Genomic DNA, 43,170 nt, shown 5'->3' with positions numbered 1-43,170 from the left:
TCCTTTTTGTGTATTGTTTATTGAGTGTGTCACACTTTAGCCAACTGATTATGGATTAAACGTAAAATATAATAGCTTTCAACCAAAGGAATCTTTAAGTTCACTCTTTCCTCTAATGGAACAATCGAACTTTGAAGCATTGTGTAAAACGGATCTTGAACCGTTTGATCCAATTCTGCTTTATCGGCAGTCAATGGTTCATTTAATACGATTCGTTCAATCATCCCAGCTGTGTGCATGACCAAATTGATTTTAAAGCCATATTCTTTGCTAGCTAATCCAATACTTTCTGTCACATGTTCAGCAAAATTCCAAATAGGATCGATCAGTTTTCTTCCATTAATAAAAGTAAAGTTATCTGATATAAAGTCCACACATGTTTCTTTCGCCGTTTCTTCGGTTAAAGAAACCTCTGGCGCGTCTTCTAAATCCGCTTCAAGTAACAGTTGGTCTAAAATCAACTCGATATTTTGATCAATAAAGCGCTCAAGTGGAATAAAGGGTGCCGCAATTTTAGGATCAGTGATTCCTGTAGTAGCAATCACTTGATATTCTGATTGAATACGTGGCAGTTCTTTTTCTAATTCAACAATGGATAAAGCTAAAACTGTTATCTCTGCTTCTTGTCGTTTACTTACCGCTCGTTCAATCAATTCCTTGATTCTCTTTGCCGTCCCTTCTCCCGAAGCACAAATAGCTAAAATTGCTTTTTGCTCTTGAGCTGGCTTTTCACTAGCTGGTGCAGGAGAAACAGCCGCGTAACCACGAAAGTTTTTTAAGGAATCATAAAGTGTATCTAGATCTGTTCCTAAAACAGAGACTTTTCGAACAGTTTCTAAAACTAACGACGTCGTCACCATATCAACTGTTCGAATTGGAATTCCTGTCTCTCGCTGAATTTGAGTATTGAACGAGGCCAACGAGCCCATATCAACTAACAGAATAACGCCACTACCTTCATCAACCTCTTGAACCTTTCGTTCAATTCGGCTAAGAGCCGTTTTAGGATCCATATCCAACGGCATATCAACTGCTCGAACATTTTCAACATCTAAAAGTTGTTTTACTACTTGAACCATGCTACTAGCTGTGCTATTTCCGTGAGCTGCAACCACAACGCCGATTCGGCCAGTTGCTTGATTTGCTCGTAAGGACACTAATAAGACTGTCAAATAATAATCTTCACTTTCTGGAATACGAACTTGAAAGTATTCTTCAATATATTTACGGACTTCTTTTGCAACTGCATACTCTTCGGGAAAATCAAATGTCATTTCTCGAATGTTATCATTCGTGTGTCGTTCTTCCCCTAAATTGATTTTTTTCAAAAATGAACTGATATGCAAACTCATCGCATAAATAAAATTCTGTTGAAATTCATAAGGCAAAGAATTCTTAACCATACTATAAATTTGATGTGTTACTTCAATTACTTTAGGATCAACAAATTCAGCCAATTTGTTGTCAGCATTGAAAGAAAATCCATGATCTTTATAAAAAGATTTCAAATGAATATTGATATCTGTCGAAATAAAATGGTTGATTGCCTCTTGATCTAAGCCATCAGATTTCAACAAAGCCGCTTTATCTCCAATAATATCGTATAAGTTATAAGGCAATTCATACGAATCTGATTGGATTTTCATTATGTCATCATTTGGTATGATTGTTAATTTGGGCTCTAGAATTTTTGATAGCTCTGCCATTGCTACGCGGTTGCTAGCTAGCTGAATTAGCCCACTTCGAATTCCTTCTGTTAAATCACTAACGGTAATCGAAATTTCGGGTGAGTTCATATGATTTAGAAATCCACGTGCGCAAATCAGTTGGATATTTGATTTCAATTGTCCAATATTCCCATAAGTAACACTACCAATTAAGGCTTTGGCAACATCTTCCGTCAGAGAAATTTTTCGTTGGATCCGATTCGCTTCATGAGCAATCATGATCTTTACCAAATCGACTTTTTCATTAGCAGGTCGCTTTTCGAAAGACGGTAGTTGAATATTGATTGGAATCCGTCTAACAAAAGTTTCCAACAAGGAAGAGCCGGGGTCTTCTGTCGTTGCACCAACGATACGGACGTTTGCTTCATGTGATTTCGTCGTCTCACCCAATCGGCTATAAGTTCCATGATCCATAAAATAAAAGATCATTTCTTGTCCTTCTGGCGGTAAACGATGAATTTCATCTAGAAAGAGCATCCCACCGTCTGCTTGGTCAATAATCCCCATTTTTTCTTCAGTTGCACCAGTAAATGCGCCTTTTGTATACCCAAAAAGATGACTCATCAATAATTCTGGATTATTTGCATAATCGGCACAATTGAACACAATCAATTCTTTTTCTTCATCAATGACATGATTTGCTTTGGCAAAATGAAACATTGCATGTGCAAAATAGGTTTTCCCAGAGCCAGTTGGCCCCGTAATCAAACAATTTAATCCTCTAGGTGGGTACAAGATGGCAGCTTTTGCCTGTTCAACAGCATTTTTCATACTGCCATTTTCACCAATAATTTTGGAAAAAATATCTTTTGTATCAATAGAAACGATTGGTTCCTCAATTGGTAGAACATCCTCTTTGTAACTAACGACATGCTTGCTTTCAGGTTTTTGATATACATCTGCCTTTTGATATATGTAACGGACTGGTCTGCCATCGGACTTGATTAATTTTCCTTCACGAACTAACTGGTTTAAATCTTTACTACTATTTGTTCGTTGAATTCCTAGTATTTCAGCAATTTCTTGAGTAGTTACTCCTCGATCAGCTTCTGCTTTTGTTAAATGAGCGGTTTTTTCTTTGACATAGAGATAAATTCGGTCAATACGCTTTGTCAATTGATACGCCCCTTCCTGTGTTTCCAAATTTCCTGCTACACTATTTTTCTTACTATTATATATAGAATAAACATAACTAAAAATAGCTAACTACAAAACATAATACTATGGATTTCTAGAGGATTCGTCAACTATTTACCTTATGCTTTTTTTAAAATAAAAGAAACATTTGTTAAACAAGCACTTACTTTTACAAACCATTGTTCTTTTTTCATTTAAAAAACTTATTTTAAAAATAACTAAAGCTATCATTTTTATTTTTTAGTATTTTTTATTAAGCTTAACTTGCAACACAACAAAAATTTTGGAGGTTTAGAAAATGAAAAGAAATCTGTTCTTTACAGTCACTTCACTTGTATTATTTAGTACCGCACTTGCAACGTTTTCACCAATCAGTTACGCGAATGAAAATGTGCCACAGCAAGAACAAACAATCAAAGTAAGTAACTATTTCACTGACATACTCGCTCCTTTAAAAGGAAATAAAATTGATTCCAAGATAACAGCAGAACCCACTCAAGCAATCACGATCAATGATCCAGCTTTTGAAACCAAACTAAAAGAAATATTTCATTTGACCGCTGACGAATCACTCACATCGCAACATATGGAAAGCCTAGTTACCTTAGATATTTCTGGGTTGAGCATCAGAGATATTACCGGAATTGAATTCGCATTGAACCTAACAGACTTTCGTTTGAACAATAACTTAGTGACAGATTTAACCCCCATTCAAAATCTCACAAAATTAAGAATCATCGGTGCGACTAACAACAGGATTTCCTCCATTGATACTATGAATCATTTGCCAGCATTAGAGCAATTGGCATTAAGCAATAATCAGTTAACTTCTCTCGATGGTGTAAGCAAGTTTCCAACAATCAAGCAACTTTGGGTCGATAACAACCAACTCTCATCATTGGTTGATCTCTATTACATAAATGATTTACGTATGATTAATTTTAACTTTAACAACATCATCGACCTCGCACCTTTAAAAAAACATACAAAACTTCAAGGAATTTATGGCGCTGAAAATAAGATTCAGCGTGTTGACACTCAACTTGATTTTCCTAATTTAATTGCTCTAGAGCTAAGTGAAAATCGACTTAGCTTACCTGATAATAATTTTATCCAAATTGAAAATCTAAGAAAAATCGCTGAATTCAAAAATCTCCAACAGCTCGGTCTATCAAATAATGAACTCAACGATCTTAGTCCACTCGTTGAATTGCCAAACTTGAAACAACTGACTCTTTCAGGAAATGAATTGACTAGCTTAGAAGTATTAGAAGATGTACCTAGTCTTCAGAAAGTTGTCGCTTTAAATCAAACTATTTTTGGATCAAATACTTGGATCAACCATAAAACGCCTTTAAAACTCCGAACAATTCACGGTGAAAGACCGAACGTCACTTTTAATCAACCAGGAACTTACGATGGGACAAATATTTCATGGCTAGAAGCTGGAACAAATAATCTTTCTTGGTCTTTCAGCAATGCTAATTCAAGTGAGCAATTTTCTGGTACATATATTCAATATGCGGCTCCAGATTGGAATAATCCAGCCACACCAAGAAACCTCAAGGTGGAAAAATATGAACATTTTGGTACGATACTCAGTTGGGATGCTTCAACAGATGACTCTGGTATTCGTCACTATGAATATTATCGCGATGGTCGATTAATAACGACTACGACTGAAACTTCTTATTGTGATTATCAAATCAATGGTCCTGGACAGTGGAAAATCAAAATTCGTGCAGTAGATTTCACAGGTAAAACTTCTGATTACTCAGAAGAACTTTTCTTTTCACGTTGGTTCTAAAAAATAATAAAACGAGTGTGATTACCTCCACACTCGTTTTATTATTTTAGCAGTTACTTTTTAAAAACTTACTCATTCTTCTACCAACCTGCAAAGTAACCAATAACCACTTGCATCAACCGTCCAAACCAAACACTTACCAACAGGCAGGCAACCAGCCCAAATAAGACTTCAGCTACAAACAACAACACCTGCAGCAATGGATGCCCATTTAGGTTCACTAATCTTCCCTTCATTAAAAGCCCCTCTTTTGTCCTGTGACTTATTCACTCCCCCATCTTTCCTTCACGATACAATGTATCATAACCATTTACTATAGACAAAATTTACAAACTGTTTGGTTCCGCTTTCTTTCTATTCGTTCTTTCCATTATTTTTTTCTTCTTGGCTCTGGCAACTTCTTTGAAAAATCCGTGCGCCCTAACAAAAAATCTAAATTTGTCTCAAAAAAATCAGCAAGTTCAATCAAAATGTATAGTGGAACTTCTCGCTCACCTCGCTCATATTTTGAATAGACAGAATAATCACAGTGAAGATGTTCAGCTAATTTTCGAATCGTTAGCTGATGCTGCTTGCGTAAATAATATAATCTCTTCATAATGAAATCCTTTTTGTTAATTATATACTGCGCTTTTCTCAATCGGTCAATTGTGGACAAAAAGACCACTTTTTTCAGTATGTCAGAAAACAAAACCATTTGAAGTAGTTGATTGAAACTTTCTCTTCTTCCTTCTTCATTTTTTTACAACTACTGTGTTTCGTTATTATCCCTTTTATTGCGAAAGAAAAATGAACATGCTATTCTTAAAATTGATACCAATACACCACTATTTTCGGAAGGTGATCGAATGATTCCTAAGTATGAACAAATCAAACAAGACTTACTAACTGAAATCAAAACGAATAAATTTGTTCCTGGCGATAAATTTTATTCAGAAGCTGCGATTAAGAAAAGATATGCTGTCAGCTCAATCACGGCAGTTAAAGCACTTAATGAATTAACGAATGCTGGCTACCTCTACCGGATTCAGGGAAAAGGAACCTTCATTTCAAGATCAAAAATAGCAGAGACTGTCAAATTCTCAGATCTCGAACGTAATTCTTTTGATAAAGAACATGTCACTGTTTTATCCATCGAAGAAAAACATGATGCTAAGATTCTGCATGAATTGAAATTAGCTAGTAATGAAACATATTATAAAATTAAACGCGTTCGTTACTTTGATGATATACCTTTCTTGGTTCATCTTACTCATTTACCAAAAAAACTGATGAAACAACCACTTACAGATGATTTATCAGCCTACACCAGTGTCTACGAACGAATCCGCTTAGATTTCGGCATTGATCTTTTTTCCTTAGCATCTGTTGAAACAAATGAAATTGTGTTTCCCGATGATCCCGAATTACTTCGTTTGTTAAATCTAAGTTTTCGAGAACCTGCCGTTAAACAGGTCAAACATTCTTATTTGCCAGATAAAAGTGTTGCAGAATACATTATTAGTTACAAGCATTGGAAATATTTCAAAACAAAAATAGAAGTAGAAGCTAAATAAGCCACTACTCCTATTGAAAATTAAATTCTATTTATCCTTCACAAATATAAAATCATTTAAATAACTAACTTCTGTTACCTAAGGGAGCATTGATACTTTCTTAGGTAAATTACTTTCCACTAGCACTCGTACTTCGTAAGCAGCAAGGACGATCGTTTGACCGGCGCTTTTCTTTGTTTCAACATCGATACACGGATGATTCAACTTGATTTTTTGCTGGTTCGTTGAAAAATTCATCAAGAAATGGTAAGTTTCTCTGCCATTCGTCCGACTTTGAACTGAAACATCAGTCAGGGGCTCATTTACTAACGGATTTTCTAATTGAAGTTCCGTAATCAGCTCTTTGTAAAAAACCCGTAAAAAATCGACTCCTGTTCGTGCTGCGAAATAATAAGTAGTGCCTTTTTCAACATTATTTTTAGTAAGTGCCGGCGTACCTGCATAAAAATCCTCGGTATATTCACCACAAACAACTGCAGACGTTTTTTCGATTATGTTGCAATAGTCTTTGATGCGATACAAATTTCCAGCATAAAGTATTTGATTGCTTTCCTCTGGATAAAGCATTTCTAATTCTTTCGGAAGAAGCCCAAAAAGTTTTTGCAACGTTTCAGGCCATTCGCCTAAATGAAGCACGTCATTCTCATTCACTACACCAGTGAAATAACTAGCAATCAAGCATCCGCCTTCTCTAACGTATGTGTCAAGATGAGCCATCGTTTTTTTCGTCATCAAATAAAGCATAGGCGCCACAACCAGATCGTAATTCGTAAGATCGTCATCCGGATGTAAGATATCTACGGCGATGTCTTGTTCCCAAAAGACTTGATAATGTTCCTGTAATGTCTGCGGATAACGCCTTGAAGGACGCCCAAATCCACCACCACGTTTTAAAGCCCAATTGCTTTCCCAATCAAACAGAATCGCTACTCTTGCTTTTTTATCGAGCCCCTTTATGGGAGTAAGCGAACGTAAACGATGACCATAGGTGGCTACCTCTTGATAGACACGATTCTCCTGTGAATTATCATGCCCGACCACAGCTCCATGGAATTTTTCAGAGTTAGCTAACGATTGACGCCATTGAAAATACAATGTACTGTCTGAACCATGCGCGAGTTGTTGCATAGCACTTAGTATATGAACTCCTGGTCGTTTCGATTTGTTGTATTGATGCCAATTCACGACGCTAGGTGTTGATTCCATCACTAAAAATGGTTGCTTTTTCAACGAACGAAATTGATCATGAGCATACGCTGACTTCATTGCGGTTTGTACAAGTGATTCATAGTTATTATGCCAGTCAGGATAACTATCCCAGCTTACAATATCAACAGCTTGTGCAAATTTATGATAATCAAGTCCTTCTAAAGGAAAAAAATCATGTTGATCATGTCCTTCTGCCATAAAATTCGTCGTGACGGGAATGTCCGGTGTAATTTCTCGAATAGGTTCAATTTCCGATAAAAAGAAATCAATAGTTCGTTGTGTAACAAAACGTTTCCAATCAAGATCCATTCCATGAACTTTTGTTTCTCCTAAAGGGGAGGGTGGTACTACTTGTGACCATTCGGAATAACGATTACTCCAAAAAGTCATCCACCAAGCACGATTAATAGCATCTAATGTCTGATATTTTTCTTTTAACCAATCCCGCCAAGCTTTTGCACACAAATCACAAAAACATTCACCGGAATATTCATTGCTGATGTGCCATAAAATAAGAGAAGGTCGTTTTCCATAGCGTTGTGCAAGAAGTCTGTTCATTGCTTGAACTTTTTTACGATAGATTGGTGACGTGTAGCAATGATTATGTCTAAAACCATGATGATGTTTTTGTCCATAAGCATTTGTCCGATTAACTTCTGGATATTTTTCGCTTAACCATTGTGGACGTCCACCACTTGGCGTAGCGAGGATAACATTTCCGTCCATCGCTTCCATTTGATCAAAGACCTTATCCAACCATTCAAAGTGATACTCACCTTCGCGTGGCTCTAAACTACTCCATGAAAAAATACCAACAGTAACCGCATTTATATTCGCTTTCTTCATTAATTCTAAGTCTTTTGCTAAGATTTCAGGATGATCTAGCCATTGTTCTGGATTATAATCCCCGCCATGTAGAATACTTTCTCCAGCTACTATTCGTTTCATTTTTTCGCCTCTTCCACTGCTTTGATATGATAGATTACGGATTGGAAGTCTCCTCCCACTTGATAAGTTCCATGATTGGCACCATTAAACGCATATGGTTTTCTGATGCCTACTGCTTCTAAAAATTTCCCGCTAAGCTGTTCTTCTCCTACTTGATAAGTCAGAGCAGGAGTTAAGTGCGTAATTTTTAGAAATTCTTGCGCACTTGGGTTCGCCTGAGCGAGTTTTTGATAATAGCCAACAATAGCTTCTGTCTTTTCTTGATTGATGACACCCCAACACACTTGATTGGGAGTTGGATAGGTAGGTAGAAATTGGATAAATTGACCAGAGGTGAGCAAGGATCGATGTCTTTTATAAAAGGCAATCGTCGTTTTAATTTGCTCTTTTTCTTTTGCTGATAATTGTTGCAAATCTAATTCGTATCCTAACGGTCCAAAGATAGCTACATCTTGTCTAAATTTTAATGAGATTTCACGTAATATTTGGTGATTTGGACTGGCAGACACATGATTACTAAAGCTAGACAATGGATAGCCTAATAATGTGCCACTTTGAATGGTTAATCGTTCCACGGCATCACTATCATCACTTGGCCAAATTTGTGGACTATAAAATAATATTCCCAAATCATAACGTCCGCCTCCACCTGCACATCCTTCAATCAAAATATTGGGAAAATCAGTCAAAATTTTGGTATATAGCTCATACACACCTAAGATATATCGGTGGAAAAACTCACCTTGGTTACGCGAAGTATCTGCCAAATAATTTGAATAAGCTTCTGTAATATTTCGATTCATGTCCCATTTGATATAATCTAGATTTGTTGCCTGTATGATTTTCTTCATTTGAGTATAAATAGCATCGACTACTTGCGGATTTGCAAAGTCGAGAACATATTGACCTCTTCCCATCGAAAAACGTTCATAAGGATGTTTGACGACCCATTCTGGATGTTTCTTATATAAATCACTGTCTGGAGAAATCATCTCGGGTTCAAACCAAATTCCTAATTGCAAATCCATTTGATGGATCTTTTGTGAAAATGCCGTTATTCCATTTGGAAACTTGTGTTTATCAACATACCAATCTCCAAGAGAGGACCGATCACTATCTCTTTTACCAAACCAACCATCATCAATCACAAAGCATTCCATTCCAAGTTCTTTTCCAGACCGAGCGAGTTCGAGTAATTTTTCTTCGTCAAATTCAAAATAAGTAGCTTCCCAATTATTAAAGACAATGGGCCGCACTGTGTGTTGCCATTTTGGATCAATAATATGACTTTCAACAAACGATCCCATCGCTGTACTTAAGCCATTCGTTCCTTGATCAGAAAATAATAACACCGCTTCTGGTGTAACAAATCGTTCATTTATAGCCAATTCCCAACTAAAATGCGCTGGGTGGATCCCCAACATTCCACGAGTATGTTGCCATTCATCAACTTCTGCCTGTGCTAGAAAATTTCCTGAATAAATAAAATTCATCGCATAAACGTCCCCATTGTCGAGACCGGCTTCTTCATGCACAAAAGCTACGAACGGATTGTGCTGATGACTGCTGGCACCTTTCAATGAACCAATTGCTACTGTTCCTTGTTCCAACTTTCTTCTTTTTTCATGTCGCTCTTTCAGCCATGCCCCTGAAAGGTGCGTAAACGCATAATTTGAAGTAGGCAAATGCAATACACCGGAAAGCATTTTATCAATTGTAACGATTTTGTTTCCTTTATTGATTAATTCTTGATTTTGCACAATAACTGGACTATCTTCAAAAATCGTATAATTCAGTATCAAGATTAACTCTCGTTCCTGATCCTCCAAGATTAGCTGAAGCGTCTGAGCATTCTCCCCATAAGTTGCGGGAACAGCCAAATTTCTAGGTTTACTTGTTTGAATTTGATTAGAACAAAAAGAAAAGTCAGTATAAAGAGGATTTCCCTGACAAGTTAATTCAATCGCTCCTTCTTTAAAATCGGTTGTTCCATATACAGGATAGGCTTGAAAGTGATCCGTCAAAGTAAAATCTCGTCCATCTCTAAAGTATTTGACTGTTCCAGCCGATTTATTTTCTTTTTTCGTAAAATAATCGAGTTCTGTTTTCGTAAGCTTTCCTAAAGCTTTTCCGTAGTAAAGCTGCTCAATTTGCCCGTTTTCCATCACATGCAGAATATAGCTAATTGCTTCATTGTGTAGATGGAATAAGCAATCGTCCAATTGTTCAATCATCTGTCAACACCCTTGTCATCCGTTAATTATTTTGTACAATCATCTCAAGATATTGCATTCTTTTTTTCGCACTTTTGTTATAAATAAGTTTATATATTGGTAATGTGAACAATAAACTCAACTGACTTTTCATCTGTTTCAGCTCATTCGTTTCTGAATAGCTCACAAAGTTTGTTCCATTTTCGGTTGTATGAATCTGATAAGTTTGAAGAATTTTTCCATGAGCATGTTGGGTAATCAATTCCAATTTTTTATTGGGAATAATCGTCCCAATTTCAATAGTGCTTTTTACCACTTGCTTATTCACCTTTGTTTGTAAGTATGAATGCACTCGTGTACCTGATTCGATTGTTTCAATCGAATCATTTTTGGACTGAAAATAGCGGAGCTGTTCATTCAGTAAAGCTGAAAAAAAATCAGTAACCTGAGATTGCAATTTCCACTGGTAAGTTAACGTATCTAATCGCATCATTTCACCTACTTAATCAGTTGTTATTGTTTTATCTACATGAATAGTTTCATCCATTTCTACGTCTTTTATTTCTTTTTCTTCACGTAGATATTCATTATCCATTGCCATCAAAAATGGAATCCAAATAGCGGTCATCACAATAACTGTTACAAATTGCAAGATTGCGCCTCTAATCGACCCTGTCCCTAACCAACCAGATAAGATGATGGGAGTTGTCCAGACGACAGTCGCACCTGTTGGTCTTGGTACAAGTCCAGAATAAATCGCAAAATATGAAATAATCGTGGAAACCATTGGTGCAAGTACCCATGGAATGAAAGCCAATGGGTTCATAACCACAGGCAATCCAAATGTCATCGGCTCGGAAACGTTAAAAATAGCGGGTGCGATAATTGTTTTCATTGTTTTCTTCATCCGAATTGATTTTGCAATAAAAAATGCCATAGCAATAGAAACACCTAGCTGCATTCCTTGATTTACGAATACACCCATAAATGTAGTGTTGATAATATGTGGTAATTCAGTTGCTCCTGCTTTATATGCTTCATAATTTTCAATGGCCAAAGCACTCATAATTGGATCAATGATAGCATTGACCACCAATGTTCCATGAATACCAAACCACCAGAAAAACTGTGTGAAAAATACTGCAACTAATACAGCCGGTAGCGTTCCGCCTAATCCCATCAAAGGTTGTTGTAAGATTTGGTAGATAAAGTCGACAGCATTTCCCCATTCGGTAAACGTAAAGAGGTAACGAATTAAATTAAATAAGAACAAAGGGACAGCACCGGGAATAATGGCAACAAATGATTCTGCAATCATCGGAGGAACCGAATCTGGCATTTTAATGGTAAAACCGGAACGACTAATTCTTGAATAAATTTCTGTAGCAATAATCGCGGTCAAAATTCCGACAAACATTCCTTCAGCGCCCAGTTTAGATACTGGAATAAACGAACCCGCCACATCATCTGTACCAAAAGGCAATAACATAATAAAACAAGAAAGTGAAATGGCTCCTGCAAATACTTGCGGTTGTTTATAATGACCAGCCAATTGATAGCCAATTCCGTAAACAATAAATACAGCAGAAATACTCATAGTTGCATTTCCAACTGGGCCAAAAAAATCATTCAAAAATGTATTAAAACTATCTGGTAAATACTGAGCAAAAGCAAATGTTGTTGGGATATTTTGAATAATAATCATAATTGAAGCAAACATTGTAGCTGGAAATGCCATCATAAAACCATCGCGCAAACTAAGTAGATATTTGTTATTGGCAATCAATGTTGCTGCTGGCACCATTTTTTCTGCTAACTTGTCAACAAATTTCATTTTAGAACCCCTTTTCTTTTTTCTTTTTTGTAAACGTTTACCAAAAACAGTATATCTGTTTAGTTAACGTTTACACAAGTGCAAAATAAAAAAAGATTCAGATTTTCGAATCTTTTTTTACAAGTTTTACAAGGAGTCTCTTAAAATCAATTCACTACTACAGATAACACGAATCGGCATGGTTCGTTCTTCAAGCATCCTTTCTTTTGCTAATCTGACCGCCATACGTCCCATTTCCTCTGGATTTGCTTTGACACTCGACAAGCTAGGTGTCATGAATTTTGCCATTTCAATATCATCAAAGCTAGCGACCGCAATATCCTCCGGTATTTTCAAATTTGCTTCATTAATTGCTTTATAAAGCCCTAAAGCCATTGGATCACTTGCAACTATTACTGCTGTCGGACGTGGATCGCTTGCTAATAATTTTTTGCCTAAAGCTAATCCTTCTTCTGGCCCCCAACTTCCTTGATATATTTGACTATATTTTTCAAGATTATTTAACCGCATCCATGTTTTATAGGCAGTAGCACGTACTTCATCTTTGCTTGTCTGCACCTGTCCTTCACTGTCCACTTTCGTACTAAGTCCACCCACAAATGAAATATTTCGATGTTTTTTCTCATACATAGTGTCAAGCAAACTAGCCGTTTTTTGTGCAAAATCTGTTTGGATGCAATCAAAAGGTTGAGTATTGGAATAATTGTCGACTAAAATAATGTTCTTATTAAACAAAGCTAACCGTTTTGTGGCTTCTTCAGTCATTTCTCCAATGACAATAACTGCACCATATTTTTTCAATTGCTCCCAATCTTTATTTTTATCCCTCATATAAAAAGCTTTGACTGTACGGAAGCGCCATCTTGCTGCTTCTTTTTCAATTCCTTTTCGTATTTGTCCAAAATAAGGATCTTCCTGTTCGTCAGCTTCTTTATGTCGAACAATTAAAGCAATTGTTAATTGATCCCCTTTGTTGCGCCCGCCTTTTTGATTTTTCTTAGGTGAGTAATCTAATTGATTCGCGATTTCCAACACTCGAACACGGGTATTTTCATTGATGCTAAACGTCGCATCTTTATTTAAAATCCTTGAGACACTCGCCGCAGAAACACCAGCCAATTTTGCAATATCCCGAATCGACGTCATATATTCCACACTCCTCCATACATCTGTTTAGTAAACAGTTTATCATAAAAACGATTTCATTCAATACTAAAATTGTCTGTTGAACATCTGTCAAATTTAGAGTGGTAATCAAAAATTCTATAGATTTATCTAAACAAAAAAAAAGCTCCATCCCTTGTTAAGCAAGGGATGGAGCTAGCCATTTATTAAGCTTCTTGAGCAACTGGATAAACAGACACTTGTTTTTTGTCGCGGCCTTTACGTTCGAAACGTACTACGCCATCAACTTTAGCAAATAAAGTGTCGTCTCCACCAATACCCACGTTTACACCTGGATAGATTTTTGTACCGCGTTGACGGTAAAGAATTGATCCACCTGTAACAGTTTGTCCATCAGCACGTTTAGCACCTAAACGTTTTGATTCTGAGTCACGGCCGTTAGATGTAGAACCGCCACCTTTTTTATGGGCAAATAATTGAAGATTCATAGATAATAACATAGTCTGCACCTCCTATTTATCAGTAATTGTTTTAATTTGGATATATTCTGAATTATCAGCTTCTATGGATTGTAAACCTAGCAAAAGATTTTCCAATAGAATTTCGGCAATATTCGTTTGTTCCTGTGTCATGATTGAGCTAACTTCGGTATAAAGATACCCGCCATCTTCTTCATTCACGTCAACAATCGGATCAAAACCAGCTAATGAAGCAATCCCGTTGACTGTGCTGATTGCTAATGCAGAAACACCTGCACATACAATATCACTTCCATAAGGACCTGCATCAGCATGCCCTGTCAAAGTAAATGAAACGATTTGACCAGCGTCATTTCGCTTAAATGTTCCTTTGATCATCATTCAGGCCTTCTTTCTCAAACACTAATTAAGCGTTGATTGCGTCGATAACCACTTTTGTGTATGGTTGACGGTGACCTTGTTTGCGGTGTGAATGTTTTTTAGGTTTGTATTTGAAAGTAACGACTTTCTTTTGTTTGCCGTGTTTTTCAACAGTTCCTTCAACAGTTGCACCGTTGATTGTTGGAGCGCCTACTTTTGTAGATTCGCCACCTACTAAGATAACTTCGTCAAAGACAACTTTTTCACCTGCTTCAACGTCAAGTTTTTCAACGTAGATTGCTTGACCAACTTCAACTTTTACTTGTTTACCACCAGTTTTAATAATTGCGTACATGCTATAAAGCACCTCCTTATTTTATACTTAGACTCGCCATCCTAAGTGACAGCTAAGCTGTGCTTACTACTTACTCTGTGCGGTTGTAGCTGTGGAGTCCACAATTACAACGTTACTAGCTTAACAAAATAAATACAATTCGTCAACTATAATTTCTGTTCACACGCACCTATTTTAGTCGCAATTTTCAGGCACTCACTTTATACTAAAAAGAGGAAAATGAAAAACGAAAGTAGATGAATCTATGAACTATCCTACTGAATTGATCAAAGAAGCAAAACAACGAATGAATAATCGACCCGTTGAAGGGTTCGTCGCAGGACAGGGTCCTCTTGAACCAAAAATAATGTTTGTTGGTGAAGCGCCGGGAAAAAACGAAGTTGAGAATCACATTCCTTTTAGTGGACAAGCTGGAAAAGAGTTGATGACTTGTCTTGAAAAATTAAGTTTAACTAGAGCAGATGTTTATATTACTAGTGCTGTTCGTAGCCGTCCTTATAGTACTGTTGAACGAGTGAATAAACGTACCAAGCAAGAAGAAATCGTTTATCCAAATCGAACGCCTACTAAAGCTGAAGTTTTTGCTCACGCACCAATTCTGGATTATGAAATTGCAACAATCAAACCTGAATTGATTGCTACTTTAGGAAATATTGGTCTTCAACGTTTGCTCGGAAAAGACTATACTGTTTCAAGAAATCATGGGCAATTATACGTGGGACCTATTTTAGAGTTGAACAAGCAAAAAACACAATACGAATGGTCAAAAAACACTTATCGTCTTCTTCCCTTATTCCATCCTGCTGCTATTTTTTACAATCGTTCTTTAACTCCACTTATTGAGCATGATTGGGAAACATTAAAGACACTCATCGACGAGACAAAAAAAGGAAACCCTGAGTAATTTCAGGTTTCCTTTTTTATTTTAAGTTGAAGTTTTTTCTTTTTTATTGATTCGTTTCATAGCGTGCATGCAATGCAGATAAGGCGTGTGCTACAGTTTGATGTTGTTCCGTGCCGTCTCCTTGCCATAAATGCTTCATATAATTTTCTACTTCTGGTTGCAGCGAAGTATAAATGACTAGTTGCCCTCTCTTGTCAGCATTCGCTTGAAATTCATCAAAAACAGACAGCGCAGTCAAGTCAATACTCGGAACCCCACGCATCGAAAAGATAATACCATCTTGGTCACTCAACTCAGCTAATTTTGATTTTAATTTTTCTGACGACATGAAAAATAATGGGCCACTGATGTAAACAACTGTCCAATCTTTTAATTTTTCAGTTTCAGGTAAATCCATTCGTTTCCAATCGATGGTTTCTAGTGAAATCGTAATCGCTGCACTTTTCATAACAAAGAAAATGCACCCACCGATAATTCCAATGACAATCGCAATACTTAAATCAAAAATAACCGTACAAATCATTGTTAGGATAAATAGAAGAATAGACGTCCAATATTTTTTTGAAAACAACTCACGGATTGTCTCCCATTCATTCATCCGCCAAGCAGTAACAATCAAAACACCTGCCAATGCAGGCATTGGAATTTGTGACATCACTGGTGCAAAAACAAGCATAGATAAAAATAAAACACCCGCATGAATGATTCCAGCTAATCGCGTTTGAGCACCTGATTTAATTGCCACACTTGTTCGTGCGATTGCTGCTGTCGCAGGAATTCCACCAAAGAAAGGTAATAATAAATTACCGATTCCTTGCGCTACTAATTCTTGATTACTATCTAATGGCTTGTTAGCCATCCTACCAGCAGATGCTCCGCATAATAAGCTCTCTACCATTCCTAAAAGCGCAATACTTACTGCTGGAACCGCTACTTGTTGGATATCTGCCATCTGGAAATCGCTTAAAACTAAACGATTACTACTAATTATTGTTTGCGGAATCTTACCAACTGTTGCCACTGGCAAATGAAAAATCAACATAGCGCCAGTTGCCAGAATAATTGCTAAAAGCGAGCTTGGCATTTTTTGTGCCCAACTTTTCGGATAAAAAGTCATCCCTAGAATCACTAAACTCCCCATGAACAAGGCACTCCAATTAACCGTAAAGCCTAACGACTGATAACTGCTTAATTTTTCAATCACATTTGCTCCTTGTGAATGTACACCAAATAAATTATCCACTTGTCCCAATGCAATAATGATCGCAATTCCTGACGTAAAACCGGTAATTACCGGTGCTGGAATAAAAGAGGTCAATGTTCCTAATCGAAAAATTCCAGCAATCAACAAGAAAATTCCAGCTAAGAAAGTCGCTAGTAACACCCCATGAATTCCTTGCGTCGCTACAATAGACATTAGTATTGCTGCCATTGCACCAGTTGGTCCAGAAATTTGATAAAAACCACCTGACAATCCACCAATGATAACACCTGCTAAAATTGCAGTAATCAGCCCTGCCGCGGCATCAGCACCACTCGAAACTCCAAACGCTAACGCAAGAGGCAGCGCAACTGCTGCAACTGTTACACCTGCCAACAAATCTTTTTGAAACTTTGCTAAATCGTACCCTGAAAATTCTTTTTTTAACAACAAACGATAATTTTTGAACAACCTACAAACTCCTTTTCATGAAAATTTCTTAAAATACAATCATTAGAATAGCATAAGTTTAGTCTAAAAGTAAGAACATTCACAAAGTCCTTTATTATTCATCAGCTTTTCTATTCCTATGACTAAAAAATTGCAAGAAAACTAATTAGAAAAAATAGAACAAGAGGACGACCAACAAACTTCTTTGTTGATTGTCCTCTTGTTGATTTCAATTTTTTACTCAATTGTTTGCCTTTTGCTGTGAAAAAGTCAGCTAGTCAATAATTCGTTGATTTTATTTAAGGTTTTTCAATTACGAACAGTGAAGGACTCATCGAGTTTTAGCAATTTTGTTTCTAATTTAGAATTCCGACTACTCTGCGCGCTCAAAAAATAAATTTCTCTTTTTCCAACAAAAACTTTATCTTCCGCTAGAAACTCCTCAGCCAGTTTTTCTCTACAACAGATACATCGACTTCGTTATTGCCATGAAAATACACGTGCTCGACCGCTGGCAACTGCTTACTCACTGTCTGGATTTCAGCTGCTGTAAATGGAAAATCAGCTAAAATAGTCGCTAATTCCTCAGCTATCCGTAAAACAATGTTGCTCTTCAAACCAAATCGTTCAACAAAAGCTTGGACAAGTTCAATCTTAAACATTGTTTCTTGTTTATTTGAGTACTCCTTCTTACTCATTCTCCCTCTGTTTAACCAAATGAAGGATGGGATAATTTTTTCCAAAACCATCTGTTTCATCTTCTGAAGCAATTGTAAATCCATGTTTCAAATAAAATGCTTTGGCGTTTTTATTTTGTGCATTTACGTCTATTTTTTGAATATTTTTATTTTCTAGTAACCAACTCAACACTTTACTGCCAAATTTTTTTCCAATAAATTCTGGATCGAGAAATAGCATCGCTAACTCTTCATCCTGTGTACCGCTGAATCCTATCAACTGTTCATCCTCGTACCACAATAGTAATTCCACAGCATCCAAGTAATTTGGAATAGCTGCTTTATAAAATTCAAGATCTTTTTGTGATAAAAAATCATGTGTTTTTTTAACTGATTTTTCCCAAACTTCTAACACTTTAGTGTAATCATCTGGCACAGCTTTTTTATACTTCAACATATTTTTTCTCCTTATTTTAATAATATTTTTTGGTATTCTGAATGGATTATTTTTGTATCTATTTTCTCAAAGACATCTAGTTATTTGTTAATAATACGAATTATTTTCCGCTAAATTCTTATCTATTTTGAAGTATCAAATAAACATATAAAAAAAGCTAGCTAACCCAACTTTTTCTAACTTTAACTGAGTAAAAATTTTTTTGCCACAAGTTTGGCACAACAATAAAGAAAAACCGTTAGAAACAAACGTTTCTAACGGTTTTTCTACGTCACAGGAGGGATTCGAACCCCCGACCGTCCGCTTAGAAGGCGGATGCTCTATCCAGCTGAGCTACTATGACCTCACATGTTCATTACATGAATTAGCGCAACAAGGTAATTATAGAGAAACAAAAAGATTCTGTCAATAAGAATTCAGTTATTTAATTACAAAAATTTTTTTTTTAAAATTAACGAAATCATAAAACCCAAATTAAACTTTTTTTCTACCGATCTTTTTATGAAAGATCACATTCGAGAATTAGCTAAACTATTTTCATAAAAAGGCTGGGAATTCAACTGCCCAGCCAAGTAATTATTTTATTTTAACACTAACAGTTTCTTAACTTTTATCGCTTATTCACCTTTGGCTAAGAAGACATCATCGGATTCTTTAGTAATCAGAATTACCCCATCACCCAATGGCAAGATGCTCGATGTTAGTTCCGGATGATTCATGACGACTTTTAGAAACTCATTTAACTTACGATGAATTGCCCGTTTTCCTCTTGGAATTTCTTCATCAGGTAGTAAAATTGTGCCACCTTGAAAAATATCATCTACCATCAGAACACCACCTTTTCTTAATAGACGCAAGCATTCCGGAAGAAATTCAATATATTTTGACTTTGCACTATCCATAAAAATGAAATCGTATGGACCCGTCAATGTTGGTAGAATTTCGGCTGCTTGTCCCTCAAGCAACGTTACTTTTTCCGTCAAACCAAGACGTTCATAATTTTTTTTTGCTTTTTCAATCATCACATCAAAGCGATCAATCGTTGTGACATGGCCTACTTCACTAATAGAAGTTGCCATCAAACTAGATGAGAAGCCAATGGCAGCACCAATTTCTAATATATTTTCTGGTTTCATTTGACCAAGGAAAAATTTCAAAAAGAGTACCGTTTCATGAGGAATAACAGGAACGCCTGCCTCATGCGCCTCTTCTTCAAGCTGTCCTAACTCACCAGGTAATTTTTTTTGTTGTGTTCGCATAAAATCCAGTAATTCTTCCTTGATAACTGGACGATGCATCATTTCATTGCGCATACTTCTCCTCCTCTTTCCAACATTATACTTAGAACAAATTTATTGTACAAGTTACTAAAAGTTTTCTAGGCAAAAAAAGTTCGACAGAAATTCTGTCGAACGAAGTTCTTTATCAAATGATTCTACAATTTTTCTTTTTTCGAAATTCATCTATCGTGTTCCATGTCGTAGCTGCAGTTAAACAAATTGCCACGCCCCAAAATAAAAAATTCATTTTTGAGAAACTGTCTTTAGACAATAAAGCACCTATATAAGGAATTTGAAAAACTGGTTTTCCGATCACACTCCGTGGTTTTATCCTGCCTGATTCGACTTGTGTTTGTGTATCTGCTTTTGTATAAAAATATTCTTGGTTATCACCTACCGCAATCACACGCCGAGTTTTCACTCGCTCACCAGAATTTTCATAATAAGTGATCACATCACCAACTAAAATATCTTCCGCATTTTGTGGTCGCACATAGACGACGCTTCCATTTGAATACAACGGAGCCATATCTTTATCATTGATGATTTGTGGCGTCAAACCAAATAAATGTGGCAATAAAACAACGCACAAGATAATGGCTAAAAATAGAATCAATATGGTCGAGCCAACAAGAGTTATTTTTTTGTTAAAAGGCACCGTTTTCCACCTCATTTTTCTAATTTACTTAAGCAACAATATAATAACATAAAATTTAATCTATTTTTCTTTTTTATTAGAAAAATGATATTTAAAGCTTATAATTTTCCTTATTTTCTTAATTAAATATCGATTTATGTGTTATAAAAGCATTGACTACAAATAAAAAAAAGTTTAACCTAAATGTACTTCAATCAGAAAGGACCGCTACATATGATTCCTTTAAATAACACATATAATAAAAAAGATTTTTTTTCAACAAAAATGAAATGGTTTTCCATAATAATATTATCTTTGTTATTTTTGTTTAGCATTAGCTATTTCTTCTATTTTATCCTTTCGCCAGCAGATAGTGATAAAACAAAAGAAATCCAACAAGCTTGGGATTTTTATTCAAAAGATGACCCTGAAACCCGCTACAATAGTGATTATTTGGAGAAAGTCCCACAAGTTTCTAAAAATGAAACGTTCGTGATGGAGACTACCTTAACAAGAAAACTGGACCAAGCGAATATTTTGTTAAAAGGAAATCATCAATGGATCAAAGTTCAATTAGATCAACAAGTTCTTTATGAACGAGCGGGCGACGCGACTAGCAAAAACCCTGGTTTATCATTAGCGGTCATTGATTTACCCGATAATTATGCTGGAAAGAAATTATCCATTGAAGTTACCTCTCCTTACGTAAATTTTGCGGGAATCCCACCAAAGGTTTATATTGGCACAGCCTCTTCAATGGTCACTTTCATCTTTTCTAAATCAGTCCCACAATTTTTGACTATGATTATTGCAATTTTATTAGCAGTTGGAACATTGATTATGGCGATTTATATCATGTACAAGCAGCAGCGGCTTGATCTTTCTTTGATCTTTTTAAGTTGCTTTGCATTAGTTGTTGGCTTTAGCGCAATGTCTGAAGATATTTTGAGTGGGTTGTTATTTGATCCAATCGTTCACTCTACTCTTTCGCATCTTTTTACCGTTATAAGTGCATTACTCCTGATTTCTTATTATGCGTTGCGCATGGAACGTTATCAACGACTGTTTGGCATTTGGTGCCTTCTTCAGATTTTCTTCTCTTTCTTGCCAATTTTATATGCGCTCTTCACACCAGAAGAGCTTCCTGAGATGATGCAATGGATCAGTATCATTCGAGTTTTCAGCACATTGGTAACTTCACTTGCCTGTATTGGTGAAGCATATCATGGAAATCGCTTTTTCGTTTCCTGTACGCCTTGGATCATTCTGATTGCAATTAGTCACTGCTACTTATTTATTCAAAGTACTTTGGGGAATTATGTCAGCACACTTAACTGGTCGACAATCCTTTACATGATTATTTTGTTAGTCATTGTGATTGACAATATTTCAGAACATATTCGTGCCGTAGATCAAAATATTCGAGAAGCGAATTTTTTGAAAACCAAAACAGATCTTCTTGAAGCACACTATGAATCTTTACGCACACATATGAAAGAAATCAGTACCCTTCGTTTAGACTTTTTAGATCGAATGACAACGATTCAAGCGATGCTACAAACCAGTCAACCAGAACAAGCAGAAAATTATCTGAATGAACTACTTGATGAAGCACAAAAGTTTGAAATCATGACTTCCCTATCGGGACATTCATTGACAAATTTGATTTTGGCACGTTACCAAGAAATCGCAAACAAACAAAGTATTGAGATCCACTTTAATGCCGAACTTCCAAGTGATCTATTTGTTCACGATGACGATTTGACCCAGTTATTGATTCATATCTTGGAGCATTCTTTCAGAGAATCGCATGCAATCGAAAATCCATTACAACGAAAGATTTTTCTTTCGATGCGTGTCAATGATGATGATTTAATTATTCATTGTGAACACAACGCACATTATGATACAAATATTTTTGATCGTGGAATAACAACTGAATTAGAAAGTCAAGAACGCTTTGATTTAATGATGATAAAACTTGTTACTGATAAGTATTCTGGTAAATTGACTCAAGAAAAAGATGAAATTTTTGATCGAGTGACGATTCAACTTTCTCGCATTTAAAAAATGCTAAAAAAAGCTTCCGGAAACAGGTTCCGGAAGCTTTTTTCTTATCGATTTGATCACTCTTTTAATAAAGTAATGAAAGCAAGTCTTCTGACTCGATTGCCCCAAAGTATTTTTTGACGTCGATTGCATCGACTGTTTTTTCTAATGAAGATTTCTCATATTTTTGACCAATCAACGCTTGTTCAACATCAGCGATATTCCCTAAACCAAAAAAGTCACCATAGATTTTTGCATCATCAATCAATCCATCAGCAACATCCAGATGAACTTCAATTGAACCAATTGGAAAACGTTTTTGACGTGAAAAATTGAAATCAGGTGATTTACCGTAGTTCCAATTCCAATTTCTGTAATAGTCTTCAGAAATTTGATTGATTTTTTCCCAATCTGCTTCGGTTAATTGATATTCTTTAATGTCGGCTTCAGACTCTACACCAAAAATTTTCAACAAGATTTCTTGACGAAACTCTTCTGTAGTCATTCCTTGTTTGTCTTTTGGCAAGAATGGTTTGATATTTGTTACGCGTGAACGAATAGATTTGATTCCTTTTGATTCAATTTTGTCTTTTTTCACTTTCAAAGCATTAACAACTTCACTGATATCAGAGTCAAACATAATCGTCCCATGGGCGAACATTCTACCACTTGTTGCATACATTGCGTTCCCAGAAAACTTCATTCCATCAATCACTAAGTCATTTCGTCCTTTTAACTCGGCGCCTGTAACACCTAATTCATGAAGTGCTTGAATGATCGGTTGTGTAACTTTTGCAAAATCGCGGAAAGAATTTCCATCATCAGGCATGATAAAACTAAAATTCAAATTACCAAGATCGTGATAGACAGCTCCTCCACCACTTAATCGGCGAACCACATGGATTCCCTGTTCTTCAACATAGTCCCGATTGATTTCTTCAATCGTATTTTGATTGCGTCCGATAATGATCGAAGGTTCATTGATATAAAAAAGTAGAATCGGTTCATCCAATGGCATTTCTTGTAATAAAAATTGTTCAATTGCTAAATTTACTCTTGGGTCGTGGTTTTCATTCGGTACAAAAATCATGGTCGTCCTCCTAGATTTCAAATACTTTATCAACAGCTGCCAATTCAACGTTCACATCTGGACCAGCAGCTTTTTGTGCTTCATTTCTTAGTTGTTCCAAATCGCCAAATTGAGGTAAATGTGTCAAAACAAGTTTTTTCACTTGTGCTGCTTGTGCCAATTCGCCAGACTCTTTTGACGTAAAATGCGCATGATGCCGTTCATTTCCTTCAAATAAATAAGTGTCTGCTAAAAATAAATCAGCTTCTCGTGCAAACGGAATAAAACTTTCCAAATAACCAGAGTCCCCAGTGAACACGAATACTTTTCCAGTAGCTTCCTCTACGATTCGCATCGCATAGCATGGAACTGGATGGATCGTCTTCATAAAAGTAATGAGAAACGGTCCCACTTTTAATTCTTCTGGTTCATAATAAGCCATTCCTTTTGAGACATTTGGCATACTTAATTCGGCAAAATGAAAAGCATCTTCTGTATGACCATAAATCGGTAATACTGCCTCTGGGTCTTTTTCAGGATGAAGTTGCCAATAGTACTGCAACACACCTAAATCTGCAATATGATCATGATGATAATGACTCAAGATCACCGCATCCAACTCCAGCGGTTCAAGATGTTCTTCCAGTTTGACTAACGTTGCACTTCCTGCATCAATTAGTAAATGGAACTTGTCAGATTGTAATAAATAACCGGTTGTTCCTTGATTTTGATAAGGATAGGCACCTAAACAGCCCAAAACCGTTAGTTTCATCGTACATTCCTCCTCAAAAACTTATCCTACCACAAAAGTAATCTTTTCAATGAATAAACTGCTTACACCTGTGCAAAATATTCTGCAGGCGTGCCTTTTTCATTTCTTGCATGATCATAAAATCCAGCGGCAGTTACGTTAACATAAGCAATGACCCATAATAATCCAAAGACCAACGCCAACGCCCCTAAAATATACCAACCAACGAATGACAACTGCAATAAAATATAAGTGATCCAACGATCCTTCATCAAATACCAAGCATATCGAAGAGCTTGCATCACCGTTAATTCTGGATAATCAAATTTTGCCCAGACAGCAAACTGAAATAAGCCACCCACGATGTTCATTACGATAACTGAGACAAAAAGTAACAGTAACATGCCAAGAATGACACCAAAATCAAGAAAACCATTCTCCGTCACACTAACTGCTACTGTTCCAGATGAATTTAAAATCAGATTGGCATATGAACGAACACCAGACATTAAGATTGTCGGTAAAAAAATCAATGAATTAATCAACCAATTGACTACAGTATTCAATAAATGGATCAGCAACAATGGTACAAAGTATTCCTTTTGAAAAACAACTAATAATAGATTGATTTTTGCCTTCCCACCACGCATCACAAACAAAGCAATATACAAAAGCGAATAAGTAAATGCAAATAGTAAAAAGTTATCTAGCAAAAAGCCGAGAATATTTTCTTGCGAACTCTCAGGAGCAAAAGAAGTAATATTCCCAAAAATCATATCAATGATACCTGAGATCAAGCCAGCCAAGAAGATTAACCCAGCATTAATGCCCCACTGTTCTTTTAACGCTGTACGCGCCTGCGCACGATAGTCTGAGATACTTACTGTTTTATCCATCGATTAATAGCTCCGAATCTTTTCAACAGTTTCATGATCGAGACGTTTGACTAATTCAGTCACCAATTTGACTGTATTTAAATAGTCATCTTCATGAATAACTGACGTATGGGAATGTAAATAGCGAACCGGAACAGTGATTGCAACGGAAGGAACACCATCTCTTGTTAAATGCATTTGACCTGCATCTGTTCCACCACCAGTAATGACTGTGTATTGGAAAGGGATTTCCAGTTCTTCTGCCACATCGATCACAAAGTTCAATAATTTTTTATGTGGAATCATTGACGCATCAAAAATCAAGATTTGTGGTCCTTTTCCTAAAATAGAATCTGCTTCTTTCGGTGTCATTCCTGGTGTATCACCAGCTGTTCCCGTGTCTAATGCAAAAGCAATATCTGGATTCACCAAATGAGTACTTGTTCGTGCACCACGTAAGCCAACTTCTTCTTGAACATCACTCCCCGCAAATAAAACATTCGGATGCCCTTCTTTAGCTAAGTTCTCTAAAACACGTAAAGAAACAGCTGTGCCGATTCGGTTATCCCAAGCTTTAGCTAATAAAAATTTGCCACCATTCAATCGTTTATATTCAATATAAGGTGTAATCATATCTCCAGGTCGAATGCCCCACTCTTTGGCTTCCTTGTCACTGGTTGCACCAATATCAATAAACATATCTTTGATGTCATATGGTTTATTTCTAACTGCGGGGGTTAAAACGTGGGGCGGTTTTGAACCAATCACACCGTGGATCACATCCCCTGCTTGCGTTTTGATTTCAACTTGTTGTGCAAGCATGACTTGTCCCCACCAGCCACCAAGTGTTTGAAACTCTAGGAACCCTTTTTCTGTAATTTTTGTAACCATGAACCCTACTTCATCCATATGACCAGAAATAAATACTTTTGGCCCCCCACCAGCACCATGTTTTGCAATGACACTTCCTAAGCCGTCAAAGAAAATATCATCTGCAAATGATTGCGCGTATTCTTTGAAGACTTCACGCACTTCTTCTTCATTTCCAGGGACACCTTTAGCAGATGTCAATTTAATTAGTAATTCTTCTTCCTTTTTATCCAAATTCGTTCCCTCTTTTCTTATTTAGTAAACTAAATTATACCATTTCTCTATAAGAATGGAGAAAAAGGTTTTCAAGAAAATCGTACAAAAAAAGAAAAAGGGGCATGACAATAGTCTTGTCAAACCTCCTTTTTTGTTCAAAAAGTAACTCCTTCAAAATAAATCTGAATTTCACAAAAAAATTGAGAAGCAAACTTCGAAAATCCATTCTTGTTTATTGAAGCTAGGCACTTCGTTCGCCACCTTACTCATGGTGTTATACAAACAACCTCTTCAACAACAAGTATTTTTTTCTAAACACGAGTAGCAATTTTTAGAAAAAGCATTTCTTGTTGCTTGAAGCTGAACGCTTGGTGCCACAACCTTTTTACAATACTTAATAATGAAACTCTATTAGTTTAACTTATCTGGTTCTTTTTGTTGCCACTCTTTACTATAAAAAGCATTATCCAACTTGTAATGGGTTGGCGCTTGCTTTTCTGCTAAAAACGGTGCAATTTTTTGGTCGGCAGCTAGCCAACCTTGCCAACCTAAATGAATCGTGTCTTCCATAAAGTAGGGTGTATTTGCTTGTTTGGTTAGATCAACAATTTGTCTAAATCCTTGACTGGTTAATTGGAATTTCACTTTTTTCGCAAATTGTTGTAACATCTCTTGAGACAATCCAGTGTAAGCACTCCATTTTTCATTCACCGGTGGAATGATAAACAGCACTTGCATTTTTTGTTTAGCAAGTTGTTCCAAGACTAACTGAAAATCAGAAAATTCTGGTGAATAACAATAATCCCAATTTGTCTGTGACTGCTTTAATTTTTCAATTTCTGGACGCACTCGACGCGTATAAAATTCATTTTTTAGTCCATATGGATTATTGTTCGTTGATTTTTTTCCAATTTTAGTGGCTAATTTTTTCAATTGTGCATCTTGATACACTTCTGGTAATTGTCCAGTTGCCTGATCAATTCGTTTTTGTTTTCCAACTAGACCAATTGGACTAAATAATTCATCTTCTCTTTTCAATAGTTGCCAAGCAGGATAAAGTTTCTTACGATTTTTCTCAGTAGGTAGCCGACCTGCTTTGATTTCTTGGAGCAATTCTGTCAGCGTTTGATTTTCTGTTACTTTAGGAAAGCTTAACAATCGACGAGCGACATAGCGATCAGCTGGTGTCACCTTTTTCAATCCAAAAAGCCAATCATAGGTTTGTAACTCTGAATAATACATATTGAAGTAATCTTTACTTACACCATTCTTAACAAACCATTGAGGAGAGATAATAAAAACTGCTTTCTTCCCTTTCAAACGACTTCCGGCAGATTGCATCAACATAAATTGACTAAATGATTGGGTACCTGGTGCGCCTAATAAAAAGGGCTCATAGTCACGATGATATTTTTTTGCTAAAACACTAGGATGAAAAGGACTGATTCGACTCAATTCACTTGAACCAAAAAAGGGGACATATTTTTCTTCGGCTAACGCTTCGTTTTTGATAGCGTCTCCCTTCAATAAATTACCAGACATTGAACTAGCTGCTTCATGAATAACTTTTGGATCATGTACATTCACACGAAAGGGCGAGATAAATAAGAAAACTAATAATGCGATTGCCAAAACAACTGGTCCAAATATAGCAAAAAGTTTCTTTTTCATCATTAATCCTTTAAGTTTTCTACTTGTGCAATAATCTTATTTGGAGTCGCCCACTCTTCCCGTACAAATTCAGAAACGGGTACTTGAATTCCTAACTCGCCATCTAATTCTACTAATAGCTGAACAGTTGCAAGTGAGTCAAGTAATCCTTCATCAAATAAATTCATATCACGATTGTTTCGAACCTCATCTGTCCCTGTAATATCTGTTAAAATTGTTAAAATTTGTTCTCCCATGTTTATTCTCTCCTTTTAATAAATGTCATTTTCATTTTTTCAATCAAAGATCAAGCAAAAAGTAAGGTATTTAAAATTCCTGAAAAAATCAATAAACCAAAACAGATTGCCTGAAATGTCAAGAAGACTGCAAATGCGTGTGTCAACTTGTTTGCAGGTAACTGACCTTTGTGCTTGCGCTTGAAACGAATCCACGCGTCGGTTAGGCAAATCAAAGTTGCATGGTAAATCCCATAAGCAATGTAAAACCAAGTTAACCCATGCCAGACACCCATGATTAGAAATAGCACAAAGTATCCAACATTAGAGGCGACGATTTTACTTTTAAAAACTTTATTCTTCATCAAGAAAAACATCAGGCGCATATAAATATAATCTCTAAACCAAAAAGATAACGTCATGTGCCAACGATTCCAAAACTCTTTGATATTCCAAGATAAAAACGGTTTGTTAAAGTTGATTGGTGTTTCATAGCCCATAAGATAACTCGTACCAATCGCAAACAAACTGTACCCAGCAAAATCAAAGAATAGGTACAAACTATAGACATACATGTAACCAAGTAACGCCCACGAAATCCCGCCATTATGAATCACCATATGTTTCAACTCTGGTTCGAGGATTTGCCCTAAGTAATACCCAATAATAAATTTGTAAAGAAAACCAACAAAAATGTTTTGGACACCTTTTCCTAACAGTTCAACATACTTTTCAACATTTGGTGCTTGCAATTCGTCTTTTTCAAACCGACGATAGCGGTCGATTGGTCCTGATGAAATAGTTGGAAAAAAAAGCAAAAATTGAATATAACGTAGCGGATGATACTCTTTGATCATGCCATCGCGAATTTCCATAATCATCTGAACGGATTTAAAAGTTAGATATGAAATTCCTAAAAATCCGATGAATGAAATTGGTTTGTTTGTCAGTAATGGCATGATTTTAGTAATCGTCAAAGGTGCAATTGCCAAAAATACTGCCAAGTAAAACCAACCTGTTTCATTCTTTTTCTGTCGATAGTTGAAATAAAGCCACACTAAAACGACTTGCCAGATAACATAGCCAAACAAAGCCACTCCTTGCCGCCAATCTGCCCCACCAAAGCTAATGAATAAGAAAAAGAAAGTGACAATTGCTTGATAAATCGGTAATCGCTTGTTCCGCACGAGTAAAGAAAAAATGATCGGTGCTAATGCCACCAACAATAGCAAAAAGTAGAGTGGTTGCGCATAAGGAATCATGTGAGGGATCGTCATGTTGGATTCACCTCAGCAAGTAATTTCTTACGATCGATTTTATCGTTTGGTGTTTGTGGCAATTGTTCAAGATAGTTGATTTTTTGTGGAATCATGTACTCCATCACCGATTTTCCTAGCTCTTGCTTGATAGCTTTCGTCAACTGAAACGATGGCTCGATTTCTTGTTCTAAAACGATGAACGCTACCAACTGCTGAACCTTGGCTCCTTGATATTTAGGTACCACTACTGCTTGTTTAATAGTTGGATTCATTCCTAAATAATGTTCAATGTCACCAAGTTCAATTCGATAACCATGTAACTTGACTTGAAAATCCAAACGGCCTTCATACAAAAGCATGCCATCTGCAGTCAAACTTCCTGCATCGCCTGTTCGGTAGCTTGCCTGATTTTCATATTCAAAGAATGCTGCTTCCGTTTTTTCTGGGTTATTCAAATAACCTTTTGAAACGCTCGGCCCTGAAATAATGATTTCACCTGTTTCTCCAACTGTACAAGGCTGATCTTCTGCAAAAATCGTAACTTTTGTATCTGATTTCACTTTTCCAATTGGAATCCGTTCATACATATCCAACACCGCTTGCGTAACTTGAACACTGGAAATCGCAACTGTAGCTTCAGTTGGACCATAGGTGTTGTAAATTGCTGCGCTTGGGAATCGTTTCAATAACTCTTGCGCTGTTTTTTTCGTCAGCTCTTCTCCACAAAAAATAAATTGCTTCAACTCAGGAACATGCTGTTCATCAAATTGCGGTTCCATCAAACAAATATCTATGAAGGAGGGTGTCGAAACCCATGTTTCCAATTTTAACTGTGGCAAAGTCTGGAATAATTGCTTGAAATCTTGAATAATTGCTTTTGCCAATGGAACAAGTATTCCGCCAGAAACCAATGCAGGATAAATGGAGAAGACTGATAAATCAAATGAAAAGGGCGCTTGCGCTAAAAAACGCATGCCAGGATGGATAGTAAAATCAGTTAATGTCCATTCCACAAAACTTTTTAAATTATCGTGACTGATTTGAACGCCTTTTGGCTGTCCCGTTGTTCCTGAAGTAAAAATAATATAAAAGTTTTCTGTCATTTCTACTGGATGACTAGGCTGAAATGAAACTTTTTCCTCAACAATAGAAACAAACTCTTTTTTTGTTAAAACTGGCTGTTGATTCAACACTTCTGGCCACTCACCTAAACCTACAACCAAGGTCGGTTGCGCCACCATTAAAATGGCTTCGATTCGTTCTTGGGGTGTCTGCTCTTCAATTGGCAAATACGCGTGTCCCGCTTTGACAGCTCCTAAAAAAGCAACCAGCATTTCAAATTCTAAATTACCAAATACGACGATTGGTTCTCTATCATCTATATTGACTTCCAAATAATGTGCAAATGCATCAGATGCTGCTTTCAATTTTCCATATGTGTACTCTTCATGCGCTGTGCGATAAGCCACGCGTTCAGGCTCAGTTATGCCCCAGCGATCGATTGCTTCAATGATTGTGCTAACGTTCATGATGTCCCTCCTAAAACTCATTGTAGATAAAGGATCCTCCTTGGATATTTTTATAGTGATACAAATAAATCAATGCAAGGAATATCAAACCATAAAAAAGGGTGCGAATGAAAAATTTCCCCCAATAATTAACTTGAGGTTGTGCCCACCACTTCTTCATCAAAACACCTCCATATCAAACTTCTACAGAAATTTTAACGATTTTTCGTCTAAGGGAACATCTATCTAGCTTACGATAAGCGATTTCAGGCTAACACTTTTGTCACAAGATTGAAAAATAAGGATTCTGTACAAAGAAATAAATAGCAATTGACAGAAATTTTTTCATTTACTTCAAAAAAATTTAATTTTTGTCATTTCCCACACGAACAGTTTCTTCCTCTTCTTCTATTCGTCGAACAAAAAACAGCACTCCTACCGACTGTCCATCGATAAAAGTGCTGTGAGATTCGTTTTATATTTTATTCTTTGATAATTCGATAGTACCAACGACAAGTAATCACATAGAGCAACATATAGACAACTACTAACAATCCACAGACAAGATAAGCAAGCCAGTAATCCGCCGTCTTAATATATTGAGCGAAGACATTGATTGCAAAAACAGCATGTAAAATACCTAAAATCATTGATGGGAAAAAAGTAATCGCATTTTGACCATAGATCATCAAACTTACTCTTTTTTGTGGAATACCTAATTTCGTAAGTAAATGATAATTACCTTTTTCTTCCTCCGCTTCTGCTAACTGCCGGACCATTAAGATACTACCAGTCGTAATAACAACAATCATCCCAACAAATAGCGAAACAAACGTGTAACTACCCGTTTGACGATAAACTGAACGCATCTGTGGATACCTTGCTGTAAAATTCAAGCGCGCGGACTGCCCTGTTTCTTTACTTGTATCAGTAAAATCTTCCGTTGAACTATCCTCAAATCCCTCGTCATCTTCTGTCGTTTTTGCAACGATTTCTCCAGACAATTTTTGCTGCTCGATCTCATATTGATACTCAACAGAATGATTCCAATTAATTTCAACTTTCCGATCCAAAATCTCATTGATTGCTTCATTATTTCCACCAGTTACATTCCAATGAACAACTTGATACGCTGCGCCTTGCGTTGCTTGATAAATTTTTTCACTGACAATTAGCGTTGGGCCACTATAGCGCATCATGCTTTCACCTAGCATGTCCGGACGAATCGATTGGATTTTCAAAGCCGTTTGATTCGGTAGATAGATTCTTTTCCCGTAAATCGAGATATTTCTCACTAAAGACTGGATCTCATCCAATAATATAGTGTGGTTATCTGACTTCAACTGGATCTTTGGTAATCGAGGATTCATTTTTCGGAAGTTTTGATATTCTTTTTCTGTAATTAAATTTACCAATTGAAACTCTTGCCCGTCTTCTACCTGCCCTAAACGAAAATCATGTACACTTCCAACTACTTTATAGTTCAAAACCATTTCTTGGGTAATTTTTTGCTTTTCTTTGGCCAAAATCGGCGCAATAAACTCCGCTGTCTGAGCGTCCAATTGATAATCTGTTGCATTCTCAATATCCGTTGTATGAATAACTAAGGTAGCTAAAGAAGTTACACCACCAATAGTTGCTAAAGAAACACCTAAGATCAATGTAATCAAGGAACTTGTTCGCCACCCCTTCATCAAATGAATCTGTGTATTGCCAATCATCAACAAATTGATTCCACGGTAACCAACCCTCCATTTGCTCAAACTATTCAGTAAGAAACGTAATGAAAAACAGAAAAAGAGATACGTTCCAATCACACATAATAAAAAAATTAAAAATGGATAACTAAAAATCAAGCCAAACTGAGCGCCATTTTCTACTAACCACGTTAAATACTCGCGAAAATGAATTGCGCCAAAATAACCGCTTGTCAATAGAAACAATCCGATGATGCCCAGCAAACGGTGTCTGGTTCGTAAACGCATTTTTTTACTAACTACTCGCTCTGCATTTCCAAAACTTTGGATCATTGGGTAACGCCAAATTTTCCAAGTAGAATGCACCGACACAATCAAAATAATCAGAAAAAATACAACCAATGTATCAACGATGGACGACCAAGCAACAAAAAATGGACTATCGATTTGCATTCGCATCATTCGAACTAAAATCATTTGAAAAAGTTTTGAAAAAACAATCCCTAACAAAATACCTGTCACACAAGAGAATAGACCAATTACCATCGTCTCAATCAGATAGATCGAAGAAATTTGAAACTTACTTACCCCAAACAATTGATAGATAGCAATTTCTTTTTCACGACGATTTAGAAAAAAACGATTCGCACTATAAACAAAAAATAGTAACACCAACGTAATCATAAACGTTCCAAAACCGAGTGCACCATCAATCGATCCGTCTTGACTCGCACGGCGAACTAACGATTGATCGTACGTCATCGAATTAAAAGAATAGTAAATCATGACTGAAAAAGTCAGACTAAAAAAATAAATCAAGTACCCCCGCGACTGTCTAAATAAACTTCTGGCAGCCAACTTATATAGCATTGATCTTGCCACCTCCCCCGATTGTCGCTTGCATATCGATCACTTTTTCAAAAAATTCACTTCGCGAGCCGCGACGAACAACTTCAGAAAAAATCACACCATCTTTGATAAATAAAATGCGATTACAATAACTTGCGGTATAAGGATCATGAGTTACCATTAACACAGTTGCCTTTTCTTTTTGATTCATCAATGTTAAATAATTTAATAATTCTGTTGCTGACTTTGAATCAAGTGAGCCTGTTGGTTCATCTGCAAAAATAACTTTTGGATGAACAACTAAGGCACGTGCCGCCGCAATTCGTTGACGTTGCCCGACCGATAATTCATCTGGATAGCGTTTCATGATTTCTTCAATGTCTAGCAATTGTGCAACATGTAAGACACGCCGCTCCATTTCTTCTTTTGGCATCCGTTCCACTGCTAAAGGCAATAAAATATTATCTTTGGCATTCAATGTATCAACTAAGTTAAACTCCTGAAAAATAAAACCTAATTGCTTTCGTCTAAAATCACTAAGCTGACTACTCTTCATTTTAGTGATTTCTTTTCCTTCAATCGTGACACTTCCCATAGTTGGCAAACTGATCGTCGATAAGATATTCATCAAAGTTGTTTTCCCTGCACCACTTGGACCCATAATTCCTACGAATTCTCCTTCGTCCACAGTAAAAGAAAGATTGTCTAGTACTTTGACGGGCGCTAATTTATTTCCATAAATTTTACTGAGATGCTTCACCTCAATCATTCGTTCCATATGTTTGCCCTCCTAAAATATTCCTCACTACTTTTATTATACTTGCATCGTAGCATAGTCTTTTGTTTTTTTCTCTTTAGTTTTTGTCACTTTGAGCAAAAAAAATGTTTTTTTATTTTTTTTTTGCTTTTTTTATTCATTTTATAAATCCTGTGTTTGCACGTTTTCACTTTTTTTCACAAAGGAATATACACCATATATGGTATATTCACTTGTTTATACATCAAATAACCCCCTACATATAGTTGCCCGTTTTATTAATTTGTTTTATGATAGACAAGAAGAATTTAGTAGGAGTTGAGAAGATGAAGGTAAACTATAAAGAAATGCCAGCCAACGAAGTACAATCACCCACAATCAAAATCATTAAACGTGATGGTCGTCACGTCGACTTTGATGAACAAAAAATCAATGAAGCATTAGTCAAAGCTGAGAAGAAAATTCATGGCTCTTTGTCTCCCCTTGCCTATGAACGGATTCAGTCAATCGTTGACTTAGTTGTCGCCGAAATCAAGAGCCGTTTTGTTGAAAATGTCAAAATCTATGAAGTTCAAAATATCGTTGAGCACATTCTACTTGAAAAAAATGAATATGAACTTGCTGAAGAATATATCCGTTATCGTACACGACGTGATTTTGAACGTAGCAAAGCAACTGATATCAACTTTTCCATTGAAAAATTGATCAACAAGGATCAAACAGTTGTCAATGAAAATGCGAATAAAGACAGTAATGTTTTTAATACGCAACGTGATCTGACTGCTGGAATCGTTGGTAAGTCAATTGGTTTGAAAATGTTACCTCCTCATATTGCCAATGCCCATCAAAAAGGCGATATCCATTATCATGATTTGGACTATCATCCATATACACCAATGACCAATTGTTGTTTGATTGACTTTAAAGGCATGTTAAATAATGGTTTTAAAATTGGGAATGCTGAAGTTGAATCACCAAAATCGATTCAAACAGCAACTGCCCAAATCTCACAAATCATCGCCAATGTAGCTTCTAGTCAGTATGGTGGTTGTTCGGCTGATCGCACAGATGAACTACTTGCGCCATTTGCTGAATTAAATTATCAAAAACATTTAAAAGATGCACAAGAATGGGTCGAAACAACAGAACGACAAGAAGCTTACGCCAAAGCAAAAACAAAAAAAGATATCTTTGATGCAATGCAAAGTTTAGAATATGAAATCAATACCTTGTTTACCTCTAATGGACAAACACCTTTCACCTCTCTTGGCTTTGGACTTGGTGAAAATTGGTTTGAACGTGAAATTCAAAAGGCTATTTTACAAATTCGAATCAATGGACTTGGAAGCGAAAAACGAACAGCCATTTTTCCAAAACTCATTTTTACACTCAAAGCTGGCGTGAATCTTGCGCCAACGGATCCAAACTATGATATTAAAGAATTAGCTTTGGAATGTGCAACCAAACGGATGTACCCAGATATTTTAAATTATGACAAAATCGTTGAACTAACAGGTAGTTTCAAAGTCCCAATGGGTTGTCGCTCATTCTTACAAGGATGGAAAGACGAAAATGGAACAGAAATCAATGTGGGGCGCATGAATCTAGGTGTAGTCACGCTAAACTTACCTCGAATTGCAATGGAAGCAAAAGGAAGTCAAGAAAAGTTTTGGCAACTATTAGCTGATCGTCTTGAAATCATGAAGGATGCCTTGGTTTATCGCGTAGAACGTTGTAAAGAAGCTATCCCTGCAAATGCGCCAATTCTATATATGTACGGGGCTTTCGGTAAACGTCTTTCACGTACAGATGCTGTGGATGAACTCTTTAAAAATCGTCGGGCAACTGTTTCCCTTGGCTACATTGGATTGTATGAAGTAGCCTCTGCTTTTTACGGTGGCGAATGGGAAACAAATCCGGAAGCAAAAGAATTCACTTTAGCTATTCTTAAAAAGTTAAAAGCCAATGCAGATCATTGGGGCGATGAATATGGTTATCACTTTAGTGTCTATTCAACACCAAGTGAAAGTTTGACCGATCGTTTCTGTCGTTTAGATACGGAAAAATTTGGTCTCGTCGATAATATTACAGATAAAGAATATTACACAAATAGTTTCCATTATGATGTTCGCAAAAATCCAACACCTTTTGAAAAACTTGATTTTGAAAAAGATTACCCACAATATTGTTCTGGTGGGTTCATCCACTACTGTGAGTATCCAATGTTGCAACAAAATCCAAAAGCATTGGAAGCTGTTTGGGATTTTGCTTATGACAAAGTTGGCTATCTTGGAACAAACACACCAATTGATCATTGCTATGAATGTGGTTTTGAAGGTGATTTTACCCCAACAGAACGTGGCTTTGAATGTCCTGAATGTGGTAACCATGATCCAAAAACTTGTGACGTGGTGAAACGGACTTGTGGTTATTTGGGTAATCCTCAAGCTCGCCCAATGGTTCATGGACGTCATAAAGAAATTTCTTCTCGTGTAAAACACATGAAGTAATCCACTAACTTAGTGTAAAACTGAAAGTTGTGATAAAAGTCAAATTACTTTTTGTCACAACTTTTTTGATAAGCACTTTTCTACTAACACTTAAACTGCTTTGTTAGCTAGAGTACAAGAACTTATATTATAGGAGAAAGAAGTGTTTTGATGAGAAATCCAAAACCAAAAGAATGGTTAGCTGAAGAGTATAGTCAAAATTATATTGCTGACTATAAAGCATTTAATTTTGTCGATGGTGAGGGCGTCCGGAATAGTTTGTACGTCAGTGGTTGCCTATTTGCTTGCGAAGGTTGTTTCAATAAAGCAGCTCAAAATTTCCACTATGGGAAACCATTCACTCAAGAACTAGAAGAAAAAATAATTGAAGATCTACGCCATGATTATGTTCAAGGTTTGACTCTGCTTGGTGGTGAACCTTTTTTGAATACAGATGTTTGTTTGCAAGTTGTTCGCCGAATCCGTCAAGAGTTTGGTCATGCGAAAGATATCTGGTCTTGGACTGGTTATACGTTTGATGAATTGTTACAAGATTCTGAAGACAAGTTAGCTTTGTTAGCAGAAATTGATATCTTAGTCGATGGTCGTTTCGATCTTTCTAAACGTGACTTGAAGCTACAATTTCGTGGAAGCAGTAACCAACGAATTGTCGATGTTCAAAAATCTTTAGCACAAAAGAAAGTAGTTATCTGGGAAAAATGTTTCGATGCTACTCAAACATACGAACAGATCAAAAAACAAGACCTAATCTAACAAAAAGAACACCCGCTACTAAAATTGATCATTCAATCAATTCTGGTAGTGGGTTTTTGTTTTTCTAAATTGAATCTTTAAAAAATATTTTCTGAAAGATAAATTCTGAAAGGTACTGAATCAGTCCTTCCCAATTTTTTTCATCATAAATATTATTAAAATAAAATCGTTCTGCCTTTACCTCTACACCTTCGTAAACATCAGAAATAATCAAGTCTGCTTCTTCTGGATCTTCGACAATTCGTAAAATATCCGCATTAAAAACTTCTTGGATACCATTCTTAATCAAATAACCATTACCAATTGCTCCATTATTCATCACAAATACCTTGACGTGAGGTGTTGATGTATTCAAATCATAAATATAAAAAAGCAAGTGAGCCAGTTGTTCACTCGCTAATGTGGATAATTGTGTAAATTCCTGATAGCTGGTAATGAAATGTATTAGTTTATGCCGAAAAAGTTCAAAATTGCGATTTTCCTTAACTATTCGTTCATTTTTCTGAATCGAATTTTCAAAATATTCGTCTACTTCCATGTGAATATGTTTACAGTAAATAAGAAAACATAGCAATAAGTAATAAGATTCATCATACATTTCTTTCCGATACTCAAAGCCAAACTGTTGATGAAAATCATTTAATATATTCTCTGTCAATCGAGCAACTGTTAATGTTGATTGCTGATAATCTTTGACAATTTTTCGTCTCATTTCTGGTGTATCAACATCAAAAACCAAACCTCGAATAAAAAAACTCAAAGCCATTGACTCTTTTACTAATGTAGCTTCATCTACTCGGAATCCCTCTAGATTCAAAAGGTTTTCGCCACGATAAAAAAATTGAATATCTACCAGATATTCTTCTGGTACATCTAACTCTTTTTTTCGATTGGTAATCCGAAAACAAGTAATTGCCTGTATCATTCTGATTTTCATTTTTTGTGAGAAAGTCAGATTTTTCTTGATTCCCATATTCTTCTTCAAGTATTCAATATCTAGAAATTCTGGAAGTACACGCGGTGAAAACGGATTTTCTGTACTCGTTTTAAAAACATTCCAGTAAATCAGATAACAGAAGTAACGAATACCAAATTCACTACCTTCTAAATTACCAAATTCACTTAAATAAATCGTTCCATCAAATTTTTTTAAAATCAATTTGATCATTGATAAGCTTTTATAAACATGTGGTGTACTGAGATTCAAGTCAATTGATAATTGATCCACCGATAAGTAACTTTTAGAAAAAAGTGCTGTTAAGACTTGGAAAAGTGAACTTTCTTTGATATATAAAATTCTTAGTTGATCAATCGTGTACCCAATCGTATATTCAATTGAACGCGTGATCATTAGATTACCAAACGAATTGTATTGGATCATCACACCCATTTGGAAAATCGTCTGCAAATCATTTTCTAACTCATTCATATAGCGTCTAAATGTCGTTTTGCTCAAGAAAAACTCGTTCATTATTTCTTCTTCTGTTCGACCATTCTTAGAAAAGAGTAAAAATTTATAGATTGCTAGTTTTCCTTCATTTTTTTTATTCAAAAAAAGCTCATACATGTTTATCTCCTCCAAGTACCATTTATTCTAACAATTCTCAAGTAAAGTTTTCCTCGATAATTGTTAAGATCCGGGCAGAAGAGTGCCCGTCTCCATACGGGTTTTTAGCTGTTGCCATTTCATCATATGCTTGTGGATCTAAGATCAACTTTTCTGTTTCTAGTAAAACATTCTCTGTCTCAGTTCCTATGATTTTTAAAGTACCCGCAGCCACTCCTTCTGGGCGTTCCGTTTCTTGGCGTAAAACTAAAACAGGTTTCTGTAATGAAGGAGCTTCTTCTTGTACACCACCTGAGTCTGTTAGAATCAAATAACTTCTAGCAGCTAAATTATGAAAATCAACCATGTTCAATGGTTCGATGAGATGCACTCGTTCCACATCAGCTAAATATTGCTCAGCGATTGACTGAACTTTTGGACTAAGATGTACAGGAAACACCACTTCAAACTCAGGATGGCGTTCTACTAATTGTTTGATTGCTAGAAAAACGTTGACCATCGGTTGTCCTTGATTTTCTCTGCGATGCATCGTCAATAAAATAAACTTATGATCTGTATTTAACTTTGTTAAGATTTCGTGGGTATAGTCTGGTGTAATAGAGTAGCTCAAAGCATCAATCACTGTATTTCCTGTAACAAAAATACGATCAGCTCGATGATTTTCTTTTAGCAAATTTTCTTTACTTATATTTGTTGGAGCAAAATAAAAATCACTTAACACATCAGTTAGTTGGCGATTCATTTCTTCAGGAAACGGACTATATTTATCCCAAGTTCTCAAGCCGGCTTCTACATGCCCAATTGGGATTTGATGATAAAAAGCAGACAAGCTAGCGGCAAAAGTCGTTGTTGTATCACCATGGACTAAAATGATATCCGGTTGTTCTATCATTAGTATACTGTCTAATTCAGTAATAATTCCAATAGTTATATCTGCTAATGTCTGATTTTTATTCATCAGAGCTAAATCATAATCTGGTTTTACTTCAAATACTGATAGAACTTGATCCAACATTTCCCGGTGTTGCCCAGTAACAACAGTAATTCCTTTAAATTTTTCTTGATGCTTTTCGATTTCTTTTACAATTGGTAACATTTTGATTGCTTCGGGACGTGTACCAAAAACGGTCATGATTTTAATCAAATTTAACTTCCTTTCTAAATTGACAAATAAAAAAAGCCTAGTAGTAAAACAACTACTACAAGAAATTCTAAGTTTTTTATCCATTTTTTCTTCATTCAGCAGCCTCCTCTTTTGTTCGATCGAATGTTGCCTTATGAACTGTTTTATTCCATTTATTTTGTGGTTTGAACCATGTACAAAATCCTACTAGTTGGGCAGCCATGTAAGTGATTGAATTATAAATAAAGGCAATAACTAAGCGGATGAAAAAAATAATTTTTTTGATGATTCCCTTTTCATCTGCAAAATATTCTTTTGCTTCTTCAGAAAAATAGACGATTGGGATAATCAAGAAATTCAATGCTTCAATGCTCAACCAGAATGTTAATAGCGAAAATAAATTTGGCAAGTATTCTAAAATTCGTTTGTCAATCAAACTTAAAAATAAAATCACTAGCATTGCTACCGGTCTCACCATAGAATAAGAATAAAAAAGTGTTTCTACTTTACTTAAGAGTTCAGTTAAACTTTTTGATTTGAAAAGTGAAAGAATCTGTCGCCAAGTTGTTGTAAATGCAACATACCAGTGTCCTTGTGCCCATCGTGTTCGTTGATGATGGCTTGCAATCAAGGAGTCAGGCTTTTCATCGTGAACAACCGCAAAGTGATTCCAACCGCTGCGTTTCCCGGCAATCGAAAGTTCAACTTGTAATTCAAAATCCTCCGTATAGCTTCGCGGATTCCACCCATGTTCTGCTAAATAATTGGTATCAAGAATAAACCCTGTCCCGCCAATAGCTGCATTCCATCCTAATAAATAGTTTGCTGCTTGAACAGCACGATTTGTAATAAAATACACTGCAGCGTAGCCAGAAGCTGTAATTGAGGAACGAACGTTTTTCATGCCTAAATATCCTTGAATAACAGTTAATTCTGGATAAGCTATAATCTGTGAATTCATTTCTCTTAAGTAATTTGGATCAACAATATTATCGGCATCAATAAATGCAATGTAATCATAAGATTTCCAATGGTTTGTTTCTACATATCGAGCAATTGCATGTGGCTTACCTCGTGGATCTTCTGGTCCAGAAACATTTTCAAAAACAGTTGCTCGTGGATAAGATTGGACGACATCAATCGTTTGATCTGTACAGTTGTCCGCAATCACTACGATATCAAATAATTTTGGGTCATAATTCTGATCTACTAAGCTTTTGACCGTGGGACCAATCACAGCTTCTTCATTATGAGCAGGTACGACGAAGACAAATCTCTTTTGATCTAGTACTAATTTATAGTCACGTCTTGGTTTTTTTAACCCGAAAATGGAGAGCGTGGTAAAATAAATCAAGTTGGCAAAAACAATAATGACCATGAAAATTGCTAGCCATTTCATTGGTAAAAACGCATAATTTGGTAGGTTAAACATTCTTTCTCCTCTTTCTTTTCATAGAAAAAGAGTTGTGACAAACGTCTTGTCGCAACTCTGCGAATAAATCTTTTTATTCATTTTATTAGCTAAAACTGTGAACAGTCATTGCTCTACATCGACACATAAAATCCTTTTTATCCACATGTTTACTTATTTCATATACTGAATCTCTATAAACATTTGCTTATTTCAGCAAGAAATAGAGCAAGACAATTCAAAAATAAGGAAATATTTTTGAATTGTCCGGCTTACTTCTACTATATGGTTACTTCAATTAGTCTTAAAATAACTATACTAGTGGATGTGTGAAAACTTCAGTTCCATCTTCTGTTATTAAGGAAATCGTATAATCATATTGACTTTGATCACGGAATTCGATTGGGATGATTGCTTGGAATGTATCATCATCAGCAACACCGGTCGGAACACCCCATGAATCTGGTGCGGCTTCGAGTTCTGCTTTTTGATAGACTTCTTGACCTTTTTTGTCAGTAATCTGTAATTTTTTAGTTGTGCCTTGATGCGCAACGTTCATGAAGTAACCATCAAAAACTAATTGATCTTCATCATTCCAATATTTATTAAACAAATGAACTTCTTCTGTCTCACTTGAAGTTGACACATTGAAACCTGGAGTGTTATTGATGACACCCGGTTTGATGGTATTTTGTTTTAACGTTACTTGTTCTAAATCATTGAAATCATTATGGATAGGACCCATTCGTGTCATTTGTGGTTTGATTTGTAATGGTAATTCGTCCATTACTTGTCCATCAATTGTCACGCGCATACCAATCGTGTAATTTCCAGCTACTAATTCACCTAATACATCATTGTCGACAATGACTTGATACCCATTGTATCTCGCTGGATCGTACCAGTTATGGTTAGCTGCTGGCATTTCTTTGACGACTTTACCTGATTCATCGTAGATTAATCCTTGTTTTTGAATATGAGAAGCATCAGATAAATCCCAATCTTCATTGTCAATCTTCCCTTCAAAAACTAGACCATAATTACGCCAATACCCCTTGTCAAATTCAGAAATCGTAGGATGTTTGATGGATTGAACGACTTGTTCAACTGTTTTACTTGATTTATCTTCTTTACCTGCTTGATGACCAACGACTTGGACGGCTACTTTGTCTCCTTCATTTAAGGTCGTGCCTTCTGGTAAGTCCATGCTGAATTCTTTACCGGCTTCCACTTTGATCGTTCCGATTTCTTTGTCGTTCAGTGTCGCTTTTAATTCATACGTGCGTCCTGCTTCAACATCTTGTTCGTTTACGTTCCCTGTCAATTTTGTATCTGTTGTTTTGACTTCGTTCAACGTTGGCGCATTTACTTGCCAGTCTGACCAGTTGGTTCCATCAACTACAGTTTGTTTCGCTTGTTCACTCACTTTGTCTTCTTTACCTGCTTGATGACCAACGACTTGGACGGCTACTTTGTCTCCTTCGTTTAAGGTCGTGCCTTCTGGTAAGTCCATGCTGAATTCTTTACCGGCTTCCACTTTGATCGTTCCGATTTCTTTGTCGTTCAGTGTCGCTTTTAGTTCATACGTGCGTCCTGCTTCAACATCTTGTTCGTTTACGTTCCCTGTCAATTTTGTATCTGTTTTTTTGACTTCGTTTATCGCT

Annotated in this window: 37 protein-coding genes, 1 tRNA gene and 1 other annotated feature; of the genes, 6 read left to right on the top strand and 32 right to left on the bottom strand. The window is 36.2% G+C overall.

Annotation, left to right across the window (positions count from 1 at the left end):
- Positions 1-29: 29 nt before the first annotated feature.
- The gene (locus DOK81_RS02120) at positions 30-2,843 is read right to left on the bottom strand and encodes a sigma-54-dependent transcriptional regulator (RefSeq protein ID WP_206907655.1); all 2,814 of its coding nucleotides are present in this window, start codon (positions 2,841-2,843) and stop codon (positions 30-32) included.
- A 319-nt stretch (positions 2,844-3,162) separates the two neighbouring features.
- On the opposite strand from DOK81_RS02120, the gene DOK81_RS02115 reads away from it, so the two are divergent.
- Positions 3,163-4,671 (top strand): leucine-rich repeat domain-containing protein, encoded by a 1,509-nt coding sequence (locus DOK81_RS02115; RefSeq protein WP_206907653.1) that lies wholly within the window; start codon positions 3,163-3,165, stop codon positions 4,669-4,671.
- Positions 4,672-4,751: 80 nt separating this feature from the next.
- Here DOK81_RS02115 and DOK81_RS02110 read toward each other — a convergent pair whose 3' ends face one another.
- Together DOK81_RS02110 and DOK81_RS02105 are read right to left on the bottom strand one after the other, a co-directional pair.
- Positions 4,752-4,892, bottom strand: a complete 141-nt coding sequence (locus DOK81_RS02110) for a hypothetical protein (protein WP_206907651.1) — start codon at positions 4,890-4,892, stop codon at positions 4,752-4,754.
- Between the two features lie 149 nt (positions 4,893-5,041).
- Positions 5,042-5,269 carry a helix-turn-helix transcriptional regulator gene (locus tag DOK81_RS02105; RefSeq protein ID WP_206907649.1) on the bottom strand — a complete coding sequence of 76 codons (228 nt, stop codon included), beginning with the start codon at positions 5,267-5,269 and terminating at the stop codon, positions 5,042-5,044.
- A 250-nt stretch (positions 5,270-5,519) separates the two neighbouring features.
- Between DOK81_RS02105 and DOK81_RS02100 the strand changes: the two genes are divergently transcribed.
- Entirely contained in the window at positions 5,520-6,227 is a 708-nt protein-coding gene (locus DOK81_RS02100; RefSeq protein ID WP_206907647.1) for a GntR family transcriptional regulator, read from the top strand.
- Positions 6,228-6,305: 78 nt separating this feature from the next.
- Here the strand turns inward: DOK81_RS02100 and DOK81_RS02095 are convergent, their stop codons facing one another.
- The 8 genes from DOK81_RS02095 to rplU form a co-directional block, all read right to left on the bottom strand.
- On the bottom strand, positions 6,306-8,384 hold the full coding sequence (locus tag DOK81_RS02095) for a beta-galactosidase (RefSeq protein WP_206907645.1): 2,079 nt from the start codon (positions 8,382-8,384) through the stop codon (positions 6,306-6,308).
- A complete protein-coding gene (locus tag DOK81_RS02090; protein WP_206907643.1) occupies positions 8,381-10,618 on the bottom strand; it encodes an alpha-galactosidase in 2,238 nt (745 codons plus the stop codon). Before DOK81_RS02090 ends, DOK81_RS02095 begins: the two co-directional genes overlap by 4 nt.
- A gap of 22 nt (positions 10,619-10,640) precedes the next feature.
- Positions 10,641-11,087, bottom strand: a complete 447-nt coding sequence (locus tag DOK81_RS02085) for a DUF3284 domain-containing protein (protein WP_206907640.1) — start codon at positions 11,085-11,087, stop codon at positions 10,641-10,643.
- A gap of 12 nt (positions 11,088-11,099) precedes the next feature.
- Positions 11,100-12,431, bottom strand: coding sequence for a PTS sugar transporter subunit IIC (locus tag DOK81_RS02080; protein WP_206907639.1), 1,332 nt, complete (start codon positions 12,429-12,431; stop codon positions 11,100-11,102).
- Positions 12,432-12,557: 126 nt separating this feature from the next.
- Complete coding sequence (locus DOK81_RS02075; RefSeq protein ID WP_206907638.1) at positions 12,558-13,577, bottom strand: LacI family DNA-binding transcriptional regulator; 1,020 nt, start codon at positions 13,575-13,577, stop codon at positions 12,558-12,560.
- A gap of 185 nt (positions 13,578-13,762) precedes the next feature.
- The gene (gene rpmA, locus DOK81_RS02070) at positions 13,763-14,056 is read right to left on the bottom strand and encodes a 50S ribosomal protein L27 (RefSeq protein WP_010751514.1); all 294 of its coding nucleotides are present in this window, start codon (positions 14,054-14,056) and stop codon (positions 13,763-13,765) included.
- 12 nt (positions 14,057-14,068) lie between these two features.
- The gene (locus DOK81_RS02065) at positions 14,069-14,413 is read right to left on the bottom strand and encodes a ribosomal-processing cysteine protease Prp (protein WP_206907657.1); all 345 of its coding nucleotides are present in this window, start codon (positions 14,411-14,413) and stop codon (positions 14,069-14,071) included.
- 28 nt (positions 14,414-14,441) lie between these two features.
- The gene (gene rplU, locus DOK81_RS02060; protein WP_206899971.1) at positions 14,442-14,750 is read right to left on the bottom strand and encodes a 50S ribosomal protein L21; all 309 of its coding nucleotides are present in this window, start codon (positions 14,748-14,750) and stop codon (positions 14,442-14,444) included.
- Positions 14,751-14,769: 19 nt separating this feature from the next.
- Positions 14,770-14,845: a sequence feature (ribosomal protein L21 leader region), on the bottom strand.
- A 149-nt stretch (positions 14,846-14,994) separates the two neighbouring features.
- On the opposite strand from rplU, the gene DOK81_RS02055 reads away from it, so the two are divergent.
- A complete protein-coding gene (locus tag DOK81_RS02055) occupies positions 14,995-15,654 on the top strand; it encodes a uracil-DNA glycosylase (protein ID WP_206907636.1) in 660 nt (219 codons plus the stop codon).
- Positions 15,655-15,697: 43 nt separating this feature from the next.
- Here DOK81_RS02055 and DOK81_RS02050 read toward each other — a convergent pair whose 3' ends face one another.
- The 6 genes from DOK81_RS02050 to DOK81_RS02025 all read right to left on the bottom strand — a co-directional run bounded on the left by DOK81_RS02050 (position 15,698) and on the right by DOK81_RS02025 (position 20,377).
- On the bottom strand, positions 15,698-17,326 hold the full coding sequence (locus DOK81_RS02050) for a SulP family inorganic anion transporter (RefSeq protein WP_206907634.1): 1,629 nt from the start codon (positions 17,324-17,326) through the stop codon (positions 15,698-15,700).
- A 410-nt stretch (positions 17,327-17,736) separates the two neighbouring features.
- Positions 17,737-18,003, bottom strand: coding sequence for a hypothetical protein (locus DOK81_RS02045; RefSeq protein ID WP_206907632.1), 267 nt, complete (start codon positions 18,001-18,003; stop codon positions 17,737-17,739).
- Complete coding sequence (locus DOK81_RS02040; protein ID WP_206907630.1) at positions 17,996-18,439, bottom strand: GNAT family N-acetyltransferase; 444 nt, start codon at positions 18,437-18,439, stop codon at positions 17,996-17,998. Before DOK81_RS02040 ends, DOK81_RS02045 begins: the two co-directional genes overlap by 8 nt.
- 269 nt (positions 18,440-18,708) lie before the next feature.
- Positions 18,709-18,782: transfer RNA gene (locus tag DOK81_RS02035), tRNA-Arg, on the bottom strand.
- 274 nt (positions 18,783-19,056) lie between these two features.
- Positions 19,057-19,752: an O-methyltransferase gene (locus DOK81_RS02030; RefSeq protein WP_206907628.1), complete on the bottom strand. Its 696-nt coding sequence runs from the start codon at positions 19,750-19,752 to the stop codon at positions 19,057-19,059.
- A 112-nt stretch (positions 19,753-19,864) separates the two neighbouring features.
- The gene (locus DOK81_RS02025) at positions 19,865-20,377 is read right to left on the bottom strand and encodes a signal peptidase I (RefSeq protein WP_347401433.1); all 513 of its coding nucleotides are present in this window, start codon (positions 20,375-20,377) and stop codon (positions 19,865-19,867) included.
- Between the two features lie 213 nt (positions 20,378-20,590).
- Between DOK81_RS02025 and DOK81_RS02020 the strand changes: the two genes are divergently transcribed.
- Positions 20,591-22,423, top strand: a complete 1,833-nt coding sequence (locus tag DOK81_RS02020) for a hypothetical protein (protein ID WP_206907624.1) — start codon at positions 20,591-20,593, stop codon at positions 22,421-22,423.
- 67 nt (positions 22,424-22,490) lie between these two features.
- Here DOK81_RS02020 and DOK81_RS02015 read toward each other — a convergent pair whose 3' ends face one another.
- The 11 genes from DOK81_RS02015 to DOK81_RS01965 all read right to left on the bottom strand — a co-directional run bounded on the left by DOK81_RS02015 (position 22,491) and on the right by DOK81_RS01965 (position 34,163).
- The gene (locus tag DOK81_RS02015; RefSeq protein WP_206907622.1) at positions 22,491-23,495 is read right to left on the bottom strand and encodes a lipoate--protein ligase; all 1,005 of its coding nucleotides are present in this window, start codon (positions 23,493-23,495) and stop codon (positions 22,491-22,493) included.
- 10 nt (positions 23,496-23,505) lie between these two features.
- A complete protein-coding gene (locus tag DOK81_RS02010; RefSeq protein WP_206907620.1) occupies positions 23,506-24,246 on the bottom strand; it encodes an MBL fold metallo-hydrolase in 741 nt (246 codons plus the stop codon).
- A 62-nt stretch (positions 24,247-24,308) separates the two neighbouring features.
- A complete protein-coding gene (locus DOK81_RS02005) occupies positions 24,309-25,121 on the bottom strand; it encodes a DUF975 family protein (RefSeq protein ID WP_206907618.1) in 813 nt (270 codons plus the stop codon).
- 3 nt (positions 25,122-25,124) lie between these two features.
- Complete coding sequence (locus DOK81_RS02000; protein WP_206907615.1) at positions 25,125-26,204, bottom strand: M42 family metallopeptidase; 1,080 nt, start codon at positions 26,202-26,204, stop codon at positions 25,125-25,127.
- 393 nt (positions 26,205-26,597) lie between these two features.
- Entirely contained in the window at positions 26,598-27,857 is a 1,260-nt protein-coding gene (dltD, locus tag DOK81_RS01995; RefSeq protein WP_206907614.1) for a D-alanyl-lipoteichoic acid biosynthesis protein DltD, read from the bottom strand.
- A gap of 2 nt (positions 27,858-27,859) precedes the next feature.
- Positions 27,860-28,093 (bottom strand): D-alanine--poly(phosphoribitol) ligase subunit DltC, encoded by a 234-nt coding sequence (gene dltC / locus DOK81_RS01990; protein ID WP_206907612.1) that lies wholly within the window; start codon positions 28,091-28,093, stop codon positions 27,860-27,862.
- Positions 28,094-28,143: 50 nt separating this feature from the next.
- Positions 28,144-29,349, bottom strand: coding sequence for a D-alanyl-lipoteichoic acid biosynthesis protein DltB (gene dltB / locus DOK81_RS01985; RefSeq protein ID WP_206907611.1), 1,206 nt, complete (start codon positions 29,347-29,349; stop codon positions 28,144-28,146).
- Complete coding sequence (gene dltA / locus DOK81_RS01980) at positions 29,346-30,860, bottom strand: D-alanine--poly(phosphoribitol) ligase subunit DltA (protein WP_206907610.1); 1,515 nt, start codon at positions 30,858-30,860, stop codon at positions 29,346-29,348. Before dltA ends, dltB begins: the two co-directional genes overlap by 4 nt.
- A 10-nt stretch (positions 30,861-30,870) precedes the next feature.
- On the bottom strand, positions 30,871-31,020 hold the full coding sequence (locus DOK81_RS01975) for a teichoic acid D-Ala incorporation-associated protein DltX (RefSeq protein ID WP_206907609.1): 150 nt from the start codon (positions 31,018-31,020) through the stop codon (positions 30,871-30,873).
- A gap of 301 nt (positions 31,021-31,321) precedes the next feature.
- Complete coding sequence (locus DOK81_RS01970; RefSeq protein WP_206907608.1) at positions 31,322-33,406, bottom strand: ABC transporter permease; 2,085 nt, start codon at positions 33,404-33,406, stop codon at positions 31,322-31,324.
- Positions 33,396-34,163, bottom strand: a complete 768-nt coding sequence (locus DOK81_RS01965) for an ABC transporter ATP-binding protein (protein ID WP_206907607.1) — start codon at positions 34,161-34,163, stop codon at positions 33,396-33,398. Before DOK81_RS01965 ends, DOK81_RS01970 begins: the two co-directional genes overlap by 11 nt.
- 305 nt (positions 34,164-34,468) lie before the next feature.
- Between DOK81_RS01965 and nrdD the strand changes: the two genes are divergently transcribed.
- Positions 34,469-36,652 (top strand): anaerobic ribonucleoside-triphosphate reductase, encoded by a 2,184-nt coding sequence (nrdD, locus tag DOK81_RS01960; RefSeq protein WP_206907605.1) that lies wholly within the window; start codon positions 34,469-34,471, stop codon positions 36,650-36,652.
- 150 nt (positions 36,653-36,802) lie between these two features.
- A complete protein-coding gene (gene nrdG / locus DOK81_RS01955) occupies positions 36,803-37,405 on the top strand; it encodes an anaerobic ribonucleoside-triphosphate reductase activating protein (protein WP_206907603.1) in 603 nt (200 codons plus the stop codon).
- Between the two features lie 64 nt (positions 37,406-37,469).
- On the opposite strand, the gene DOK81_RS01950 is transcribed toward nrdG, so the two are convergent.
- From DOK81_RS01950 to DOK81_RS01935, 4 genes are all read right to left on the bottom strand, one after another.
- Positions 37,470-38,972 (bottom strand): helix-turn-helix domain-containing protein, encoded by a 1,503-nt coding sequence (locus tag DOK81_RS01950; protein WP_206907601.1) that lies wholly within the window; start codon positions 38,970-38,972, stop codon positions 37,470-37,472.
- Positions 38,973-39,009: 37 nt separating this feature from the next.
- On the bottom strand, positions 39,010-40,104 hold the full coding sequence (gene wecB, locus DOK81_RS01945; RefSeq protein WP_277988506.1) for a UDP-N-acetylglucosamine 2-epimerase (non-hydrolyzing): 1,095 nt from the start codon (positions 40,102-40,104) through the stop codon (positions 39,010-39,012).
- A 103-nt stretch (positions 40,105-40,207) separates the two neighbouring features.
- Positions 40,208-41,527, bottom strand: a complete 1,320-nt coding sequence (locus DOK81_RS01940) for a glycosyltransferase family 2 protein (protein ID WP_206907597.1) — start codon at positions 41,525-41,527, stop codon at positions 40,208-40,210.
- 292 nt (positions 41,528-41,819) lie between these two features.
- Positions 41,820-43,170: hypothetical protein (locus DOK81_RS01935; protein WP_206907595.1), on the bottom strand; the 1,351-nt coding region annotated here is incomplete at its 5' end.

Origin of the sequence: Enterococcus sp. DIV0660C (assembly GCF_017316125.1) — a bacterium.
Lineage (GTDB): Bacteria > Bacillota > Bacilli > Lactobacillales > Enterococcaceae > Enterococcus_B.
This window is presented reverse-complemented; position numbering and strand designations above follow the sequence as displayed.

Excerpts from the sequence above, each read along its gene's own strand:
- DOK81_RS02115 (WP_206907653.1), top strand. The coding sequence starts at position 3,163 with ATGAAAAGAAATCTGTTCTTTACAGTCACTTCACTTGTATTATTTAGT.
- DOK81_RS02105 (WP_206907649.1), bottom strand. The coding sequence starts at position 5,269 with ATGAAGAGATTATATTATTTACGCAAGCAGCATCAGCTAACGATTCGA.
- DOK81_RS02100 (WP_206907647.1), top strand. The coding sequence starts at position 5,520 with ATGATTCCTAAGTATGAACAAATCAAACAAGACTTACTAACTGAAATC.
- DOK81_RS02095 (WP_206907645.1), bottom strand. The coding sequence starts at position 8,384 with ATGAAACGAATAGTAGCTGGAGAAAGTATTCTACATGGCGGGGATTAT.
- DOK81_RS02090 (WP_206907643.1), bottom strand. The coding sequence starts at position 10,618 with ATGATTGAACAATTGGACGATTGCTTATTCCATCTACACAATGAAGCA.
- DOK81_RS02085 (WP_206907640.1), bottom strand. The coding sequence starts at position 11,087 with ATGCGATTAGATACGTTAACTTACCAGTGGAAATTGCAATCTCAGGTT.
- DOK81_RS02080 (WP_206907639.1), bottom strand. The coding sequence starts at position 12,431 with ATGAAATTTGTTGACAAGTTAGCAGAAAAAATGGTGCCAGCAGCAACA.
- DOK81_RS02075 (WP_206907638.1), bottom strand. The coding sequence starts at position 13,577 with ATGACGTCGATTCGGGATATTGCAAAATTGGCTGGTGTTTCTGCGGCG.
- rpmA (WP_010751514.1), bottom strand. The coding sequence starts at position 14,056 with ATGTTATTATCTATGAATCTTCAATTATTTGCCCATAAAAAAGGTGGC.
- DOK81_RS02065 (WP_206907657.1), bottom strand. The coding sequence starts at position 14,413 with ATGATCAAAGGAACATTTAAGCGAAATGACGCTGGTCAAATCGTTTCA.
- rplU (WP_206899971.1), bottom strand. The coding sequence starts at position 14,750 with ATGTACGCAATTATTAAAACTGGTGGTAAACAAGTAAAAGTTGAAGTT.
- DOK81_RS02055 (WP_206907636.1), top strand. The coding sequence starts at position 14,995 with ATGAACTATCCTACTGAATTGATCAAAGAAGCAAAACAACGAATGAAT.
- DOK81_RS02045 (WP_206907632.1), bottom strand. The coding sequence starts at position 18,003 with ATGAGTAAGAAGGAGTACTCAAATAAACAAGAAACAATGTTTAAGATT.
- DOK81_RS02040 (WP_206907630.1), bottom strand. The coding sequence starts at position 18,439 with ATGTTGAAGTATAAAAAAGCTGTGCCAGATGATTACACTAAAGTGTTA.
- DOK81_RS02030 (WP_206907628.1), bottom strand. The coding sequence starts at position 19,752 with ATGCGCAATGAAATGATGCATCGTCCAGTTATCAAGGAAGAATTACTG.
- DOK81_RS02020 (WP_206907624.1), top strand. The coding sequence starts at position 20,591 with ATGATTCCTTTAAATAACACATATAATAAAAAAGATTTTTTTTCAACA.
- DOK81_RS02015 (WP_206907622.1), bottom strand. The coding sequence starts at position 23,495 with ATGATTTTTGTACCGAATGAAAACCACGACCCAAGAGTAAATTTAGCA.
- DOK81_RS02010 (WP_206907620.1), bottom strand. The coding sequence starts at position 24,246 with ATGAAACTAACGGTTTTGGGCTGTTTAGGTGCCTATCCTTATCAAAAT.
- DOK81_RS02005 (WP_206907618.1), bottom strand. The coding sequence starts at position 25,121 with ATGGATAAAACAGTAAGTATCTCAGACTATCGTGCGCAGGCGCGTACA.
- dltD (WP_206907614.1), bottom strand. The coding sequence starts at position 27,857 with ATGAAAAAGAAACTTTTTGCTATATTTGGACCAGTTGTTTTGGCAATC.
- dltC (WP_206907612.1), bottom strand. The coding sequence starts at position 28,093 with ATGGGAGAACAAATTTTAACAATTTTAACAGATATTACAGGGACAGAT.
- dltB (WP_206907611.1), bottom strand. The coding sequence starts at position 29,349 with ATGACGATCCCTCACATGATTCCTTATGCGCAACCACTCTACTTTTTG.
- dltA (WP_206907610.1), bottom strand. The coding sequence starts at position 30,860 with ATGAACGTTAGCACAATCATTGAAGCAATCGATCGCTGGGGCATAACT.
- DOK81_RS01975 (WP_206907609.1), bottom strand. The coding sequence starts at position 31,020 with ATGAAGAAGTGGTGGGCACAACCTCAAGTTAATTATTGGGGGAAATTT.
- DOK81_RS01970 (WP_206907608.1), bottom strand. The coding sequence starts at position 33,406 with ATGCTATATAAGTTGGCTGCCAGAAGTTTATTTAGACAGTCGCGGGGG.
- DOK81_RS01965 (WP_206907607.1), bottom strand. The coding sequence starts at position 34,163 with ATGGAACGAATGATTGAGGTGAAGCATCTCAGTAAAATTTATGGAAAT.
- nrdD (WP_206907605.1), top strand. The coding sequence starts at position 34,469 with ATGAAGGTAAACTATAAAGAAATGCCAGCCAACGAAGTACAATCACCC.
- nrdG (WP_206907603.1), top strand. The coding sequence starts at position 36,803 with ATGAGAAATCCAAAACCAAAAGAATGGTTAGCTGAAGAGTATAGTCAA.
- DOK81_RS01950 (WP_206907601.1), bottom strand. The coding sequence starts at position 38,972 with ATGTATGAGCTTTTTTTGAATAAAAAAAATGAAGGAAAACTAGCAATC.
- wecB (WP_277988506.1), bottom strand. The coding sequence starts at position 40,104 with ATGACCGTTTTTGGTACACGTCCCGAAGCAATCAAAATGTTACCAATT.
- DOK81_RS01940 (WP_206907597.1), bottom strand. The coding sequence starts at position 41,527 with ATGTTTAACCTACCAAATTATGCGTTTTTACCAATGAAATGGCTAGCA.